The organism is Sphingobacterium sp. SGL-16 (assembly GCF_011043515.1).
GTDB lineage: Bacteria > Bacteroidota > Bacteroidia > Sphingobacteriales > Sphingobacteriaceae > Sphingobacterium > Sphingobacterium litopenaei.
On the sequence record NZ_JAAKGQ010000024.1, the window covers coordinates 1 to 54429 of the forward strand.

Annotated in this window: 51 protein-coding genes; 13 read left to right on the forward strand and 38 right to left on the reverse strand. The window is 34.8% G+C overall.

The window, feature by feature from the left end:
* A partial coding sequence (locus G5B32_RS17555) for a transposase (RefSeq protein WP_317166103.1) occupies positions 1 to 215 on the reverse strand: 215 nt, incomplete at its 3' end.
* Positions 216 to 336: 121 nt separating this feature from the next.
* On the opposite strand from G5B32_RS17555, the gene G5B32_RS09475 reads away from it, so the two are divergent.
* Together G5B32_RS09475 and G5B32_RS09480 are read left to right on the forward strand one after the other, a co-directional pair.
* Positions 337 to 597, forward strand: a complete 261-nt coding sequence (locus tag G5B32_RS09475; RefSeq protein ID WP_165291306.1) for a response regulator — start codon at positions 337 to 339, stop codon at positions 595 to 597.
* A 129-nt stretch (positions 598 to 726) separates the two neighbouring features.
* Positions 727 to 1095 (forward strand): response regulator, encoded by a 369-nt coding sequence (locus tag G5B32_RS09480; RefSeq protein ID WP_165291307.1) that lies wholly within the window; start codon positions 727 to 729, stop codon positions 1093 to 1095.
* A gap of 146 nt (positions 1096 to 1241) precedes the next feature.
* Here G5B32_RS09480 and G5B32_RS17480 read toward each other — a convergent pair whose 3' ends face one another.
* From G5B32_RS17480 to G5B32_RS09495, 3 genes are all read right to left on the reverse strand, one after another.
* The gene (locus G5B32_RS17480) at positions 1242 to 1841 is read right to left on the reverse strand and encodes a LuxR C-terminal-related transcriptional regulator (protein ID WP_165291308.1); all 600 of its coding nucleotides are present in this window, start codon (positions 1839 to 1841) and stop codon (positions 1242 to 1244) included.
* An 11-nt stretch (positions 1842 to 1852) separates the two neighbouring features.
* A complete protein-coding gene (locus G5B32_RS09490) occupies positions 1853 to 2020 on the reverse strand; it encodes a hypothetical protein (protein WP_165291309.1) in 168 nt (55 codons plus the stop codon).
* Positions 2021 to 2651: 631 nt separating this feature from the next.
* Entirely contained in the window at positions 2652 to 6611 is a 3960-nt protein-coding gene (locus G5B32_RS09495; protein WP_165291310.1) for a response regulator, read from the reverse strand.
* Between the two features lie 540 nt (positions 6612 to 7151).
* Here G5B32_RS09495 and G5B32_RS09500 point away from each other — a divergent pair.
* From G5B32_RS09500 to arsB, 7 genes are all read left to right on the forward strand, one after another.
* The gene (locus G5B32_RS09500; protein ID WP_165291311.1) at positions 7152 to 7763 is read left to right on the forward strand and encodes an outer membrane beta-barrel protein; all 612 of its coding nucleotides are present in this window, start codon (positions 7152 to 7154) and stop codon (positions 7761 to 7763) included.
* A gap of 134 nt (positions 7764 to 7897) precedes the next feature.
* The gene (locus G5B32_RS09505; RefSeq protein ID WP_149914300.1) at positions 7898 to 8227 is read left to right on the forward strand and encodes an ArsR/SmtB family transcription factor; all 330 of its coding nucleotides are present in this window, start codon (positions 7898 to 7900) and stop codon (positions 8225 to 8227) included.
* Between the two features lie 66 nt (positions 8228 to 8293).
* Positions 8294 to 8767, forward strand: a complete 474-nt coding sequence (locus tag G5B32_RS09510) for a DUF6428 family protein (RefSeq protein ID WP_165291312.1) — start codon at positions 8294 to 8296, stop codon at positions 8765 to 8767.
* Between the two features lie 17 nt (positions 8768 to 8784).
* On the forward strand, positions 8785 to 9558 hold the full coding sequence (locus G5B32_RS09515; RefSeq protein WP_165291313.1) for a metallophosphoesterase family protein: 774 nt from the start codon (positions 8785 to 8787) through the stop codon (positions 9556 to 9558).
* A gap of 17 nt (positions 9559 to 9575) precedes the next feature.
* Positions 9576 to 9755, forward strand: a complete 180-nt coding sequence (locus G5B32_RS17485; RefSeq protein WP_262886432.1) for a hypothetical protein — start codon at positions 9576 to 9578, stop codon at positions 9753 to 9755.
* On the forward strand, positions 9739 to 9951 hold the full coding sequence (locus G5B32_RS17490; protein ID WP_262886433.1) for a hypothetical protein: 213 nt from the start codon (positions 9739 to 9741) through the stop codon (positions 9949 to 9951). The genes G5B32_RS17485 and G5B32_RS17490 overlap by 17 nt, the downstream gene beginning before the upstream one ends.
* Before the next feature lie 3 nt (positions 9952 to 9954).
* Complete coding sequence (arsB, locus tag G5B32_RS09525) at positions 9955 to 10986, forward strand: ACR3 family arsenite efflux transporter (protein WP_165291314.1); 1032 nt, start codon at positions 9955 to 9957, stop codon at positions 10984 to 10986.
* A gap of 658 nt (positions 10987 to 11644) precedes the next feature.
* Here the strand turns inward: arsB and G5B32_RS09535 are convergent.
* The 5 genes from G5B32_RS09535 to tnpA form a co-directional block, all read right to left on the reverse strand.
* Complete coding sequence (locus G5B32_RS09535; protein ID WP_206366862.1) at positions 11645 to 13324, reverse strand: DUF4998 domain-containing protein; 1680 nt, start codon at positions 13322 to 13324, stop codon at positions 11645 to 11647.
* Positions 13325 to 13333: 9 nt separating this feature from the next.
* Entirely contained in the window at positions 13334 to 14608 is a 1275-nt protein-coding gene (locus tag G5B32_RS09540; RefSeq protein WP_165291315.1) for a DUF4959 domain-containing protein, read from the reverse strand.
* A gap of 29 nt (positions 14609 to 14637) precedes the next feature.
* Complete coding sequence (locus G5B32_RS09545; protein WP_165291316.1) at positions 14638 to 16593, reverse strand: RagB/SusD family nutrient uptake outer membrane protein; 1956 nt, start codon at positions 16591 to 16593, stop codon at positions 14638 to 14640.
* 17 nt (positions 16594 to 16610) lie between these two features.
* Positions 16611 to 19733 carry a SusC/RagA family TonB-linked outer membrane protein gene (locus tag G5B32_RS09550; protein ID WP_165291317.1) on the reverse strand — a complete coding sequence of 1041 codons (3123 nt, stop codon included), beginning with the start codon at positions 19731 to 19733 and terminating at the stop codon, positions 16611 to 16613.
* A 155-nt stretch (positions 19734 to 19888) separates the two neighbouring features.
* Positions 19889 to 20275 carry an IS200/IS605 family transposase gene (gene tnpA / locus G5B32_RS09555; RefSeq protein WP_165291349.1) on the reverse strand — a complete coding sequence of 129 codons (387 nt, stop codon included), beginning with the start codon at positions 20273 to 20275 and terminating at the stop codon, positions 19889 to 19891.
* Positions 20276 to 20804: 529 nt separating this feature from the next.
* Here tnpA and G5B32_RS09560 point away from each other — a divergent pair.
* A complete protein-coding gene (locus G5B32_RS09560; protein WP_165291318.1) occupies positions 20805 to 22403 on the forward strand; it encodes a M20/M25/M40 family metallo-hydrolase in 1599 nt (532 codons plus the stop codon).
* A gap of 79 nt (positions 22404 to 22482) precedes the next feature.
* Here the strand turns inward: G5B32_RS09560 and G5B32_RS09565 are convergent, their stop codons facing one another.
* The 23 genes from G5B32_RS09565 to G5B32_RS09675 all read right to left on the reverse strand — a co-directional run bounded on the left by G5B32_RS09565 (position 22483) and on the right by G5B32_RS09675 (position 41360).
* Positions 22483 to 23292, reverse strand: coding sequence for a DUF4099 domain-containing protein (locus G5B32_RS09565; protein WP_165291319.1), 810 nt, complete (start codon positions 23290 to 23292; stop codon positions 22483 to 22485).
* A gap of 21 nt (positions 23293 to 23313) precedes the next feature.
* Positions 23314 to 24534, reverse strand: a complete 1221-nt coding sequence (locus G5B32_RS09570) for an ArdC family protein (protein WP_165291320.1) — start codon at positions 24532 to 24534, stop codon at positions 23314 to 23316.
* A complete protein-coding gene (locus G5B32_RS09575; RefSeq protein ID WP_165291321.1) occupies positions 24524 to 24682 on the reverse strand; it encodes a hypothetical protein in 159 nt (52 codons plus the stop codon). The genes G5B32_RS09570 and G5B32_RS09575 overlap by 11 nt, the downstream gene beginning before the upstream one ends.
* 23 nt (positions 24683 to 24705) lie before the next feature.
* The gene (locus G5B32_RS09580; RefSeq protein ID WP_165291322.1) at positions 24706 to 25215 is read right to left on the reverse strand and encodes a M23 family metallopeptidase; all 510 of its coding nucleotides are present in this window, start codon (positions 25213 to 25215) and stop codon (positions 24706 to 24708) included.
* 36 nt (positions 25216 to 25251) lie between these two features.
* The gene (locus G5B32_RS09585) at positions 25252 to 27222 is read right to left on the reverse strand and encodes a type IV secretion system DNA-binding domain-containing protein (protein ID WP_165291323.1); all 1971 of its coding nucleotides are present in this window, start codon (positions 27220 to 27222) and stop codon (positions 25252 to 25254) included.
* Between the two features lie 46 nt (positions 27223 to 27268).
* Positions 27269 to 28120 (reverse strand): conjugative transposon protein TraN, encoded by an 852-nt coding sequence (traN, locus tag G5B32_RS09590; protein ID WP_165291324.1) that lies wholly within the window; start codon positions 28118 to 28120, stop codon positions 27269 to 27271.
* Positions 28121 to 28218: 98 nt separating this feature from the next.
* Positions 28219 to 29382 carry a conjugative transposon protein TraM gene (locus tag G5B32_RS09595; RefSeq protein ID WP_165291325.1) on the reverse strand — a complete coding sequence of 388 codons (1164 nt, stop codon included), beginning with the start codon at positions 29380 to 29382 and terminating at the stop codon, positions 28219 to 28221.
* A gap of 6 nt (positions 29383 to 29388) precedes the next feature.
* Positions 29389 to 29838 (reverse strand): hypothetical protein, encoded by a 450-nt coding sequence (locus tag G5B32_RS09600; protein ID WP_165291326.1) that lies wholly within the window; start codon positions 29836 to 29838, stop codon positions 29389 to 29391.
* Complete coding sequence (traK, locus tag G5B32_RS09605) at positions 29816 to 30436, reverse strand: conjugative transposon protein TraK (protein ID WP_206366863.1); 621 nt, start codon at positions 30434 to 30436, stop codon at positions 29816 to 29818. The genes G5B32_RS09600 and traK overlap by 23 nt, the downstream gene beginning before the upstream one ends.
* A gap of 19 nt (positions 30437 to 30455) precedes the next feature.
* On the reverse strand, positions 30456 to 31595 hold the full coding sequence (locus G5B32_RS09610; RefSeq protein WP_240899041.1) for a plasmid transfer protein: 1140 nt from the start codon (positions 31593 to 31595) through the stop codon (positions 30456 to 30458).
* A gap of 12 nt (positions 31596 to 31607) precedes the next feature.
* Positions 31608 to 32351, reverse strand: coding sequence for a hypothetical protein (locus tag G5B32_RS09615; RefSeq protein WP_165291327.1), 744 nt, complete (start codon positions 32349 to 32351; stop codon positions 31608 to 31610).
* 98 nt (positions 32352 to 32449) lie between these two features.
* Positions 32450 to 33121 (reverse strand): hypothetical protein, encoded by a 672-nt coding sequence (locus G5B32_RS09620; protein WP_165291328.1) that lies wholly within the window; start codon positions 33119 to 33121, stop codon positions 32450 to 32452.
* A complete protein-coding gene (locus G5B32_RS09625) occupies positions 33118 to 33777 on the reverse strand; it encodes a hypothetical protein (protein ID WP_165291329.1) in 660 nt (219 codons plus the stop codon). Before G5B32_RS09625 ends, G5B32_RS09620 begins: the two co-directional genes overlap by 4 nt.
* Positions 33774 to 34433: a hypothetical protein gene (locus tag G5B32_RS09630; protein ID WP_165291330.1), complete on the reverse strand. Its 660-nt coding sequence runs from the start codon at positions 34431 to 34433 to the stop codon at positions 33774 to 33776. The genes G5B32_RS09625 and G5B32_RS09630 overlap by 4 nt, the downstream gene beginning before the upstream one ends.
* A gap of 17 nt (positions 34434 to 34450) precedes the next feature.
* Complete coding sequence (locus G5B32_RS09635) at positions 34451 to 36916, reverse strand: TraG family conjugative transposon ATPase (RefSeq protein WP_165291331.1); 2466 nt, start codon at positions 36914 to 36916, stop codon at positions 34451 to 34453.
* Positions 36888 to 37199: a DUF4133 domain-containing protein gene (locus G5B32_RS09640; RefSeq protein ID WP_165291332.1), complete on the reverse strand. Its 312-nt coding sequence runs from the start codon at positions 37197 to 37199 to the stop codon at positions 36888 to 36890. Before G5B32_RS09640 ends, G5B32_RS09635 begins: the two co-directional genes overlap by 29 nt.
* Positions 37196 to 37507, reverse strand: a complete 312-nt coding sequence (locus G5B32_RS09645) for a DUF4134 domain-containing protein (RefSeq protein ID WP_165291333.1) — start codon at positions 37505 to 37507, stop codon at positions 37196 to 37198. Before G5B32_RS09645 ends, G5B32_RS09640 begins: the two co-directional genes overlap by 4 nt.
* 32 nt (positions 37508 to 37539) lie before the next feature.
* Positions 37540 to 37842, reverse strand: a complete 303-nt coding sequence (locus tag G5B32_RS09650; RefSeq protein WP_165291334.1) for a DUF4134 domain-containing protein — start codon at positions 37840 to 37842, stop codon at positions 37540 to 37542.
* A gap of 11 nt (positions 37843 to 37853) precedes the next feature.
* Entirely contained in the window at positions 37854 to 38195 is a 342-nt protein-coding gene (locus tag G5B32_RS09655) for a hypothetical protein (protein ID WP_165291335.1), read from the reverse strand.
* A 32-nt stretch (positions 38196 to 38227) separates the two neighbouring features.
* Complete coding sequence (locus tag G5B32_RS09660; protein WP_165291336.1) at positions 38228 to 38851, reverse strand: ParA family protein; 624 nt, start codon at positions 38849 to 38851, stop codon at positions 38228 to 38230.
* 14 nt (positions 38852 to 38865) lie between these two features.
* Positions 38866 to 39984 carry a relaxase/mobilization nuclease domain-containing protein gene (locus G5B32_RS09665; protein ID WP_206366864.1) on the reverse strand — a complete coding sequence of 373 codons (1119 nt, stop codon included), beginning with the start codon at positions 39982 to 39984 and terminating at the stop codon, positions 38866 to 38868.
* Positions 39981 to 40391, reverse strand: coding sequence for a hypothetical protein (locus G5B32_RS09670; protein WP_165291338.1), 411 nt, complete (start codon positions 40389 to 40391; stop codon positions 39981 to 39983). The genes G5B32_RS09665 and G5B32_RS09670 overlap by 4 nt, the downstream gene beginning before the upstream one ends.
* Positions 40392 to 40403: 12 nt before the next feature.
* Positions 40404 to 41360, reverse strand: coding sequence for a toprim domain-containing protein (locus tag G5B32_RS09675; RefSeq protein ID WP_165291339.1), 957 nt, complete (start codon positions 41358 to 41360; stop codon positions 40404 to 40406).
* A gap of 1055 nt (positions 41361 to 42415) precedes the next feature.
* On the opposite strand from G5B32_RS09675, the gene G5B32_RS09680 reads away from it, so the two are divergent.
* Positions 42416 to 43873 carry a glyceraldehyde-3-phosphate dehydrogenase gene (locus tag G5B32_RS09680; protein ID WP_206366865.1) on the forward strand — a complete coding sequence of 486 codons (1458 nt, stop codon included), beginning with the start codon at positions 42416 to 42418 and terminating at the stop codon, positions 43871 to 43873.
* A gap of 3 nt (positions 43874 to 43876) precedes the next feature.
* Entirely contained in the window at positions 43877 to 44890 is a 1014-nt protein-coding gene (locus G5B32_RS09685) for a class 1 fructose-1,6-bisphosphatase (protein WP_165291341.1), read from the forward strand.
* A gap of 849 nt (positions 44891 to 45739) precedes the next feature.
* Here G5B32_RS09685 and G5B32_RS09690 read toward each other — a convergent pair.
* Positions 45740 to 45931 carry a hypothetical protein gene (locus G5B32_RS09690; RefSeq protein ID WP_165291342.1) on the reverse strand — a complete coding sequence of 64 codons (192 nt, stop codon included), beginning with the start codon at positions 45929 to 45931 and terminating at the stop codon, positions 45740 to 45742.
* A gap of 301 nt (positions 45932 to 46232) precedes the next feature.
* Between G5B32_RS09690 and G5B32_RS09695 the strand changes: the two genes are divergently transcribed.
* Positions 46233 to 46514, forward strand: coding sequence for a helix-turn-helix domain-containing protein (locus tag G5B32_RS09695; RefSeq protein WP_165291343.1), 282 nt, complete (start codon positions 46233 to 46235; stop codon positions 46512 to 46514).
* A gap of 275 nt (positions 46515 to 46789) precedes the next feature.
* Here the strand turns inward: G5B32_RS09695 and G5B32_RS09700 are convergent, their stop codons facing one another.
* The 5 genes from G5B32_RS09700 to G5B32_RS09720 form a co-directional block, all read right to left on the reverse strand.
* Complete coding sequence (locus tag G5B32_RS09700; RefSeq protein WP_165291344.1) at positions 46790 to 49879, reverse strand: efflux RND transporter permease subunit; 3090 nt, start codon at positions 49877 to 49879, stop codon at positions 46790 to 46792.
* 4 nt (positions 49880 to 49883) lie between these two features.
* The gene (locus tag G5B32_RS09705; RefSeq protein ID WP_149913430.1) at positions 49884 to 50981 is read right to left on the reverse strand and encodes an efflux RND transporter periplasmic adaptor subunit; all 1098 of its coding nucleotides are present in this window, start codon (positions 50979 to 50981) and stop codon (positions 49884 to 49886) included.
* Between the two features lie 4 nt (positions 50982 to 50985).
* Positions 50986 to 52239, reverse strand: a complete 1254-nt coding sequence (locus tag G5B32_RS09710) for a TolC family protein (RefSeq protein ID WP_165291345.1) — start codon at positions 52237 to 52239, stop codon at positions 50986 to 50988.
* 81 nt (positions 52240 to 52320) lie between these two features.
* Positions 52321 to 53559 (reverse strand): sensor histidine kinase, encoded by a 1239-nt coding sequence (locus tag G5B32_RS09715; protein WP_206366866.1) that lies wholly within the window; start codon positions 53557 to 53559, stop codon positions 52321 to 52323.
* Between the two features lie 102 nt (positions 53560 to 53661).
* Positions 53662 to 54339: a response regulator transcription factor gene (locus G5B32_RS09720; RefSeq protein ID WP_165291347.1), complete on the reverse strand. Its 678-nt coding sequence runs from the start codon at positions 54337 to 54339 to the stop codon at positions 53662 to 53664.
* Between the last annotated feature and the right edge of the window lie 90 nt (positions 54340 to 54429).

Sequence of the window (54429 nt, forward strand, 5' to 3'; positions counted from 1 at the left end):
CCCCATTCTATGGACACTAAATCTTTACCGCGGAGCATAAAGCGGCGGAAATTATGATTTTGTTTTATGTTTCCGAAGACCGGTTCCACATCATAACATCGTTTTTTTCGTTTGAGAATTCCTTCTTCGCTATTAAGAAGTTCATAGGCTAATAATCTATTAAAATATATGGGTAGTAATCTAAAGCTTGAGAGTGAATTAGATAAAGGGTCTATTTTTTATTTTGATATTGAAGTACGATATGAGCAAAATTTGGTACAAGTAGAAGAAGAACTGAATGTTGGTCGGGTTTTAATTGTTGATGACAACCAGAACAATAGGACCATTCTTTAACATATGTTAGAATATAAAAATATCACTTGTGTTACGGCAGCTAATGGTATAGAAGCTATTCAGCTTTTAATTAATGGAGAGTTTTTCGATACTATCTTAATGGATTACCATATGCCAATACTTTCAGGGCTTGAAACTATAGATAAGATGAAAGAGATTTTTAAACAGAATAATAGAACTGTGCCTCTTGTGGTATTACATACTTCCTCGGAAGAACATGATGTTATATCAGCATTCAGAAAGAATGAAAATTCGCATTGTTAACTCAAGCCAATTAAATCTGATGAATTATATAGAATACTTGCTAAAACCTCTCAGAGCGTTAAAACTAAAAGAGAAGAAGATTTCTCGAACAGGGATCTGTCAATTTTTGAACAACCTATAAATGTCTTATTGGCTGATGATAATCCGGTTAATAGGGCTTTGAATCACAAGATGCTAGAGATGTTAGTTCCTGGTGCGAGATTTCTGCAAGTGAGTGATGGAAAACAAGCTGTTGAAGCATGTGAAAAGGAGATATTCCAACTCATTTTAATGGACGTACAAATGCCTATTATGGATGGCTATGATGCTACGAGACATATCCGTTTATTGCCAGGATATCAATATATACCAATTATAGCGGTAAGTGCAGGAAATGTCTCTGGCGAAATGGAACGATGCGTTAGGGCGGGAATGAACGATTTTTTGTCCAAACCATTTACATCAAAGGATATGTTAAAGGTTCTTCAGGCTAATATTGGCCTTGGCGGGGATGAATGATTGATTTAATCAAGATCGGTAGAAATATTACAGCGGAAGTTGTCAACTAAGTCAATTTCTCTCTTAGACTAAATGCGCTTTAAATTTAAGTTGATTTTTCTATGATGTATGTAATTTAATGATTTTCCAATTTTGTGGTAGAGGCATTATATCCATCCTTCGCGTAAGGCTTTCGAGCCTAATTCGACAAAGGATTTACAGTTTGATTTTCGGAGGATATTTTTACGATGAACACTCACTGTATATGGGGATATGTATAGTGCTGAAGCGATTTCGAGTGTGGTACTGCCTAACAGAACCAATTGGATTATTTCTTTTTCTCTTCTGGTAAATAAAGAAGCTTCAGGTGTTTTTTGTTGGCCATAAGGAGTTAATACATTATAGTATGAAGGTTCACCATCTAATCCTAAGAAAGAAAGGTTGATTGCCTTTTCTTCTGTTTTAAGTTGAGTTATATCGGTGTGAACCCCTAGTACTCTTACCACAGCTCCATCCTCATTGGTTTGAATGGTGCTTACTTGTTGCAATATCCATTTGTATGAGCCATCTGCACAGCGTAAGCGATAATCGTAATTTACCTTGTATTTCAATACCTTATCAGGCTTGAGTTTCGAAAAAAAATTTGTTACTTCTTGCTCATACATTACAAAACGGGATTTATCATCGGGATGTATGTTATTCATAATGTTTTCAGGATTAAAGTTGCTTAAAGACCATCCTAATACATTCTTTAAGCTCTCACTCACAAATTCTATTTCTATATTGCCAACATTAAAGATATAATAATAATATGCCTCGGGTGAAGTCTATCTAAAAGCTTCTCATAAATTTCGAGCTGAAATGTATAAGGTAAATTAGCTTCGGGCGCATATTTTGCAATTTCTTGCCAAGTTTGTTTTGCTTGATTGTATTTCAATAAATCCATAGGTAATTACTTAAATCAAATATCATAAAAATTTTCAATTATCACCTAAAGGGTATGCTTTCGATTAAGAAAAATTTTTCTATGGATCTTCTGGTCAGTAAATATACTTAAGGTTCTTTCGGTTGCTGTGGGGTTAAGAAATTATCTTCTTTCGCGCGATTGCGAGTCTGCAACACCTATGGTAGATCTTTCAATCTCTAACTTACCATCGAGCTTGCTTGTCGCCAAAATGCTTTACAGGGTGATTAAACTTTTCAATAATCTTTTATTAGTCAAAAGTCGCTGTCAGTCCATATGCTTATAGTTTTGCGAAATAATAATATAAGGGAAACTTGCTAATTCCATTTAATATTAATTGTGTTTCGAAAACGTCTTAATTATGAATTTAGTCGCTTATAATAAATCACACTTTAAAATAAGGTTCTTATATAACATAGTATTTTATTCTTTAGGGCTCTCGTTGAATAGTTTCTCTAAAATTTGGAAGCGAAAGTCGAAGATTTCAATTAGTTTGTTTTTGACAAAAAGTCTCCTTGAGAAATTTAATTACGATTTGTTCGACCTCTTCCTTTAAGCTTAACCAATTTCGGGCTGATTTGTAGAAAGATTTCCGGCTATGCTTGAGTTTATGTTAATTATTTGCTGTGCTCTGTGTGTCATCATCTTTCAACTCTTTTATATACATAAGACCGTTCTCTATATCTTTTACAATGTTTAATATTTCATTCCAACGAAAAGGCTCGTGATTTATAACTTTATCTTCTAAATCTTTCGTAACTTGATTTAATTTGATTAATCCTACGTGAGACGCTGTGCCTTTTAGTTTATGAAGAATCGATTTAAGCGAAGATATATCTTTGTATTCTATAGCTTGCTTTAATATTATTATTGTGTTGTTTAATTCTTGAATTACAAGGTCAAGAAAATATCTTTTAAACTCGTCATCGTCACTATAATTACTTTCTAAAATTGATCTATCAAAATCAAAGTCTAAAGTAGCATGCTTTGCAGTCGTATCACCAGGAATGTTAGCAAGAACTTCCATAATTACACTTTTTAAATCAGCAATACGAATTGGTTTAGCAAGAAACTGTGTCATGCCGGCTTGAATGCAGTTTTGTTTTTCGCTCAAAGTATTTCCTGCAGTAATGGCAATGATGGGTGTGTTTTTGTAATTATCCAATTGTCTTATTTTTTTGGTTGCTTCTGTACCATCCATAACTGGCATTTGAACGTCCATTAAAATAATATCGAATTGTTTTTCTGTACACGCCTGATATGCTTTTTCTCCATCATTAACAGAAATTATTTCGGATTTCGGTAATAAACCAGCTAGCATGCGGAGATTTAGTTGCATGTTTACTGCATTGTCATCGGCTACTAATATAGCAGCTATAGATTCGTTTTTGTCTAGCAAATTTTCTGTCGCAATACTATTTTTAATTAGATCTTTATCTTCTTTATCTTGTTGGTGTTTGTGTATTGATTGGTTAATTGCCAAGTATAATTTATCTGTTTTGATAGGCTTCATTAAACTAACAATTTCATTATCGTCACTTAAATGTGATAACAATTCTTGTTTCTCGTAGGAAGTATGCAAAATTATTAACGGTATTTCCATATTTTTACTAGCCATTATTTCTTTCATCTTGGCAATAGTTTCTACACCAGAGAGAACTGGCATATGATAGTCCACAAGAATAAGGTTAAATTCTTCTCCTTGGGCTAATAACTGCAAAGCTTCTACTCCATTTTTTGCTAAGGTTGTATCAATATTCTTATACTTAAGCATATGATCCATTATAATTCGATTGTTAGTATTATCATCTACAATCAAAGCACGCTTAATAGGTATTTCTATTTTATTATTAGGGTTAGTAATTGTTTTTTCATACTCAACTTCCAAATCGAAAAAGAAAGTAGTTCCATTTTCTGGCTCACTTAAAAGCTGCAAATTACTGTGCATATATTTTAGTAAGTTGTTGGAAATAGTAAGACCTAATCCTGTCCCTCCATACCTTTTGCTAATTGAACTGTCTTCTTGGGTAAATGCTTGAAATATTTTATCCTGCTTCTCTTTTGCAATTCCGATACCAGTATCTCTTACAGAAAAACGAAGTTTTGTTGTTGAACCCATTTGGCTTATTTGTTGGACTTTAAGTTCAACCTCGCCTTCTTCAGTGAACTTTACGGCATTCCCCATTAAGTTTATTAAAACTTGCTTTAGTCGCGAATCATCGACCCAAATATTTAAATCTAACTCTTCAGGCACATTAAGTAACAATTCTAAACCTTTACTTTGCGCCTGAAACAATATCACATCTACAACTTGACTACATAAATCATATAGATTGTATTTGCCTATATATAATTCAAGTTTACCGGATTCTATTTTTGAAAAATCTAATATATCGTTAATAATACTAAGCAGACTATTTCCTGATTCATTAATATATTTAAGGTACTGCTGTTGAAGTTCATTAAGTGGTGTTTGAAGAAGTAGGTCGGAGAAGCCGATTACACCATTTAGAGGGGTACGTATCTCGTGACTCATATTTGCCAAGAATTCAGATTTTGCTTTATTTGCTGCCTCAGCAGATTTTTGAGCTATTAATAATTCTTCGTTTTTCTTTACTTCTTCTGAAATATTTTGTACAAAAATAATTATACCTCCTATTTTCTGTGCGGAAATATACCACGGTCTAACCTCCCAGTTAAAATGTTTTTCTTCTTTATCCTTACCAATATACATTACCTCATGAGTGTTTTTATAAGAAATACCTTTTAAAGCATTTTTATATATTTCTATTCGGTAATCGGGTATATCGGTAGAAAGGTCACTAATATTCCTGTGTTCAACATGTTCCTTTACAAAATTAAATTCATCTAACCACTGATTACTTACATAGAGGTAGTTTAGATTCTGGTCAAACATAGCTACTGCTGCTGGCACGTATTCGATAAAAGTGCGCAACATAGATTCTTTTCGTTCAACCTCCAAATGCATGGTCTTGCTACTATGTATATTCTGTATAATTCCAAATATCCGTTTGCACACCCCCTCGGAGAATTCTGGTATACCCTTTACACGCACCCATTGTCTGTTTTGACTGATAGGTTGCATTTCTATCTCTAAATCATATGGTATTCCTTGGTTAACTGCAGTGTAAAAAGCTTCTTGAAGTAGTATTGATGAACTCGTATGAAAATTTCCAAAAGCTGTCTCGAGATCTAGATTTTCAACTTCTTGCATTTCCATTATTTGTTTCGCTTGTGGAGATAAGTATACTCTACCATCATTCATGCTAACCTCCCAGCCACCAACTTGAGCTACTGCATTTGTTTGTTCAAGAATTTGCTGCGTATGTAAAAGATTTAGTTCAAGCTTTCTTCTATCGCTAATATCAAGTGCGATGCTGCTGACATAAGGATTTCCATCCAAATCCTTCTCTAATACATTATGGTATAAGAAAAATACTTTTTCTCCAGACTTCTTCAACAGGGTCATCATCCCTCGCATTTGCCCATGCTCAATCAGTTCTGTCATGTACTGATCATAGAGTCGTTTGTTTTCCAGCGGTATTAAATCAATTAATTTAAGACCTTCTACCTCGCTTTCTTTGTACCCCAAAAGCTCTCTTCCTTTTTCGTTAACACGTAAGATATTTCCATCTAAATCATGCATACTCATAAGCCCCAAGGAGTTTTCGAAATAATTTCTAAATCTTCGCTCAGAGTTTAATAATTTTAAACGCTCTTGGTTTTCATGGCTTATATCACGTCCAATAGCGAAAAATTCGTTGTACTTCTCCTCGTACTTAATGTGCCATTGGATGGTTATAAGACGATTGCTATTAGAAAGTGTGTAGGTTGTAAGTGAAACTTCTTTACCAGCTAAGGTATCCTTAAATGCTGCTTTTAATTCATCATTTGTATCTGCAGTAAATAAGTCTAAAAAAGGTTTACTTATTATTTCTTTATTATCTTGATTTAAGATCTGTTTGAATGATGGATTAACTTCTTTTATGTTTAAATCACTATCTATTACTCCAATTAAATTTTGGGTTACCTTTATTATATCTGTATAATATCCCGACTCAACTTTTAATTTTTTATAGGTATAAAGCTGGCTCACATTTTTGGCAAGCGCATAGAGGAAATCAATTTGACTTTGATCTATTTTTTTAGGAACAAAATCAATTACACAAAGCGTGCCCAGAGCAAATCCATCTTCATCAATAATGGGAACACCTGCATAAAATCTTATTTTGGCCTGATTAACGATTGGATTGTCGGCGGTTCTCTCATCTAGGAGTGTATCTTCAATTACAAGAGCATCCGTGCTCATTAACGTATATTGACAAATTGTTTGTTTTCGATCTACAGAGTCAACCTCCATTCCGATGCAGCTTTGTATGCGTTGAACATCTCTTTCCATTATGCTAACTAAAGCGATAGGGCAATGGGTAAAATTAGCCGCGCTTTTAGAAATAACATCAAAATCAGAATCCTTACTAAGGTTTAGTAAGTTGAATCTTTTTAGATGCGTTAATCGATCATCTTCGTTTAAAGGTATAGGATAGGTATTCATTTGTTGTCTTTTTGGCCATTTACAATTTAACTATAAAATAGTAAATCTCTTCAAAATTTTAAATATTTAACTTATTTAAGTCATTCGATTTAGCTCCCTGCTTATGATATTTTGTCTCTATAATTGTTATAAAATACTGAGTAATGATGCATAGAATCAATGCTAGCCATACCTTATTGGGTAGATAATGACTCCGATAATTTCAGGACTAATTCCCAGAGCAAAAGGTTCTTATAAATACTTAGTGCCACAAAACACCACAAGAAAGTTATAAGTTGTTACAGTGTATTGAGGAACGCTTATGAGCATATGGTTTACGATTGGGCCAAAGGAAAACCAAGATTACGTATTGTCAAGATTATCGTAAGAGGAAAGAAAATGCTTATTATGTAATAGAGTATAGCATGAAAAATTGAATTATCCTTAATATTATATATAAATTGTTACAAATAACTGTTTCAATTATTTAACTATATTTACATAATTTTCATATTAGCCTTGGGTTAAGGTCTAAATATGAGATTTTATAAACAAACCAATATGAAAAAAAACTACCTATTAGCGTTCTTATTGATCGGTACCGTAACAGGATTATCAGCACAGAATAGATTTGGATTCAAAGCAGGATTGAATCTTGCAAGTGAGTACTTGCGCATGGATAATCAGTCCTCAACAACCAAAATAGCTCCCCTTTACCATCTTTCTGCATACTATGATATTGCTGTGTCTCCGCGTTTTTCTATTCAGCCAGGACTTTCCCTAGAAGGCAAAGGTGGTAAGTCTGAAATAGATGGTGAATCACTTACAGATAAGTTAATGTATTTAGAGGTTCCTATAAATTTTATTTCATGGACACCAACGAAATCTGGAGAGTTCTTTTTTGGAGGAGGTCCATATTTTGCATATGGGGTTGATGCAAGAGTGACATCAGGTAGAAATGCACTACATTTAGAGTGGGGAAATGAAATCAATCAGCTTAGACCATTCGATGCAGGGATAGGTCTAATTTTTGGATATAGATTTAATGGAGGGTTCACAACAAGACTTTCTAGCTCGGCCGGGTTGGTTAATATTTCAAACCAGAGTGGAATGAAATATTTAAATAGAGTTACTTCTATTGGGATAGGATACGAATTCGGTAGCAAACGATAAAAGCATATCTTTTAGCTGATTTCTCTGGCTAGATACGATTGACAACTATTCTTCGAACTTAACAATAATTTTTTTATAAAATTATTGTTGTTTTCAATGTATTATCGTAATATTGCAATATTAATAAAAAATACATGGGTGTTACCAAAAGTGAAATATTTACGGAAGAACAGAATCATTTAGCCATTAATTTGAAAGCTCTGGCACATCCTGCGCGAATAGCCATTTTACAGTATATCATCAAACAGAATGCCTGTATTTGTAATGATTTGGTAGAAGAATTGGGATTGGCGCAAGCTACCATTTCCCAACATTTAAAAGAATTAAAGAACATTGGCATCATTAAAGGAAATATAGAGGGAACAAGTGTATGTTACTGTATCAATGAGACAGTTTGGCAACAAATTAAAAAAGAACTCGATACTTTCTTTGTAGCTGATATAGCTATTGAAAAATGCTGCTAATGCATTTTTTTACTTTACTATATCGCTACATTGCAATATACCATTAATCATAATAATAGAAAAAATATGAAACTATCAGAAATTAAAGAAATTCTTAAGACTTTGGATAATGTTGAATTTCAATTGGAAAATGGAACTTTTGTACCCGAACATTTTCACGTTACGGAAGTGGGGCAAATAACTAAACATTTTATTGACTGCGGTGGTATAATTCGGAGCGAAAAAGTTGTCAATTTTCAATTATGGAATGCTAATGATTTTGAACATCGCTTAAAACCCACTAAACTTTTAAACATCATTAATCTCTCGGAAGAAAAGTTAGGTATTGAAGATGTGGAAATTGAAGTGGAATATCAAAGTGACACCATTGGAAAATATGATTTAGAATTTAATGGAAAAACTTTTGTCTTGAAAAACAAAACCACAGCTTGTTTGGCAGAAGATGCTTGTGGTATTCCATCAGAAAAACAAAAGAAAAATTTAATAGGATTGCAGGTAAATCAAACCAATACTTGCACGCCAGGTGGAGGTTGTTGCTAATTTTAAAATTTATCAAAATGAAAATTGTATTATTCAGCGACATTCATGCTAATTTACCTGCATTAGAAGCTTTTTTTGCAGATGTTGAAAAAAGAAATCCTGACAGTATCTATTGTTTGGGTGATTTGGTGGGCTATAATATTTGGCCAAACGAAGTGGTTAACGAAATCCGTAAAAGAAAAATCCCAACAATTGCAGGAAATTACGATTTTGGAATTGGAAGAATGAGCAGCGAATGCGGTTGTGCATACAAAACGGACAGCGAAAAAGACAACGGAAACATTTCTATTTCATTCACAAATTCTTTAATGAACGATGAAGAAAGAGCGTATTTGCGAACACTACCAGCACATATAAAAGTAGAGTTTCAACTAAATAAAGATAAATTGAATTTGCTACTGGTTCACGGAAGTCCGAGAAAAATAAACGAATATTTATTTGAAGACCGAGAGGAGAAAAGTATGCTTCGTATTATGGAACAAGCAGATGCAGACATTCTGTGTTTTGGACATACACACAAACCATATCACAGAGTATTGAATTCGGGAATTGATGGACAAAATCATTTCAGACACGCCATCAATATTGGTTCGGTAGGCAAACCAAAAGACAGTGATGTAAGAGGTTGTTATGTAGTGCTTACCATTAATGAGAACAGCTCTGTGTTGGATAGAGACAGTGTAAAAGTTGAATTTATTCGATTTGAATACGATATTGAAAAAGCTGCAAGAGCAGTTGAAGATAGTCCGCTACCCAACGAATTTGCAGAAAATTTAAGACGTGGTTACTAATCAATTAAAAAAAGGAAATGAAAATTCCAAAGGATTTATACTTTTCCGAAGAGCATACTTGGCTGCCTATAGAAAATAACATTGGAACGATTGATATTACAGAGTTTGCCCAAAGTAATATAGGTGAAATCGTGTATGCGGATGTGTCGAATATTGGCTATTATTTTAAGCAGGACGAAAATGTTTGGTTCCATTGAAGCTGTTAAAACCGTTAGTGATTTATTTCTACCTATGTCGGGTAAAGTGATAGAAACCAATAGACTAATTTTAAAAGATCCAACATGGGTAAACAGAAAACCATTTGAAAATGGTCGGTTGGTAAAAATAGAAAACAAACTAGAAATTGTGAGCTTACTAAAAGCAGAAGAAAACGCTAACACTATAAACAATTAGAAGATGCAAGTAAAATTAAAATTCCTTGACCGTTACCTCACCTTATGGATATTCCTTGCCATGGCTTTAGGGGTGGGGTTGGGTTTTTTCTTTCCCAATATCTCTACTTTAACTAGTAGCTTATCCGTAGGCACAACCAATATTCCAATAGCAATTGGTTTAATACTGATGATGTATCCTCCATTAGCAAAAGTGGACTATTCACTTCTGCCCAAAGCGTTTAAGGATAAAAAAGTAATCGGCATATCGTTAATGCTGAATTGGATTATCGGTACAGTATTGATGTTCGGATTAGCTGTTCTGTTTTTACGGAACGAACCTGATTATATGACAGGATTGATATTGATAGCCCTGGCCAGGTGTATAGCAATGGTCATCGTTTGGAGTGACCTAGCCAAAGCCAACCGGGAATATACCGCTATGTTAGTGGCATTGAATAGCATCTTTCAGATAATTTCTTACAGCTTTTTAGTCTGGTTATTCATCAACATACTACCTGCAAAATTTGGCTTAGCCAATTTCAATGTAAGCGTGTCGATGAGTGCGGTAACAGAAAGCGTATTGATATACTTGGGTATTCCTTTTCTGGCAGGCTTTTTAAGTCGTTATATATTGGTAAAATCTAAAGGTATAGAATGGTATAACAGAATATTTGTGCCAAAAATATCACCCATTACATTGTATGCTTTACTGTTTACCATCGTATTAATGTTCAGTTTGAAGGGCGACAAAATAGTAGAACTACCAATGGATGCAGTGAAAGTGGCCATACCATTAATCATATATTTCGTGCTAATGTTTTTTGTAAGCTTCTTTATCAATAAATCTTTGAAAGTACCTTACGATAAAAACGCTTCTATCGCATTTACTGCTACAGGAAACAATTTTGAATTGGCAATCGCTGTTGCAATATCAGTTTTCGGTATTCATTCGCCGCAGGCATTTGTAGGTGTGATTGGACCATTGGTAGAAGTGCCGGTATTAATATTGCTGGTAAAGGCAAGTTTATGGTTAAAGAAAAAGTATTATAGCTAATTTTATAGGGATAAACTGCATATGTTAGATAAATTGAAAAACTCTATCTCCATAAAAAACAAAATTGAAGCGTCAACATTACTAAAAGTTGCCCCATTCCGTAAAGAAATTCGCAAGACCGAGCCTCACAAACATAACAGCTATTTAGAAATAATTTATTTAAGGGAAGGAAGCGGCAATATAAGGAAAGTTATAAAGAAATTTATAAACAGAAATTAGAACAAATAGGTTTGTAATGATAATTATCCTTCCCAGATGCTTTTTGTCTAACATGAATGATGTCATCATTTGATTTTTCTTTTCTATTTCGTTGCTTCAAATAACTACTATTATGTTTGTTAGCTTCTTCAGCATTTTTTTATCTTGAGATGGATTATATTCTAACTGACTCAGCCGCCTCAAATCTTCTAGCAAAAGCTTCGAGTTTTGTACCAGTAATTTCTAGTAGTTGAAGAACAGCGTTTGATTACCCCTAACTGAGAAAATAGGGCTGAATCTAGATTTTACGTTATATAAACTAGGCAGTCAGCCTTATTTTTTAGTATATAATCAACTTTATTATTTTACACCCGAAAGCTAATAAACACTTATTTCATAGGACGGATATATACAAGCAGGTTGGAATTAGCTCAAACCTGCTTGTACTATTATTTATCTTTTATTTTGAAAATCTGAAATTAGCAAAATAATATACCATATCTACAGTAGGAGCAAATGTCAGACTTGGTTCGCCACCAATATTTATAGCAATAACTCTATTGTGAGTATTCACTCTAGACTGCAAATCAACAGTTACATCTGTCCATTGCTGTAATTGATTATCTGGTATTCTATAATCATTTGCATTAAATGAAGAACCCTCCTGGCCAAATGTACTTTCTGATGAAAATGCCCAAAGGTAATTCATTATCCTTGGCCAAAGTCTTTGATAGGGCTCATAGGTGCCGCTAATAACAGATTTAGCCGGCATGTAAACTTTGAATTTAAGGTATCTGTACTCTGGAATATTAAATCTGTATTCCTTTGGGATTACAAATACAAATGTTCCATTTTTACCTCTCATAGTTGCTTTAAAAACATTTTGTAAGGTGATTCCAGCAGGAGCTGCAGGTGGAGATGTAGCAGGGATTTGTAGATCCAATGCCCAGGCTGTCGCATCTTGTATTTTTCCGTCTAAGAAGAAATCCATAGGAATTAAGGACTCATTTGGGGTGGTCACATATTCAATGACACCTGAGTTTTCAAAGGGCTTCAATAGATGATCAATACCTAATGAATTCGGTATATATTTTATCTTTTTAATGATACCTAATCTCAGCAGGTCTACCATAGTTTGTGCATTGGCATCTGTAATAGGAGATACCTTACGAATGAATGGTAAATAGCTTCCCCCACCTATGGTTTTGACTACACCATTTCTATTGTAATCTAATGTTTTGAGTTGGAATAAATTGCCCCCAGTTAAATCCAATTCTTCAACATTCGCAAAGTAAAATAAATCTTGTAATGTATTGGTATGTACTGGATAGGTTAGCTTTTCGTAACTAGCCACAGCATCTGCTGTGAATGTAGTAATACCATTTGCTTCAAGTATTTCTCGCTCAGCAGGATTAAATGTACTAGATCCCGTTGGCATATTTATAGCTAATGGTGTATTTAACTCTACAGAATCCAATATTGGTACGCCATTGACCTTTGGTACAACATTGTATTTAAGAAGGAGGTTGAATGGCTGTCCAGCATTTAAGTTCGCTGCAAATATTCGAGGATTATTCGTTTGTTTTCCTGTTATCTTCGTACCATTCTTGTCTGTGTATTGGTATTCTAAGCTTTTATAGTTTAGCAGAATATTGGTTAGTGAAGTAGGCCAATCTAATACAGCTGCACTAGGAGAGGTTAATACACGAGGAGAAGAGACTACCAGATTATCCACATCGGCTTGTGTATATGGTATTACAGCAATCACTTGTGGTACTGATTTGTTATCAAACTCATCAATTGTATATACTCGAATTCTGTAAAGTTTAGATTGTTTAAGATTTGTGACATTGACCCATGAGACTAAGGAGTCTATCACAATCTTTTCACTATCGTATTCAATAATAGTTTTTTTTGATTTACCCATTGATATTTGACTCGAAGGAATGCGACCTACTTTCATCAAATCTATTTCTACACGCTCAAATCCTACTTTACTTACAATAGTGTCGTATTTTGCAGGGTATACCACTTCGTTAGAATAGGGTTGTACATTGTCATACATTCCCTTACAAGAATATATCATTGCTAATACCCATATTAAAAATAGGTATTTGCTGTTTCTTTTAATAACTTTCATATTTCAAGATTAGTTACTTTTTCTACCATAAAGAGTAATCTCCGAAAGACAATTGGCATCTTCCAGGGTATAGTTTCCATTAAAACTTTTGACAGCTTCATATCTAAACCAGCGTGTTTTCTTTGTGTAGGCCGGTTCATCAGGATACATATATGCCATATCACCCGCTTCACCTTTTTTCACAAACTCTAATTCACTCAATCCTAAAGGAACTTCTATTTTGCTTTGAGAAACAAATTCCCAAGAATTAGTGGCATCATCCCAGATGTACATATTATACACACCAACATTTTCATCTCTATAGTATTGGCCTCGTGATATATTAGCTAAGCCACCGGAGTGACGCTGTACAGTGACTATGCGGCTAAGTTCGTAATATCCACCTAAGTCGATTATAAAATTCCAAGGCATATTCCCATCAGCTGAACGCCCCGTCTTTCCACGTCCACTGGTATGCATAAAATTCAAATTATCACCTCTATCAATGATATCATCAATTACGTATCTATTTCTACCCTCTAGACCATTACCGAATACCATAGGAACTCCGCCAACTGAATCGTTTGGGTTGGGTAAAATCCATGATTGTTTTGGGATTTTAATATCTTCATACAGTGATATTTGTCCTTTGGATATAGGTTCTGTGATATTACCATATATGTCTTCTACTCTGATTTTTACGTCCACTTTTTCCGAGGGAGAAAGTACAAGGTCATTGATAAAGCGTCTATCCTTTTCAAGATTTGACGAAAAAACAGAAGTTATAGATCTAGTTTCCCCATTTTGATTGAAGGAGAAATCAACATATACATTGATGTTTTGCTTTAATTCATTTGACCAATCTATAAAGAAAGAGCTAAATCCTGGTTTTACCACCATCGAGTTTGCTACTCTACTAAATGCAGGTTCTAAAGGTCTAACTTTTACATTTAATGGTTCTGATTTATTACCTGCTCTATCTACAGCATACAATTGAATAGTATATTCTTCGGTGTCTGGTAAACCGTATACGTCCAAAGAGTCCACAAAGTAAGAAGCTGCGAAAGTGAATTTTTTACCATTTTTATTCGTGTAAATAGCCTCCACACTCATCAAATCCTCATCGTCTGGAAATGAATAGAAAAATCTAGCCCCACCGTATAATGCCTCATAGCTTTTTAAAGTGATTTTTCCTGGAGCTTGGGTGTCATCACTATTGGGTTTGAATCTATCTTTCTCTTTACAAGCGGATATAATGCATAAACTTACCAGACAGTAAATGAATCCTAAATATATTGTTTTCATAATAATTGCAATTTAAAATCTTCAAATAATTACCATCCTGGGTTCTGAATCAATTGTCCATTGGTATTCATCTCATTAAGACTAATAGGCCATAAACAGTCTGTGATAGTAAATCTTCGCTGTTGTTTTACCTCTAATACAAAGAAAGTGTTACCTGTTGTCCCTGTGTGGGTCCATCCCCATACCGGTGATGAGAAGGCAGAAGTCGCTCTTTTGTGACGCCACATATCCCAAAAATGAATACCTTCAAACGCAAATTCAATCGCGCGTTCTTGAAGTATTATATCCCTTAGCCCTTCTTTGGTTTTGTGTTTATTTACTGTTTTTGCTAGTGTAGGATCAGCCCAAACAACTTCTATTTTAGGTACACCAGCACGTTCTCTTACTTTGTTGATTTCATCGTAAACAGATTGTGAAGGTCCAAGATGTTCGTTCATCGCTTCTGCTTTCATCAAATATAAATCTGCCATACGTACTATTGGGTATGGAAATTTTATAGTACGTTGCCAAGCGTTGGATTGCGATTCAGGATGTATCATTTTTTGAGTACCAATACCTGTTGCTAAAAAGTCGGTAGTATGTTGAGAGGAATTATACCCTCCATGTGAGTTACCGTACATCATGGTGTTAATGCGTACGGCATGTGCTCTCCAATAGCCGGCGGTAATACCCAAATTTGCATAGAATCTAGGTTCTCTATTCATGTAAAGCTTAATGGTCTCCGCTCCTGGTTGCATATAGCCATTCCAATGCGTGTATGCTGGATCTGCAGCGCCAGGGGTTCTGATGATCTCATGTCTATTATTATAATCATAAGTAAGATCCTCTTCAATTGGTAAACCATTTTCAGTATAATAGCGTTCGGCCATTGCATAGGTAGCTGCCATCCATTGCCAAGAGTAGGCCGCTGTATTTACTACCCCGTCGCCATAGCCTTCTGGTAATCTGATGTTTGTCGAGTGTGCTAGCTCACCTTGGTTATAGTAGTCAAGATTAGAATTTCCCCATACTAATTCTTTGTTCCAAGGATCTACAATTAGCATACGCAAATCATACAACTTTTTCATTCTTTCTGTGTTCTCTTGAAAGGCTGGTCTATCGTATATGAAAGGCTCTTTTTCGAATTTATATAATCCTAATCCATTTGCTTCCGCTGTAGCAATTGCATCATTTATTGCTACTAATGCTTCTTGCCATTTTTCGTTATTCGCTTGCATTGGGAAAAATGGTTGACCATCTCTATCCATAAAGTCACCGAAATACTCTTGGTTCCCGTTGAAAAATGGACTTGCTCTAAAAAATAGGACCCGCGCTTTAATTGCTTTTGCTGCTACCTGATCAATTTGACCCAGGTTGTTCGAAGTCGCTCTCTCATTCAATTTTGGAATCGCTTGATTCATTAAATCCAAGATATAAGTAAAGCATTCTTCAACTTTTTTTCTAGGTAAGAATAACTCTTCTTTGGTAGATTCAGGCGAGGCTGTAGTTTCGGGAATAACAATGGGGCCATATTGCTGCACAAGTAAAAATGCGAAATATGCTTTTAAGAACATCACTTGTGCTTTCCAATCGGCAATCTCCATTTCCGACATGTCTTTTACTTTGTCAATGTTTGCTAAAAATACATCCGCTTGGCGAATAGCTATATATAATGGTTTTCCACCTTCAGATCCAGACCAGAAGCCCAATTGCGGGTTTGTCTGAGACTGTAAACCACGCATAATACGTATAGCTCTAAGATTGCTGGTTGTATTGTTCAAATCCAATCTACCTACGTATTCATCGCCTAATGTCCATGTGGTTACGTGGGTTCTCTCGTCGTTAGGCAAATAACTGTATACTTTAGCTAGTGCGTTGTATGCGTCTTCTTTAAGTGTGAATATATCTTCTAACTTTAAGGTGTTATCCGGAACTACATCTAGATACTTCGTACAAGAACCCAGACTTATGGCAGTTGCTACTACTAAATATTTTAATGATTTCATTTTCTTAGTTCTTTAAATTAATACACTAACTGAATCCCAATGTTAAATCTCTTGTTTGGAGGATATCCCAATCCATTTCTTCCCATCTCTGGGTCCCAAAGTTTGAATGGACTAGTCACAAATAAATTTTCACCACTGAAATAGATTCGGCTGCCTTTATTAATTCCAAAACGCTTTAAACTTTTAGGGCTGTATCCAATCTCTACAGATTTTAAGCGCAAGAAAGATCCATCACGCATCCACCATGATGATTGTTGTAGATTATTGTTGACAGGTTCGGTAGATAACCTAGGCCAAAAGGCATGAATATTTGGATTTGTTTCACTCCAATAATCTTCCGCAATGATGGCCAAGGCATTTCTTCTGTTAGCAAATGGAGCAATACCATAAGCTCCTGAGGAAAGGTTAGATTCTGCCGAGGAATTGATAAAGAAAGATACATTGGCATTACCCTGTAAGAAAAAGGATAAGTCCACGGACTTGTATCCCATCGACATACCAAAACCATATTGTATTTCTGGTACTGTAGGGAAGCCCATAGCGATGCGGTCATTACTGTTGATGATTCCATCTCCGTTTATGTCTTTGTATTTGATATCTCCAGCCATATATTCGCCGAAATCTTGTTTTGGAGAGTTTTGTATTTCTTCCTCATCTACAAACAAGCGCTCAGCGAGTAAGCCCCATTGTTGGTTGATGTTTTGTCCTCTTCTTTTTAAATATGAATCGGGGTAATCTCTTTCATCCAATTCGTCTAATTTGTTAACAGCATATGTAAAATTTGCGCGTCCTGATAACCAAAAGTCTTGATTTATGTTTTTCATATAGTCCAATGAACCATCGAAACCTTGCGAGCTTACCTGTCCAACATTTCCACTTACACTAGCTTCAAGACCTGCTGAGGCTGGGAAGTTTTCACGATTCATGTATATCTTGCTACGCACATCTCTGAAGAAATCAGCTGTAAATTTTAGGGATTCATTCATGAAATTAATTTCTGCTCCTAGATTCCATTTTTCGGATTGCTCCCAAGTAATGTCAGGGTTAGCATATCTGTTTACAGAATACCCATCATAAGCGTTCATGAATGAGGTTCCCCAGCGATATGCCCCACCACCCATAGCGATATCAGAAAGGTAAAAGAAACGACCGGATCTACTGGATATAGCATCGTTACCTACTAAACCCCAAGTACCACGCAGTTTCAAGGAGCTAACGATAGGTTTTAATGGTTCAAAAAAACTTTCGTTGGACATCAACCAACTTACCCCAAATGAAGGAAAAAATCCATAACGCTTTTCGCCAGTAAATTTCTCTGATCCATTGTAGCCATAACTCGCCTCAGCGAAATATTTATTATCATAATCGTAGGTTAGACGACCTGAATTACCCATGTTTTTTTCGGGTAATGTTTCGTAAATCGAAGTACTATTGCCCGCGGTCAATAGTTTTTCTTCCATCATACCAACAGTCATAGCACCAATATTGTGCAAACCAAATGAGCGATTCCAATTTAATCTGGCTTCGAAATAATAATGTCCATTGGCATCACGTCCTGGAATTACGTTTCCAAGGTATGATTGCCCCGAAGTAGGGTTGAGTGGGTACAGTTTGAACTCACCGGTGATTTGATTGTAGCTTTCTAAATCATAATAGAAAGGATTGTATGTTCGGCGACTAGAGTATTTTCCCCAAGTACTTACCGAGGCTTTTCCCTGAATCTTTAGCCCTTCTGTAAGGAAACCTAAGTCTTGGGATAATGTTGCTTGTGCGATGATGCTACTTTCATTGCGGTCTTCAAATCCCCTTACCATCTCCGCATATGGATTTGATTTTAGTGAACCGGTAACAAATGAATTTCCGAATAGAACATGCTCTGTAAATTCATTCGCAGCATCAGGCTTGTATACAGCAGGAAAATCTACTGGGTTACTATTCATTGTCATACGGAAAATATTGGAGGCAGATTCATATGGACCAGTATAACGCTCAAATCTACCTTGAATACGGGTGTCTAAGGTGGTTGTTTTCGTTAATTTAAAAATAACATTAGACCGTATAAATAATCGATTGATATCAATATTGTTATTGAAGTTGTTTCGATTATCAACTTTCAAAAGCCCTGTTTCTTTATCAAATCCTGTTGATACATAATATGTTGCAACTTGGCCGCCTCCGGACAAATTCACATTTGCCTTAGTATTGGTAGTAGACTTATTGAATAATGTATTGTACCAATTAATATTTGGGTAGATCATAGCATCTTCCCCATTTTGGGTAGATTGGATTTTTTGTTCGGAATAGTATGATCCTAAAATAGGTTGGCGGGTCAATTGTGCTTGATTGTACAATCGCATATAGGTAACCCCGTCTATCATATCAATCATTTTGGTCGGCATGGCAGTATTTACATCCACACGCGCGTTCATGGATACGGGGCCTTCTCGTCCAGATTTCGTAGTCACCATGATAATACCGTTCGCACCGCGAGCACCATACAATACAGTTGCTGAAGCATCTTTTAATATCGAGAAGCTTTCTATATCATCTGGTTGCAATCTGGCGAGGTTGTCTGTGGTAGCTTCGAATCCATCAATTAAGATTAATGGAGAGGTTTGATAACCAAATGTTGTCACACCACGAATAAAAAACTGCGCATTGTCCGCTCCGGGTTCCCCAGATGTTTGGTAGGAAATGACACCAGGAATTCTACCTGCAAATGATCCCGTTAAGTTGGATGCTGGGATTTTTAAATCTGAAGCTTTGACCGTCGTAATAGCGCCCACTACACTAGATTTTTTTTGTGTACCGAATGCGACCACTGTTACCTCATCAATGGTACTGCCGTCCTCGTACAGCAAAATTTCAAGAATGTTTTTTTGATCGACGGCAATACTCAGTGTTTTCATTCCCACATACGTAAAGGTAAGGCTATCACCCACGTTAGCAGTTAATTGAAATTCACCATTTGCATTGGTCTGAGTTGAAGTTATTTTATTCTTCAGAACACTAACACCTCCGATTGCATCCCCATTTGAGCCGTTTTTAACAACACCTGTAATTTGCTTTTGGGAAAATGCGAAAATAGGAATAGCTAGTAAGAATAAAAGACTCAACAGTTTTTGTTGAACTTTTTTCATAAAATAGAATTTAATTGGCTAAATCGATTAATTTTATAATAAATCTACAGATAGAATTTAAAAAAAACAAGAATTAAAACGTGAAACTATCGAATCAAAATTTTATAAAACGGAGCGTAAAACCCACAGGTGTTTAGCCTGTGGGATGTATGCGACTAACCCTGATTGAGAATATACTCACGAATAGTATCAGGAGATGCTTCACCTATTGAACAAACAAAATAACTATCAGAGCAGAAAGTATGTTCTTTCCAAAAATGTTTAAATAAGATTGACCTGTGTGGTGAACGCCAAATGTAATAAGTAGATTCTTGTTTTAACTTGCGAACAATAGAAGTAATTGAAACACGAGGGATATAACGAATAAGAAAATGGATGTGTTCTAAATCAGATTCAAACACTTCAATTTCAAAATCTGAATTAGAAGTAATGTTTAAGAGAAAAGAACGCATATCATCTTTTAACTGACCGACAAGTAACTTTTTACGATACTTGCAAACGAAGATTAAATGACACTTTAAGTAGTGTTTTAAAATAACTATTAAAGTCTAAAAAATTTGCCACTGTAGGAGTTATAGTGATATGGCACCGAATTTTGTAAAACTTAGGGATCCTATACTGATGAAATTAAAAAGGAGGGGGTATAATGTTTTACGCTCTACCAGTCCTCTTAGCAGTGAGAACCCAACTTGGTTCCGGATAAAATTGATTTACAAAAGTTTTTGGATTTGGATAGTTCAGCTTTAGCTGAATTATCAGTTCCTCTATATGAAATTCATTTTTTAGTAATAGATGATGCTTTAAATAATATTCGCAATGAAGATCTTTTTGTAGATGTTCTTTTAGAATAGTAAGAGCCTATTTAGTTAATAAGAGTTGCATTGTCAATATCAATTTAGACCTTTTACGCATTTAGCTCTTAATTTTTGTTTGTTTTTGAATTATAATCGAAATTGTAATAATAGATGATATTCAAAAAAAATGAGTATCTAGGTTTTTACGTGGGTTATTGATATAAATCCCTAAATTCGAGGTAAACAAAGTTGAACTAACTACAATCTAACAAAAACTATGAAACAAAGAACCATACGCAGGGGTAAAGCTTGGGTTTACTCAGGGGCATTAATTTTGGGTATTTTCTCATTTGAAAATGCTTTAGCACAAAGAGGTCAAAGACCTGCTCAAACATTAGATCCAATTGTTACAAAAATTGTGGAAGAAGTAAATAAAAATTCCCAATTGGAAGGATTAGCATTTGAGCTGCTTGATGTTGTTGGCCCTCGTTTAGTAGGTACTGCGGGTATGACTAATGCAAATAACTGGGCAGTAAAAAAGTTTGAAAGTTGGGGAATTCCAGCCAAGAATCAACAGTTTGGAGAATGGGAAGGTTGGGAGCGTGGGGTTTCACATATTGACATGGTGTATCCACGAATTAAAACTTTAGCCGGAACGCAGCTAGCATGGAGTCCAAGTACAAAAGGGAAGACTATCGAAGGGGAGGTTATTGCTCTACCGGAGATAAAGGACTCTTTAGATTTCCAGCGCTGGTTACCCAGTGTAAAAGGTAAATATGTAATGATTTCTATGCCTCAACCAACGGGTCGACCTGATCATGATTGGGAGAAATATGGTACTAAAGAATCAATTGCAAAGATGAATAAAGAGCGAGATTCTCTTTCTATAGTTTGGGCCAATAAGATTAGAGCAACAGGTTATAATGTAAATTCTATTCCTGGGATATTAGAAAATGCTGGAGCCGTAGGAATACTTACTAGTAATTGGTCAAAAGAATTCGGAGCAAATAAGATCTTTGGGGCACGTTCAAAAAAAGTTCCGACTTTAGATATTTCCCTTGAAGATTATGGGATATTATATCGTCTTGCTCAAGGAGGCATCAAACCTAAAATTGCAGTAAATACATCTTCTAAATCATTAGGACCTGTACCTTCGTTCAATACCATAGCTGAAATTAAGGGAACAGAAAAACCCGATGAATATGTTATTCTTTCTGCGCATTTGGATTCTTGGGAGGGAGGATCTGGCGCTACCGATAATGGTACAGGCACGCTGGCAATGATGGAAGCAGCACGCGTATTAAAGCAGATTCTACCAAATCCCAAACGTACAATTTTAATAGGGCTCTGGGGAAGTGAGGAGCAAGGTTTAAATGGTTCTCGATCATTTGTTCTAGATAATCCTGAAATTGTAGAAAAAACGCAAGCCGTATTTAACTTAGATAATGGAACAGGCCGTGTGGAGACAATCAATGGATCTGGATTTGTGCACGCATATGATTATGTAGGTAGATGGTTAAGTGCGGTTCCTCAGCAAATTACCAAAGACATAAAAACAGAATTCCCTGGTTCTCCAGGCGGCGGAGGCTCCGATCATGCTTCTTTTGTCGCTGCTGGCGTCCCAGCATTTATGCTCAGCTCACTATCCTGGGGATATTTCACCAGCACATGGCACACTAATTTAGATACTTACGACAAGTTAGTATTTGATGATTTGAAATGGAATGTGATCATTGCTGCAACTATGGCTTATAAAGCATCAGAGGAACCTGAGCTTGTAAATAGAGAAAGACGAGTGATGCCGGCGGGTCCTAATGGCACCCCTCAGCCTTGGCCAGCTATTAGACAGCCTCGCAGAACAGGTGTAGGATATTAATAGATTTTTGAATGATAAAAAAGTGGAGTAAATATATATTGTACTCCACTTTTTTTTGCCCAACTATCTTAAGAGTATTTCATCTAGATGGATATCTGTAAGAATCACTTGGTGTGCTATTATTCATTTGCGCGTGATAATCCTTAACAGTGGTTTGCTTATCTACATTTTCTTTGTTTTCCAAAATTAGTTTAGCAAGCGTTTCATTGTAGTTTTTTGTTAATCCCTCAGACTGATCATGCCGGTTATCCCTTAAGTTTTTTAGCTCTCTGAAAATAAGATAGGACAGTCCTCCATCTATTAATACTGAAAGAATTAATCTTTTTCGATCTGAGAGGATTCCCTGACTATCGGTAGCTGAATGTTGGAGCCTTGTGCCATCTTGTAATTCAATAAGCTTTCCTTTTCTAAAATCTTCTTGTTGTTGAGAGGACAAGGGTATGCCGTTTACTTCAATAATTTGGGGTAGCCGGCTTGGGTCATAGGAAACAAAATCTTTGGTCTGTTTGTCGTATTCGATGTTTATTGGAATGATTTGATCATCTCTGGTTTTATGTATTTTACTCATTACGTTCACTTCTCCAGAGATAAGGGCCTCGGTTTCCTCGTTGGTTAGTAAAGGGTGCTTTTGAGGCTTATTATAAATAGGGTGTATCTGGAGAGTAATGTTGTCTTTTTCATCGCGATATAAAGAAAGTTTTGCATCAAGTTTATCTATTTCAATGCCCTCGATCTGAATTTCTTTTAGACTGACCATATCAGTTCTTCGACCTGAGAGTAGTGACTCAATATCCTGAGGTCTTAATTTTAAGTCACCATCTTTATAAAGACCTAATTTTTCTAATTCCTGTAGAGGAAGGATTTCCATTTTACTTTTTGAGTTTTCCATGATTTTAAGGTTTGAGCGATGTTATCGTTTAATTGATATAATGTTAGTGTGTTCTTCTTTTGGCGATATGTGTTCTGAGTTTTGGTTAATATTAATGGGTATTACCTTGGTAGGTGATTTAGCAGAGATTAATGAATTATACAATACATCGGATTTAGAAAGAATGAAGTTATTTCCCGTTGAGAGATCCTCTACTTTAAAGCGACCTCTTTTAAGCAAACTATGGATTTTATAAGAAGAATTATTGTATTGAATTACATCTCCCATATTTAAGGTTGAATCCAATTTTCTATCCATAGCTTTAGCATTCTCATTTGCATGTCTTGATGAATTGATTTCTCTTTTAATGTCGAATGCCATTATATAGTTTAATATCTTTTCAGCATCAGCTGCTGCAGCGTGTATTTCATAAGGCTTATCTTTTAGGAGTTGAATCCAGCTCTCCACATAGGCTACATGTTGGGAAGGATCATGTCCTATTTTTAGTTCATGCCCTATTAACATCGAAGCTATTTCCGACCTTAATTCTTCGCGGGCATATGCACTTGTTCCATACTTGTTTATTATATCTCTATTAAGACGGTCCTTGTGTGATGTCCAGTGACTCATTTCATGTAGGATGGTGGCGTAATATTTATCCGCCGAATCAAACTGATTACGTTTAGGCATTATAATCTTATCGGTTGCTGAATTATAATAGGCTCTGTTTTCATTCGTATGAGATATATCAGCTTTGGACTCCTTTATAAGATTTTCAACCCTTTGCAAGCCTTCCCAGTTTGAACTTTTTATTTCTCTAATTTTCAATGGCTCGATACCATTTACTTGCTCAGCATTAAAAACCCATGCAGTGGTAATAATGGGTGTTTTAAGTTTTTGAAGCTCTTTGGAAGGTTTTCCATCTTGGGGGTTAATAATTCTGCCCTGCTCATCTCGGGGAGTTAAATAATCATGAGTTTTTACATATTGGATAAGCGTAGCTTTTTCTCCCTTTTTTATACTGTATCCTTTTGATTCTGCCTGTTTGAATGTTAACCATCGGGGATCATTTCTTTCGGCACTTAATAGGGATAATATGTTTATTCCTTTATAACGATTACCGGTGATAGCATTATAGGGGAGAATAAAAGATGCCCCATTACTATTCCAGGGCAGTTGCCAAGGTGCAGTTCCTTCTTCCAGCTTTTTAATGATCGTATTTGCTACTATTTCGTGTAGTGCTTTTGAATTTTTATTGCTCATCTTCGCCTCCTTCCATTAATTCAAATTCATTGAAATTATCGCAATATTCAACTCCATAGAGTAAAGCTTCTTCAGGGGTGAGTTCAACACTCTTGAGCGAGGCTAGTAAGGTTAGTTTTTCCAGTAGGCTTTTATAATGTTTATCCATGTTATTGGGTTTTTAAACGTGTTTTAATTGTGATTTTGTAGGGCTTTTAGAAATTTAAGGGGGTTGATAAAATAACCATTGATTTTTATAGCTAGGTGCAAATGTTCACCTGTTGCCAGGCCCGTATTTCCTGTAATACCTATATTCTCCCCAGCAGATACCATATCCTCAGCCATGACGTAGATGCGGCTTAGATGGGCATACCAAATTTCCAGAGCACCATGTTTGATGGCTATAAAATTGCCCAATTGTCTATTATAGCCAGCCTGCAATACCTGTCCATCTAGTATACTTTTTATAGTATCAGATTTAGATTTAAGATCTATACCACTATGGAATTTCTGTACACCAAGAATAGGATGAATACGTTTACCATAGGGGGAGGTTACGATGAGCTTAGGCAAAGGACTGCTGATTTTGAGCTGCTGTGCAAAATGAATTTTAGGTAGAAGTACAACAGATAGCCAAAAAGCGAGCAGTAAGGATTTAATACCTCTGCCGCAAAGGCAGAAATTTAATAATAAGTATATCATATTCTTTGAGTTTTTGTTTAAAGAGAATTCAAGAGATTAATTTGGGATAATCTGATCTACCATTTGGTTAACCTGCTGAATAATTTGGGAATAGTTCTCTAGCAGTATTTCTTCTTGCTTACCTCCAAAGTCATAGTAGGAAGGCATCTCTTTATAATTTGATTCCTCCACTTGCAGTTCAGTCATGTTTAGGTTTATTCTACAATTGATTGCTGTGGTTTGAAATGCCCCTGTAAATTTCTCTATTTTATCACGAGCAAGTATTCCTACCACTTCGCCCGCCGAGAGGGAAGCGATTTTTCCAGCTGGTATGAGCGAATCAAGTTTTTCATTTACCGAAATAGAAGTTTTGGATCTATCAATGCTTAAACTTTCACCTTGTTGCTTTACTTTTCCAAAAAGTTTCTCTAACCATTCCAATGTGTCTTTGCTACGCACCGCCCCGGATATAATATTCCCCATTATAGACATTATGGTGTCTGCAGCCTCTTTTCCATATTGCTGGCGAAGCATTGGGAGCTCTTGAATACCAAGCACTACGGCCGATAGATTGGACCTGGCTTGAGCGAGTAATACATCAATTTTATGGATGTATACACTTGGGGCTTCATCCACCACAAGGCCAACAGGAAGATTGCCCTTGGTATTGATAAGTTTGGTAACTCTGTTAAGGACAATGGATAGACAAGTTGAGTTTATACTCTGCGTGCTGGGGTCATTGGCCAGTACTAAAATGGAGGGACATTTTGGTGAAGAGATGTGAAGATCAAAATCATCCCCAGAAAAAACCCAAAATGTTTCCTTTGTAGCCATTCTGGAAATAAAAATCTTTAATGTTCCTACTTGTCCTTCTAATTGGTCGAAGGCTTTAGCTTTATATGCAGACATAAAGGGTGAAAGTAGTGAGGCAAGCTCACTATTACTGAACAGTACGGTGAAAATCTGATCATATGATAAATTTAAGAAAGCAAGTACATGCGGTAGGGAGGAGTATTTTCCTGCCTTATGCTTACTGAAAAAATATATACACGCCGCTAGAAAATTTATGGCAGACTGGGTAAAAAACTGATCGCTCCCAGCTGATTTATCGCCCTTCTTTAAGGCTTCCACTAGCGCTTCGGCAGTTTCTGAAGCATCAGCCAAGGTTTTTATATATTCACTTTTGAATGGGTTTACTCTACGGCTTTTATGAGGCTGATTAAGATTGATAACATGAAAATTATGATCATAACCCGCCCCAAGCATTTTAGAGTAATGATAATACGCTATTTTACCCAGATCTGGATATTTCAGATCATATAGGCACATGGTAAATGACTTATTTATCATCTGACGTATGATTGGCATTATCACACCAAAACTTTTTCCGCTACCTGGTACCCCGCAAACCAAAAGACCTCTAAATAAATTCTCCAGAGTGATATATCCTTGATTTACTTTTCTTTTATAATAAAAAAGCATAGGTATGTTGACCGAGTATGGGGAGATCGAAGCTTTTGTCTGCTGAGCAAAAGATTCCTGCTCGATATTCCAGCGGTCTTTTCCCAGGTTAGAATGGATAATTTTGGAGATGTTACTTAAAGCGACATGAAGAAGTAAGGTGCCGACTATACTGCATATAGCATAGATTATATCTATTGTTGGAAATCCAAAAAGGGAGCCTGTGCTATGAATTTTATAATATACCCAAATGGAAATGCTTAAGAGTAAGGTCCCGAAAATCAAAGGGTAAAGTATGTGTTTTTGAAGATTAAGGTCGACTTTCTTTTTTGATAAAGTTCCTATTGCAACTAAGGCTACAAGGCTAAGAGTAAATAATTTACTTGTAATTGGACTGGAATAAATGGGTAAGCTTAGAATTTTGTATGTAAGATTTATAACCAGTACATACTGGGGGGCAAGAAATTCTTTAGCAAATATAAACAAGTATATTTCCAGCAAAACAGAAAGATAAATTGCAAATTGAAGTAACCTATATAGACTTTTTTGTTCTTTAGTTTCTTCCATAATTTCTTTTATCTAGGATTGTAATATTATAAGAGCTGGATATACTTTATATGGTTTGGGCATTTAATATGTCTTTAAAATCGACCTTTACATCAATCATACGCCCGGAAATCTGCTTTTCGCTGAGGCTGATTTTAAGCACCTTGTTATTTGGAAAAATAACTTTTTTAATGACATAGATATTTCTTTGTTTGGATTTTATACTGCTGATTTCCTTGAATTTCCATATGGGTGTAATTTCGAGACTTTGAAAGTTGCTGGTTTTAAGTATTTTTTTATCCTCAATAAAAATTCTAAATTCATCTATGTCATAACTTAGTTTGGTGGCATTGGAGAAGCTGATATCCAAAAACATATAATCGCCTACTGAATAAATCTGATTTACAGAAACACTTATTCCAAAATCCTTCTTTTGTACTATGGGTTTGTAATTTCTTTTAGATAAGATATTTATTGAGATCTCTTTTTTATTCATCTCGGATAAAATATCACCAGAAGTATTTAAAGGCTGGCATAGCAAGGGATCGATTTCTATTAGTGATGGCAAATTTTCTTGAAATAAATCAAGATAACATAACCTGTACTGTGCAATAAAATCTTCTGCTACAATCGTTAGAGTACCTAATTCATTATCAGCAGGTTTTGTTCCTGTTGAATCATTTTGAAATTTTATTCGAAGCATATTTTCTAGCGGCAAATCTCCATGGACCTGATGAGTAGATATATCTACATATTTAATCGGTTGGGGCGAAAGAAAATGTACGGAGTTGTCCGAGTGGAGATATATTACAGGTAACTGCTGCATTAGTGTAAGTCCACTTGATGGTTTTTGACCGTATAGCTCAGTTAGAGATAGAAGGGATACTATTAGATAAAATATATATTTTATGTTTTTCATAGTGTTATAATTATGAGGGTGATAAATTTTATATAATGATTCGCGGTTAATAAATTTGGTTTGTGCTGGATAGAATTAAGGTGAGAACGAAATGGATTTTACCTTCCTGTATTCTTGGTGCTAGAGTCTATTAAATAGACATGTGTATTGTATTTTATTTTTGCTTTATTCTTTCTTATATGTTTATTGATGGCTGTGGTTGTCGATTGAAACATACGCTGAAGCGTGCTCATTAATAATTGCGCATTATTTTCTGCTTGTTGGTTGATATTAATTCCTTGCGCTGAGTTACTGCTAATCTCTCTGCCAAATTCTCTAAACTGAGATTCCGGGACATATAATCCAGCCTGTCCATCTTGGTCATATATTTCCAATTTTACAGGCAATATTTGGTCCTTATGCATTATTGAATATATTGTTAACTGGACTCTCTGAGCAGAAAACCCAGATACATTTGCATATAGAAAAGTACCTTTGTCAATTTTGTGTTCTGCTACTTTAAGATCTTCCACAAGACGTAGCCGGAGTCGCGAATCAGCATATGATGTTCTGTTTTCATCGATAATTGCCTTAATTAAGCTTATTTGCTCTCCGCTTTTTATGGTATTAAACACTTTTTCGTTGGTAATGAACTTTTGAACCTTTAGGCTGGCAGATTGTGCCTGCCCTGCTGGATTGGGTTGCTCTACAACTGCTTTATTTTCTTGCTCCATATATTGTGGATCATTGGCTTTAGCAAAACTATCGGCAAGGGCCATCTGCCTTCTAAAAAGATCTAAAGGATCTGTTTGTTTTATCTGATTATTTTCTATGGTAGCAGTACTGTTGTTATAAGTTAAATTATTAAGGATGTTCTGCAGCTCCATATCCTCTTTTTTTGTAGCGGATGTATTGCTTGGGTTGTAAGATAAATGTAGTGATGATAATGATTTTTCAATTGAATCTAATTTTTGCTTTTCCTTTTCATTATATAAATCATCAAACTTAAAATCCGCCTGCTGATCCTGCTGTATTTCACTTATTGCTGTATATCCATCTGCAGATTTGTATTGGTTTTTATAGGCCGCGAGCTTATCGGCAAGTTCACGTTTTTTTATTTCATCAGATACATCGGCAATACTTTCCTGCAAAGAGCCTGAATGCTCACCTTCAGTATTCTGCTTGAGCTGAAAGAAGTCGTTAAATACATAATAAAATATACATAAAAACGGAAGTGCAATTAAAGGGATAATATACCGTGGTTTTTTGAAATTAACTTTCATAATAATCTATTTGTGGGTTAGAGAATCGGGTATTTTAGGTTTGATGATGCTATTTTCAATTTGCTGCATTCTTTCAAAAACATATAATACCATCATACTATCTTGTTGAGTTAATGAATCTTTATTAACTATATTTTCTAGTATACTCTGCAGTTCCAGTATTTCTTTAGCTGCCCCTGCGGTGGAGGCTATGCTGCCAATTGAGGAGCTTACGCTGTTGATCATACTTGCTGAAGTTAGTGGAGTGTTCTGTTGTGGTATCTTAGGTAAATAAAAAAAGCATACTAAAGAGATTAGAATGCTTGTTATCATGAAAGAGTATATAGCTCTGGGGTAGTTAATGAGAATAGCTGATATTTTAATGCTTAAAATATTAATTTGATCGTCCCAGCGGTTATAGATCTCCTGCCAGAGCGTTGGTTTATCTACCTGGTTAGATGTTGTTTTTCTGAACATTGCTTATATCTTTATTTTCTATTGTTTTCCATTTCGTAATTAGCACGCCATGGCCATTGTTCTCGGTTCGTAGCTTCAAATCATGCAAGTAGCCCTCTGTGATAATTGTTCTAATCACTGTGGAGCTTCTTCTATCAATAGTTTGCTTACCGTAGTAACGGAAGTATTTTTTTTCTGGGTCTACATGTATAGAATCTGTTTGTATAGTTAGCACAGCGCTAGAGGATAATATAGAATTAAAGAATCCTTTTTCCCGTAAGTTGTTGTATTGTAATGCACCTGTTTCATCAATTAGATACATTGCTTTTTTCATTTGGTACTCTATGAATTTTTCATCGGGAGCAAGTGTGAAAAATAGCATGTGAAATAAATTCACATGGGTGCGGTATTCAAGAGGCCTATTAACGCTTAGATCAAGCTGATTTGCTTGGTAAGGCGTAGAATTCTGATCTAATATATATACTGATTTTCGTGCTTGGAGTATCTGCTTATAAGCCAGAATACTTACACCTAAAGAAATAATTATACAGACTATCATGCTGGAGATTGCAACCCAAGATGCTAATCTTATTTTGCTCTCAATATTTTTAATTATCATGCTCAAAGGATTTTGGAAGTTAAATTTTGGTTACTATTTTACTAGCAGCGCGTAATGCGGTAGAAGAATTTCTTGCCACTGTACTTACTGCTGAGGTAATACCACTTGTAGATACAATCCACGTACTGATGCTAGGCACTGTTAACATGGTTAGGCCCCCTATTAAAAACGAGATGATAACAATCCCGAAACTTAATATACCATTGGAGGCAAACCAGCCCATTTTCTCTAAGGTATTCTCTGCGTTGGACAGAAGCTGTTCATAGCGGGTAATTTCAGCTTCTAGGGCATATTGTTGAAATAAACCTGATATATGCATTACTAGGTAAGCAATCCCGGAGTAAAGGTTTACACTAACAAAGCGGGCTATCCAACTGGCAAAAGAATCTCTAAAAGCCGGCAATATACTTGTGGAAACTGAAAACGGTCCTAGTATGATTAGAATTGTAGAATAAATAATTTGAATCATAAAAATTATATAAACACAAATTCTTAAAACCCACAGAGCGAGCGTTTCTAGAGTATAGGTTAGTAGTAACTGTAAGTTCACCTGCATTCTGTTTTTAAGCTGCGTTACAGTATTCCAGACATTAGTAAATCCTTCTTTTACAGTGGAGGTGACAGACTCCCAAGCTTTAGCATACCATGAGTCGGCCTCTTTTTGAGCCACTTCGGTTTCTGCCTGAATAGTTGTTAGCTGGTCGGCAATTTTAATCATTAAATCTGCTCGCTTTATTCGTAATGCATTAATCTGCATTTGACCATTATCAAATAAGGACTCGGTTTTAGCAGCCACAATATCAGTAGGGTATGATATAACTTTGGTAAAGGCGCTCCACCAAATGATGACCATTACTAAAGCGAAAGGGCGCAAGAGAGGCATTATTTCTAGCTTCTTATCTCCAGCCATCATTTCATAGGATCGCATACCGAAGGATATTAGCATAAATATAGCTGCTAATGCTTGGGCATCAGCAATAAACACGTCAAAATGCGTCCACATGGTGTTTTTCATGCCTTGCAAGAAGTGCATCACACCTTGTTCGTAAAGGCCATCTCCCTGCAAAAAATTAAAAGTATCTTTAAAGGATTCTGGAACGTTTGAGCTTAATAAAATGAGGTTATTATCAAAATGACCTAGTAAATCAAAAGTATTCATAGCAGTAAGAGATTATTTGGCGTACGCGCGCGTTAAAATTTTGTTGGCTATTTCTATATCGGTCTGAGATTTGGGAATTTCTGGAAGTTTGAAACTTATGGAAGTATCACTCACCTGTATCTTTTTCTTGAGCATTAGGTATTTTGCCTGATACTGAACTTTTGCTTTCCAGTTATTCTCCAGCAAGCGGAATTCTTCTAGGATGCGGTGATAGCCTAGAATTCTGCTTCCTCTATCAAGATATGTTTCTCTTGTTGCCGAAAGTCTTTGCTGCAGACTTTTATACTCTTGTAAATACCAGTTAACAACCCCTTTGTCTAGTAAACTGTTTTTTAAGTCCGCAGGAAGATCTTTTAGTGGATCAGTTTGCTGCTGCAAAAGTGGAGCCAGCTCATTTTTATAATATATGTTCCAAAGTGGATCTATAGAAGTCGCTTGAGGGGCGTAGTTATATATTTGAGTAAGCGCTGTAGATGACAGTGTATCAGTATGAAGTTTATAATTATCTGTAGATTCCTTCATTGCCAATAGCATACCCATACGTAAAGTCTGTGGGCCACCAGCAGCTAGTGGACGTCTATCGGTTTTGGGATAATTGGGATGTAGACCCCATGTTATCCAGTATTGAGGATTTAAACTTAAAAAGCCTTTTTTCGGGGTAAATTTATTTTTATCCCATTGTTTAAATACCATTCTTTCTTGTTGATAAACAATATTCTTATCATTTATTTTTAATACACCCTGCCCTTTGAGCATTTGAGAGTATAATAATATGGGGAATAGTATTAGATATAATACTTTGGATTTTAGCATAATTTTAGATTTTGGGGTGATTTAATAGGGAGATAATAGGATTACTTTAGCAGGTAATAGTATCTGAGTATTTCATCTGCTTTTTGCTTATCCATATTTATGAAGCTCGCATAAGGATTTACGGATTTGATAATACCGTTTATTTTAGCCCAGTAGATAGCTCTGTGCATAGAAAACACTAATGCTCTTATTACTTTAAGCTCTAGCGTTATCTTATTAAGTAAATAATCTCGTTTTTGGTAATCCATAAGAATGTTTGCTCCTTCCTTTAATACGAACTCCGAGACCTCTAGAGCCAGTTTAACACTTCTGTCCTTAAAATTCTTGGAAGCTTGTTCGGCAAAAAGCAGGAGATAGGGCTCTTTTGATGCTTGCTGTAACAGCTCAGCGCTTTCTTTATAGATCTCTTCTACTAATCTAGCTATACCTATTACTTGAATAGAGGATTTCAAACTCTCATCAATATGGGTTAAAGACTGGTGAATTATATTTTTCACCAATACAACCGCGCTTAAATTTGTATTGATATTCTCTACCTGAGTATTTATTTGGCTTAATAGGGATTTATGATAACTTTCTGCTGATAAGCGTACGGCGGCATTTTCATTAATAACACGCAAGTGATTAGCATCATGAATTACCGTAACTCCACTTTGAGCCTCAAGTTTTTTTACGGCGGTGAGCAATAAAATAATCAAAATTGGTATTTTCATGGTGCGAGGATTTTTATTTTAGATAGGATACTTTCTACTATACGTTTATCTTGATTTACGAAATCAGAAAATGCCCCTTGCTCTTTAACCTTGTTAATCACACTGGAGTAATACATGGAATTGGCTAGCGTTCTGGATATGGTTAATATAATTCTCAGCTCAGTAATTACATGGGCATATAATATTCTCCGATCACTTTGCTTCATCTGATTTATTTCGCCCAGGCTAAGCATTAGTCCCAGAATATATTTTGCTAACTGTTGAGCTCTTGTAATTAGTTCGCTCTGAGCATTTAAAGCGAGTAGTATCTTGCTTGGGTCATCTTGCACATGCTGCAGTATTCTAGTCTGTTCCTGTATAATTTGGTCTACAAGCTCAGAGGATTCTAAAGAAGTGCTTAGGGTAAGTAGCACAGTTCCTAAAACCCCAAACCGCTGAGTAATCTCTCTATAGCGGCTTTTTAAAGAAGACGTTTGCTGACTGTTTACTTGCTGGTTTGTTGTGGTTATAGCCTGTGAGTTGCGAAGAGTTTGCTGTTTATCATACTCTTGTTTACTATGTTCTACCAGTTGATGTAGAAGTTCAACATTCAGTTGTGCTTTTAATGGATTTTTCAGACAAAGGCTAAAGGTGAAAATAAGCACAATAGTTTTCATTTCTTAACAAGTCTAGAGTTCCTAATTATATCATCGGCTATACTTTTGTCTATATTAATAAAAGTGCTATAAGGGTTTAAAGATTGTAGTATGCCACGTTGCTGTGCCCAAAACATGCTTCTTTGCATTCCGAATGCTATACCTCGAAGAATATTTAATTCTATACGTATAAAGTTTAACAGTTTGGCACGTTCTCCGGCATCTAGCAGATTATCTTTACCCCCTTTAAGAACAAAGGTTCCTACTTCTAAAGATAAATTAGTAGCCCTAGTTTTAAATTCCCGGGCTCCCTGTTCGGCAAAAAGAAGTAATATGGGGTTTGTTTTTGCAATTAGTAATGCCTTGTTTACATTTTCAACAATGTCTATAGATACTTCACTGATATCTTTTACCGCCAGTAGCGATCGCATCACGGCTGACACTTCTGTAAGTCCTCTATAAATTTGATTTTGCAATTCATTTGCAATGGTGAGCTGGCCGGTTATAGCAAGCTGCCCTCGTTGAATCAATGTAAGATTATTGTTTACATCACTTAATTGATTGTTTATTACACCTGCATGTGTGGCTGTTGCGGCGGCAACAGTAGGATCAATATAAATTTGGGCATTGGCAAATGTAATACTCAGAGTCATTATTAAAATGGTTAGTGTTTTCATAATGAATGTTCTAGGGTTTATGTTTGTGAGATTAGTAATGGTTCACCACGTAAGTTTACCTCACTTACAAAATCATTAAGACTCATCTTCGAGCTATTGAAGTCTTCTACCAGGCGACTTAGAGCTAATGGATATGTATTATAATGGCAAACGTATATTTCAACAGCATTTTTCTCAGGTTTTTCTGTTGTAAAGGCCATATGGTGAAATAGGCTTACCTCTACTCCATAAACTTCTCCCGAGTTTCCTCTTCTGATATAGAATTCATTGAATCGTGATCGATTTTGCTTGTTGTCAAGTTTATTTATTGTGCTAATTTTTAGCTGTTCAATAGGACTTATATTTAGAAGCTCTGCGACTTTTTTTAAATCGGCCTCTTTTTGCTGCAAAAGTATTACTGTATCCGAGTTATTGATGATACTATCTTTAATAATAGGGTTTCCGATAATATCATTTATTTCTTGAGTCACCTCGATTATTTCTCCATAAAACTTGCGCACTGTTTTATTTAAATACAAAAGGAAATTAGCCATAATAGGTGAGGAGATTGCTCTCCAAGCTTCCTCTAGGATTAACGTCTTTCTTCTGTTTTTTCTGTGTCTCATCTTTTGGATAAACATATCCATGATAATAAGGGTGACTATAGGCAGAAGGATTTTGTTGGATTGAATATTGTCGATTTCATATACTACAAACTGCTCATCGAAAAGTGATTTGTCAGCAGGTTCGTTTAATATCTGCTCATATTCACCTCTCTTATAAAACTTCTTTAATACAAAACAGAATTCATCCACATCAAAGGGTATGTTTTCCTCTTTCATAACCTGAGGTATGTGGTTCTTAGCAAAAGTATAAAAGCTGTTAAAATTAAGTTCTGAAACTTCCTTTGCTTGGTTATTAGAGAAATAGATTATATAGTAGTCTGAAATTGTTTTTGCAATTACATCACGCTCTAAGGTAGTTGTTTCACCCTCAGATCCTTTCCATAGAAGACATATTAGGGTTATTAAAAAATCCTTTTTCTCAATATTATATTCTTCTTTTGTGATAGCAAAGGGATTCATAGTTATGGGTTTGTGATCACTATATGTTATGTATTTACCATTGTATGTGCTGCACAACCCCGAGTAGGAATGCCCAACATCAACAATTACAACATCCATATTATATTGTAAATATTGCTGCACAATAGCATTGATAGCATAACTTTTCCCTGTACCAGAGGAGCCTAATACAAAACGGTTGCGATTTTTTATCCTTCCACTTTGCATGGGTAAGTCCGATGGATCAATCGCTACGGGTATACCCTGCCTATCGGTAAAATAAAGTAAAAAGTCAGATGGTTCATCTGTAAGTAAGCGCTCTTTGAAAAATAAGCATAGAGCAGCTTCGCAGGTTGTAAGAAACCAATCGAATTTTTTAAGCTCTATTGCATTTGCCGGAAGAGCAGCACGAAAGAGTTCTAGTTGATTAAAAGCATTGCGTGAGGCTATGATGCCTTGTTGAAACAGCGCAGATTCTATATAATTGGTTGCCTTATCAATATTTCTGGAATCCGTAGCTATCAAAATGCAGCAATGGGTATGGACCAAAAGTTGGTTTTCACGTGCAACATCTACTAGAAGACGGTCTATATCTTCCACACATAAAGTGTTTGCAGGATCTGGAATTCCGGCGTGCCTATTTCTTTTCACTTCCAATTTGCTTACAAGCTGCCTTTGAGCGGGTATTTCGATTAATTGATTGTAAACAATGAGCTGGTAGTCGGGCACATTATATAGAAAGAAGAAATTATCAATAGGGAAATTCTGAACTCCAGCATCATTTCGTATGCTATAGGGGCTAACCATTTCTGGAAGATCTATACTTTCCGTGTTTATTAACGTGATGGCCCTTACTGCTTTACTCCCCATTATTAATTCAGAGTTTTGAGGTCGAATGTTATCTAAAGAAATATGTTCATCTTTAAAATTCATCGACATAATCTTTTTAACATAACCATCTATTTCGGCTTTTTTCAGTATTCTTGGCTTAAGACCTGCCTGAAGAAATAAGTCATAGATTTTCTGAATGTTAATAACAAAAGCTGAAAGCTGTGTGGAATCATAGGAGTAGAAGGCCCCTTTTTTAACCTGTCTTGAGATAGTTAAATAGGTTTGTATTTCAGTATACTGTCTGCCTGAGAAATGCTCTTGATATTTCTGCTCTAGAAATTCTTGTTTTTGTGTGGATTTATACTCTTTGCGAATAAAGATATCTTGCTTTTGCAGGATATGACCCTCGCCCAGTATCTTAACAACATTTAATAAAACCTGATGATACTGTACATAAAGTTCCCTATCTGCAGAGTATTGCATTACTGGATTACTAATATTCAATATTGCCGAATAATCACCATGAACGTTGTAAAGAATATCCATGCCCTGGTAATGGTCTATTCCAACATAGGGTATGTCAAATAGGTTCTTGTTTTCTTTTCTCATAGTATATTGATAATTTAGTTTGATGGACAAATATGCCGGAATAGATATTCCTTTTGTAAAGCCCTTTATTTTGTTTATAAAGAATAAAAGCAATACAGCTACCCATAGAGGCAAGCGCGCTAAGTCCCGCAGTAATCATGTTTGTTAATGCGGCCGCTACTGCCCCCACTAATAATCCTAAGATTAAAGAACCTAAAGCCCAATAAATGTATTTACCTTTAAAACCTTTATAAGTAAGGGGCTTTTGGAGCCCCTTGTATATAGGATAACTTTTAGGTGTCATACGCCAAAAAAAGCTTTTATTACCACACTCACTAGTACAAGAAATAAGCAGGAACCTCCCCAGCTCATTAACTCTTTGTTTATATCCTGATCCCCGCTATTCCATTTGATATATACGCGAATTCCCCCAATAAGTCCTACAACAGCACCTATGGCTAAAATTAAAGTAGAGATGGGGTCTACATACCCTTTTAGTGAGGATGTTGCAGCATTAATTCCCACAGTTCCGCCTTGGCCATATAAAAGGTTTACCGAAAAAATGGCTATTAGGGATGCTGAAAATAGTTTTTTAAAATGTTGTTGTTTCATGATGTTGTTTAGTTAGTTGTTGTGTTAGTTAATTAATGAAATAGCCCTTTGAGTACAGAGCTAAGTATGGTTAGAAATAGACAGGACATAAACCATCCTGAGATCTGCGTATCTATGCGATCTTTGCCCAGCTGCCAATTGTTGTAAATGCGTAATCCTCCAATTAGTCCACAAATGGCTCCGATAGCTAGCGCGAGATCCGAAAAGTTGAAATAATAGCGGTTCACCTCATTTGTAAGGCTATAAAATTCATTTATTCCAGGTTGTGCGTTAAGCGTTTTTACGTTAAGGGAAATAATGAGGTAGAATAAAATAAAACAAGTTGATTTTTGCATAACAGCTGAGGTTAATAGGGGATAGCCTTGGTGTACTCTATAACTTGGCTCTGCATAAGTGAGAAAAGTTCATTTATACTTACTCCCCCTGTTGATTCAAGTTGAGCAGACTTAAGAACCGTGGATGATTGATCTGCCGGATACTGCTCGCTAGGAATCATAGAGGATACTTTAATTTCGCTACTAGCTAAGGAGACTTTTACTGGAGCGGCAGGTCTAGGGATTATTATCTCATGCGAGTCGCTTTGGCTAGTTGGTTTGGGGGAACTTAAGTATAAGTCGTAGAGAATGTTTAGAACATAATAAATGGCGTAGCCTATTGCAAGGCTTAATAAAAAGTTAAACCAGTTCATAGTTAAGAATTAATAATAAATGTTAGAAATAATTATTTGTATAGATACTGATGATACAGACTATCGAACACGGGCATTATCAGGCTTAAAAGGGTCGTGGGGGTGTGTATATTTGTTAGCTTTTGAAAATCTATTCTATCATTAATAATAGAAGTAATGGTGCCAAAGTTTGCTAAAGCCTTTTCTATTTCAGCTTTTGCATCTATAATAGGACCAGATTTAATTCTATTAGGAATATAACATATAGGTACTCTAGGATTAATTTTGGATATAACTAAACTAAATAGCAATGTAGCATGGGTAGTATATTGATCATAGCAAAAAGGACATATAATAAGATCGGCTAATGAAAAATAGTTTTTAAGAGTACTTTCCTGAATATTGCTAGGTGTATCAACAAGCACAATTTTATTTGGGTGCTCTTTAATTTGCGAAAGTAGATTCATGCTTTCGGCTTGCTCGCAAGAGTAAATACTGTATAAAGCCGGGGTCTGAAGTATTTGCGTATTCTTCTGCATGTTTACTAAAGACTGCTTGAAATCTAAATCTACTATACTAACCCATCTTCTATGTTCTTGCGATAGATAATTTGCCAAGGCAAGTGTTAAGGTGCTTTTTCCAACTCCTCCTTTAATATTTGCAAATAGAATAATCATAATCAGGGTTTAATTTACTGCGAGGTAGTTTTATATTTCCTTCTTTTATTTAATCTCCCTGGATCATATTCTTCAAGGATTTCAATATTAAAATCTCCAATTGATATTCCTGTAGATTCTTTAAATTCATTATCTATATCAGCCTTTAGAATGTTTATGGAAGCTGAGTGTGTTAGATTTTCAGCAAAATTATTGTTCTTAACAGGCCTAATAAACTCCTCAATGGAACATATATCGCTACCTTCAAAAATAGATTTACTATGATGATCAATTATACAATAATGAGTAGGTAACTGCCGGCTTCTGCCATGAAAGATCAGATCAATATTATAGTCTTTTTTAAGCTGTAAAATAAATTCTGAAGTGCAACAAATGGGGTAAGAAGAAAATTTTTGATAACTTAAATAGTGTTTTGTTAGTATTGCTGTATCATACTTTTTTAGACCCTGTAAAAAAATCTCTTTAAGTTGCTGTACTCGTTTTGAAGATTGATCATTGGGAGTTATTTTAGCATAAATTTTACTAAGGGAAATTTCGGACTGTACTCTCCCGTGACGTATAAGCTTTAAATATCCATCTTTTATATCACAGACATATCCAATTGAATAGAGCATCATAATAAATTCCATGCGGGAAGAGAATTTATAACTCAAGGCCTTAATTATATCTTGTTCAGCTTGCTTTGGAGTATCTATGCCTAAAATTTGATTCAAGACTGAATAGCTGCGTATACCTTCAAAACTGTTATCAATGGCCTTACCTTCACGTGCTACACGAGAAGAGACTATGTGGACATGATTAACTTTGGTATCGTAGTGAAAAAAAATAAGGTAGGGCTGCTTACCGTAGCCCATTCTATCTAGCCACTTTTTTGCAATATCAGTAAGCTCCCATTTATTTTTTATTTCCTCCTTACACGAAATTGCAGTATGTAATTGTGGCTTTTTCATATAACTAGATATTGATATACTCATTAAATAATCCATATAATCTTCTGGCTTTATAATTCTAAGAATACCAAGAGCATGAAAATTTTCTGCGCACATTAATTCAGCTCTGTCGCTACTAACTTTAGATATGTTATATAAAACACCCTTAAATGATTGCTGACTATCAAATATTTTCACTCTCATTTCATCTTCTTGGTTAATTTTAATAGTCCACGAAAGCTTTCTTCAATACGGCTTAGTGTCTTTAAATATTCCTCAATACTTGCTATGGGAACTGAGCTACTTATATTATTTGTATTGTCATCTTGTCCTTGATGGGTAAAATATTTGTGTATCACAGGTTCTAGTGCACTTCTAATTTGGGCAATTTGACAACCAAGAAAATCCAAAGTTTTTATAAGCTCTACCGTATTATAAAGCATAATATCAGAGTTTTCAATCAGCATTAATCTAACAATCTTAGATTTACTCATTCCTAAGCTCTTAGATAGCGTTACAAACTTAGAGAACTCAGATTGCGTTAGGGAAAGATAATAACGCCGTTTTTGCTCAGTTTTATTTTTAGTATTTAAAGGCTTTTTATAATTCATGGTAAAAGGGTTTTATCGCTTTAAATAATTATTAAAGGAATGATATTTACATCCAAGCTTGTCCACTAGCATTTCATTATAGTCTTTGTAACCTTTGTATTCTCGGGAGTGGTCCCTAGCCTGAGCAAGTGCATTTAATATATGTGTTGTGGCCTGTCTTCCTGCCTTATCATTGTCCAGAAAAAGATCTATTCGTTTAAAGCATTTAAATCTGTCTATAGTTTTATTTAACTGCGCTATAGAATTAAGTACATAAATTGTAGGAGAGATAGTGTTATGGTTTGTGTGTTTTAGCCAGCTTAAATAATCCATGTAGCCTTCAAAAACTGCAGCATGGTCTTTATCTGATCCAGGAACAATGGATATTCCTTTTGCTCCTATACTACTTTTAAAACCTTTAATAGTACTAAACTCATAATTCTTATGTTCATTTTGCCAACCTACTGCATAATAACTGGTTTGTGAATCTTTATTTAAATGGTTCTTGTAATACACTTCCAGGAGATGTCCTTGGGCAACATCAAAGATTCCTCTTGATTCTAAGTATTTGGTAAGCAAAAAGTTTGTGCCTAGCGGTTTTGTTTTAACTAGTTCAAAGGCATACTCTGTTGACTTTGAGGGAATTGAATGTAAATTTTGAGCACTCTTGTATGAATCGGTGGATTGCATATTTAGTGTTTTTCGCATTTCAAGCAAAACTTCTTTAAATGAAAGTTCAGGCCAGTAGGCAAGTGCTAGTTGAATTATTCCCCCTCCATATATGCCCGAGTGGTTGGCCCCGCCTCTATCTATCCATTTGCCTCCTTCATCCCATACACTGAAAGATGGAGTAGAGCGAGTGGTCTGACGAAGCATGCTGTGATAAAACAGTTCTTTACCGGATTTCTTTACAGGATAATGTCCTAAGGCGGCAAGGAAATCTGAAATCCGAATATTTTGGAATTCATCAATATTAACATAAGTTGACATTTTATAATTGTTTGTAAGTAAAACATATTTGTTTATCAATGGGGAAGCTCCTGATCTTGAGATTTGTTTAATACATCTCCCGCAGTAGATTACTCGTTAAAGCTCTATTGAGTAATGCTTTAAATGAGCTTTTGTTGATTGAATATCAGTTAGATTCCTTTGTAATAGGACTTAACTCTATTTATAATATAAGTGTCGGAACTACTCACGTCAGTCCCTACGGACCGGGTATTTACCTGCCAATGTGCTTTCAGTATATTGAATAGAAATCCTATTCTCACTTTCACAAAATTTCCTTTTTATTTAAGGATAATGCTTCGTTCCTGTCTGTCAAAGAACTTATTCAAATCATTCTCGCAATGATTTTCTGTATTGTAAAGCTTGAGCTGTAATGCTGATAGCTTAAATGTTGTTTTATTATACATTATGAAATAGGCCTCTGGAATTAATTAATTAGAGCTAAAGCTGATTAAATGGAAAAACTGATTATTTTCTTTATATATTTCATAAGTCGATTTATAAATGAATCTCTAAAAGCATATTTTTTAATTTTTATCAAATCAATAAATTATAACCTTTTATTAACAGTGTGTATGGGTGAATAATTATATTTCACTTTAAGTTTCGTCTTGTGTTAAAAACCTGTCATTCAGAGTGTTGTGATTTTTTTTTTGTATGCGAAATAAAATATGATTTAATATAGAGGGTTGATTAAAAATCAGTGCTGCTGGGGAGCAGGAGGTGAAAAATAAACTTATAGAAGAATTATTCAATAGGATTTTCGGTGAAATTCTTTTAGTTAAGTATGGTGCTTAAATATTGAGTATAATAATTAGATAGCCCATCTAATTAATAGATAAATAATTGTAGATTATAAAACTGTTAAATTATCAAAATCATAATAAAACATTATTATGTATTCAAATAATTATAATATTCAAAAATATGACTGTTAAAAATTATTAAATCATTAAATATTTGTTTTGTAATTAAGACTATTGAGATAGCTTTGCATCATTAACTCAATTATAATGACTAGCAATTTATCTACTAGTATGATTCAGTATAAGAATCAACAGCAAGAATGTTTAACAGTAAATCTTTTAGCCAATATGTTATGGAAAGACCGTAATGTACTTTGTCTATATCATGGTTATAGTCTCGTGAATGAAAAGATCGATTTTCTTCTAAATTTTCATAGAGATCCAATTTATCCTGCAAAGAGTTATAACTTAAATGCTATACTAGATATACTGAAGGATTTGATTCAACTGCCTGAACTACCTGGGGTAATTGATATCGGTGAACTTAAAGAAAGTTTCCCTAAAGAGCAGGCTATTACAAAAGAATCTCTTATTTCAAAATTATGGTACTTGCATCTAAATAATAATATAGAGGCTAAAGATGTTATTTTATATGGCTTTGGACGTATAGGTAGATTACTTGCTCGAGAGTTATGTACAGATCCCGCCCTTAAAATTAAACTTAATTTACGTGCCGTGGTAACCCGAGATCCTATAGATATAAAGTATCTCAAGAAGCGTGCTTCATTATTGCAAAAGGATTCTATTCATGGATCATTCCGAGGGGTTATAGATATTGATGAGCAATCCCATAGTATAATAGTGAATGGTAAACCAATCCGTTTTATTAATGCTAATGATCCACAGGAGATTGATTATAGCATGCTTGATATTAAAGATGCCATTTTGATTGATAATACCGGTCAGTTCAGAGATCTTAAATCACTTTCGATGCATTTGAGATTAGGGATTGAAAGTGTAATTCTTACTGCGCCGGGCAAGGATATTCCTAATATTGTGTTTGGCATTAACCATAATATAGCCACTGATACTCTATCTCCTATATATTCTACGGCTTCATGTACAACCAATGCAATAAGCCCTGTACTTAATCTAATTCAACAAGAATTTGGCATTATAAAGGGGCATATAGAAACCATACATGCTTATACTAATGATCAAAATTTAGTGGATAATATGCATGCAAAAAATAGAAGGGGGCGTGCTGCTGCACTAAATATGGTCATCACTGAAACGGGGGCAGGTGCTGCAGTTTCGAAAATAATTCCTGTACTAAAAGATAAATTAACGTCAAATGCAATTCGGGTACCGGTATCCAATGGGTCGCTAGCAATTTTGATACTTGAATTAAATAAAAAGACTACTGTGTCTGAGGTGCACAGCTTAATAATGCGTTCAGCCGCCACTCCCTCCAAACATAAACAAATAGATTTATCTTTTGATGAGGATCTTGTATCCTCGGATATCGTAGGTCTTTCTCCTTCAGGTATTGTGGATGGTTGTGCAACGCATATTTCTCATGATGGTCACACACTTACCCTATATGTATGGTACGATAATGAATATGGCTATTCAATGCAGGTACTCGGATTTGCATGTTGGTTAAGCACTAGCTCTATCCAAAGACCGCTTTTAGGAGATAATGAAGTAATAAAACAAGGCGTATCACAAGAAACGGTTACTTTCTAAAGTATGAAATTTAAAAATTTACATCAATTTCTAAGACAAGAGGTTAACCGTGGTGAGCTGTGTACTGAATTAGCGAAATTAATTGTTGATATTTCTATATCTGGTAAGTTATTAGACGCTCAAATTAAGAAGTACGCTTTTAGTAAATCTATTATTAATTCAAGTACAAATGTCCACGGCGAAAAGCAACATCAGCTTGACATTATGGCGCATGATATTTTTTTAAATACTCTTAAAGATGGGAGGGTATGCTCTTACCTGATATCTGAAGAGCATAAAGAGATTTTAGAGCTAGATCCAATTCCAAACCAATCTATTTTTACTGTGTGTATTGACCCACTTGACGGATCATCCAACATTGATGTGAATGTATCCGTTGGGTCAATATTTTCAATTTATGTTCAAGATAAACCAGCGTCAAAGAACAGCTTGTCATTAAAATCGGGACGTAATCAATGCTGCGGTGGCTATTTAATATATGGACCAGTGACAATGTTTATTTTTACCTATGGAAAACAGGTTTTTGGTTTTACTTTAAATTCTGAATTAGGAGAGTTTGTCTTAACTCATGATAATATAAAATTATCCAAGGAGGGTTATACATATTCAGTAAATGAAGGAAATTTAAATGAGTTTCCTGGACAGGTAAAAGAGTATCTGAAATTTTGTAAACATCATGACCAAGAAAATATGCTCCCCTATAAGTCTAGGTATATTGGATCTATGGTAGCCGATATTCATAGAACATTGTTTCATGGTGGTATTTTTCTTTATCCATCTACGGCACTTTTTCCAAATGGAAAGTTGCGATTAATATATGAATGTAACCCAATAGCTTTTATTATTGAAAGGGCTGGAGGATTAGCTATAGACGGAATGAGACCTGTTCTAGATATCCCTATTATGAGTAGTCATCAAAAAGTACCCTTTATTGCAGGTAGTTATAATATGGTTAAAAAGGTTTTACACCTTTATAAAAATGCAAGTATTGACAATCATTTGTTTTATAGTTGTTAGATTAGTGTTGTGTGCAAAGGCCCATTTATGGGCCTTTTTCTATTTTATGAAATTTAATTAATTACCTGTCCATTCTTTTTGTTGAGTAATTTTTATCTATATAATATTAAATTTTTGCACGAATATATTACTGCAGAAGAAAATATTGTTGGGGTCAATTCAGTCCTAAATGTTCTGAAATTTTGCGTATCGAATTACCTTCTCGATACATTTTGTGAACCTCCTGATAGGTCATAAGTTTATTTAAATAATAGTTCATAATTACTTTGTCTTATTGCTATGACAAAGCTTGTTTTTTCTTTTGGAACTCTATGTTCCAAAAGATGAACTATGTATTTATTATTGCCAATTATGCTGCATTCTTTATTGCCAAAAACGCTGCACCATTCTTGCCATTTCTGCTGCACTCATAATTACCAAAAATTGTGTATTCTGAATTACCGATTACAATTGTTCATAATAAATGAAAATGAATACATGATTTGAAATAATTATTCGCTAAATTCGATCTCAATCGTGTAATTGCTAGAGGTGTCCTGCTATGCTGTGATCATATGGTTATACAACAGCAACTTAAGCAGTTTAATTGAAAGTGTCCCAACGTCCTCCGATATAATTGGCAAATTAAACCTAATCAACTGGCCCATTGACCTCCGTTATAGACAATATAAAAGGGATAATTTCATTAAAGAGAAAGTATGTTTTTCTTAAATATAGCTTTAAGGTTATAAGTGCAAGGGTGTAGGAAGTATACTACTCATATTAAAAATAAATTGCGATTTGGCTACTGCAAGAGATTTTTATTTCTGAAGAACAGAATGTTTCTTTTATAAAAAACGTTTTTATTATTTATTTGAGAATGAGAATTTCTAGTTCTTTTCTGCTTAGTTTAAGTAAATCAGCTATTTTATATACTGATGGATCTTTAACGTCTTGACTTTTTATAAAATCCTGAATACTACCTTCAATTTTCAAAGGTTCACGGTTTAATAACACATTATAACCCTCATCAAATAACTCTTGTGATAAAGATTTAATCATAATTTAAAATTACAAATTTGAGCTAATAAGAGTTCTGAATCACTCTAAGAAAGTATGGTTATATAGAATTTTAGCTTCATATGACTTTTGAATATTCCATACCATACTTTTTATTTAATACCTTCCTATGTAACTATTTTTTTGACGTCTTAAACCATGAAAATATCTTGCAACTTTATAAAGTTTGTAGATAAGGTGTAGGTAAATAGTTTGCTCTTATTTTATTTTGTCATTCAGTATCATTTTTATGTATGTTATTTCATCCATAGTTTGTGTTTTTGTTTGAAATAACAATCACATTATGCGAAAACAGGTTGTTCTTCCCAAGTTTCAGATACTTTTAGAACAAATAGGGGAAAATATAAAACTTGCTCGAAAACGTCGAAAGCTGACAGCGATACAAGTTGCAGAGCGTGCCGGCATTGCTCGTTCAACATTGTATCTTATAGAAAAGGGAGATTCGAGCGTTGCTATGGGAGCCTATTTTAATGTATTACGTGTCTTAGGTTTACAAGAAGATGTTTTAAAATTAGCATCAGATGATATTTTTGGTCGTAAGCTTCAAGATCTAGAATTATTATAATATGTCGGTTAATAAAACAGATATTTACGTTTATGCAGATTGGCAAGGACTAGTCCAGCCAACTTTAAGTATCGCCTGCTTGTCTTCCGCTAAGCTGTCTAAATTATTAAATAAATCAACAACAAGGTACTCTTGTGTAAGCTTTGTGGGAACAGTTAATTTTCAGCAATTCCTTTTGGACTGCTGAAAACACTGTACAGATTTTTATGGTACTTGACTTTTGTGGTGTTATGTTATACCAAAAAATAACTTAGTTAGGTAAAACCTATAAGTCACTATAACTTATTCTTGCGATACGCGTAATAAAAGACTGTAGGCAATACCGTAAAAGATAAAACCAAGCAAATCATTAATCCACCTACAATCATAATGGCTAACGGTTTTTGGATTTCAGAACCCATTCCAGTAGATAAGGCTGCTGGTAATAAACCCAATGAGCCCATTAGAGCAATCATTAAGATGGAACGGATACGGTCTTTCACGCCTAATTTAATAGCTTTTATCAATGGATATTCTTTTAGATTATCTTTCATTACAGCTATTAGGATAATCCCATTGATGGTATTAACTCCAAACAAAATGATTAATCCAATTCCTGCGGAAATTCCAAAGATAGTATTGGTGATCCATAAGGATAGAAATCCTCCAATAAAAGCAAATGGAATTGTGATTGCTGCCAATGCCGTATCTTTCATATTTCCGAAATTACTATACAATAACAACAGAATTAGGACTAAAGAAATTGGAATTACTGTCATTAATTGTTTTGAAGCACGTTCTTTACTTTCGAACTCACCTGCCCATTCCATATAGTTATCTTTTGGAAGTTCCACTTCTTTAGCTACCACTTCTTTTGCTTCCGAAATCGTTGAACCTAAATCACGCCCATCTATACTAAAACCAACACCAATGTAACGGCTGTTTCCTTCACGGTAAATAAAAGCAGGACCTGTTTTGTAGCCAATCGTTGCTATTTCTTGTAGCGGTACATTTTGTCCGTTACTTGTTGGAATTAGAATATTACCAATCTTTTCAGGAGAGTCACGGTATTCTTTCTCGAAACGTAGAATTACATCAAACTGTCGATCATTCTCATAGAATTTAGTAGCTGCTTGACCTCCAATTGTCATTTCAATTACGGCTTGAACATCGGCCGTACTGATACCATAACGTGCCATTTTGGTATCGTGTAATTGAATTTTCAATTCAGGTAAACCAATATTTTTGTATACATTAATGTCGGTAATACCTTTTACTTTTCCAATGGATGTAGATACTTTATTAGCATAATTTTCTAAATCGTATAAATCGTCACCAAAAATTTTAATTACCAAAGAACTTTTTACCCCCGCCACATATTCTTCGACATTATCCTGAATCGGTTGCGAGAATCCAAAGGTAATTCCTGGATAATTAGCCAATTTATTACGCATTTCTTGGATGATTTCATCTTTCGAAATAGAACGTGTCCAATCGGATTCGTCTTTTAGCTGGATATTAAATTCGATATTAAAAAACCCTGTTGGATCGGTACCATCGTTTGGCCTTCCTGTTTGCGTTAAGATAAAGTCTATTTCCTCAGTATCTTTCAATAGCAGTGTTTTCATATCTTTGGTTAATCGAGTTGATTCTTTCAGATTGATACTATTGGGTAAAGTGGCACGCACGTAAATTGATCCCTCATTCAATTGTGGTAAAAACTCCGAACCGTAATTCATAAATTTCACTGAACAAATCGCCAATACTCCAACAAATACAGCTGTTGTTAAAGTTTTGGCTTTGAATGAGATATTGAATAATTTGTAAATTGAATTGATACAAAATTTTGAAATGAAATTCTCTTTTTCTTCGATATTTTTAGTGAATAACAATTTACACATTGCTGGAACATATGTTAAACTCAAGATTAGCGAACCTAACAAAGCATAACCCAATGTAAAAGCTAATGGTGTAAACATTTTTCCTTCTACTTTTTGGAAAGAAAAAATGGGTAATAAGGCTACAATTAATATGATTAAAGCAAAGAAAATATAAGATGCTACACTTCCCGCACTTTTCTTAATCACGCCCATTTTACTCATTTTCGCAAAACGTTCCGCCCCAACTTTGTGCTGCATGGTGGCTAAAGCGACAAAAACCGTTTCTACAATCACGAGCGTCCCTTCGAGTAATAATCCAAAATCTAAAGCTCCCATTGAAATTAAATTCGCTGGTAAACCTTGAATTTTGAGCATAATAATGGCAAATAAAAAAGCCAATGGAATTACCGATGCAACGATGAAGGTTGACTTCCAATTGTACAAGAATATAAATACAATTAGCGAAACCAATAATATTCCTTCAACCATATTCTTCGCTACCGTTTTCACTGTATTATCGACCAATTTGGTGCGATCCACTACCGTTTCTATTTTGACATTATCTGGTAAAGTACGTTCGTTAAGCTCTTCGATTTTTTGTTTCAAGTTGCCAATAACTTCTGATGGATTTTGACCACGAAGCATAATCACAATACCTTGGACCAAATCATCATGTTCATTGTAGCCGACCTGTCCTAAACGTGGTTTACTTGAAACAATTACTTCAGCAACATTCTTAATTAAAATGGGGGTAGAACCATTCAGTTTTACCGTAATATTACCGATGTCTTCAATTTTATCCAGCAAACCCACGCCACGCACTACATACGCTTGATCTGCTTGTTGAATTACATCTCCACCTACATTTATATTGGATTTAGAAACGGCTTCGTATACATCCAATGGTGATAAATCGTAATTCTTTAGTTCGGTTGGATTGATTTTTATCTCATAGATTTTTTCTTCACCACCAAAACTCACCACATCGGCAACTCCTGGTACAGAAAGCAATTCACGTTCGATCACCCAATCTTGAATGGCGGTGACTTCTTTAATTGGCAAGTCACTTTTAATAACATAACGGAAAATTTCCCCAGTAGCCCCCGAGGGCGGTTCGATCGATGCGTCGGCTCCTTGTGGTAAATCGACACCGTTTAATTTGTTAGACACATATTGTTGCGCATAAAAATCATCAATTCCGTCTTCAAATTGTACTGTTACGACGGATAATCCAAATAAGGAAATCGAACGAATATTGGATTTATGCGGAATACTATTCATCACTTTAGAAACAGGTAAAGTCACTAACTTTTCCATTTCTTCTGCACTACGACCAGTCCATTGTGTAATAATACGTGCACGGGTATTGGTTACATCCGGAAATGCTTCAATAGGTGTCTTTTTTAAGGAGAAAATTCCACCAAAAAGCAATGCTAAAGTAGCGAAAATAACAAATGTGGTATTGCGCAACGAGAAGGTTACGACTGCTTGTACTAACTTCTGCATCGGATTATTTGTTTAATTCTTCCACTAAAAGCAAAGCATTCGAACTGATAACCTTCTCGTTCTTTGCAAATTTTTCTTCTACATACGTATATTCAGCATTGGATGCGATAGCCGTAATTTTTCGAACTTCCATTGAGCAATCGTCTTTATAAACGACAACATATTCTTTATTATTCTCAAATACTTTGGCTGAATTAGGTATTGCAAAAGCAGTCCCAATCACATTTTTTTTGTCGATGATGATATCCGCACTTAAACCAGGCATTAGGTTTAAATCTTGATTTTCTAATACTACTCGGGCTTTAATAACGTGTTCGTTATCATCGAATATGTTATATATTTTATCAATTTTACCCGCATACATTCTGTCAGGAAACGCTACCGTTTTTACTTTTACGTGATCGCCTTGTTTAATGTATTTTAAATTACTCGCGTAAATATTCACCATTACCCACACTTGTTTTAAGTTAGAAATTGAAAACAAAGCTTCGTCTGCATCATTAGATATAGATTGACCAGAACTGATATTTTTCTGAACAATGTATCCGTTTTTAGGCGCCAAAATTTGGAACTGCTCGTCACCTATTGCACGATACATTTTTAAAGTTGAATTGATTTTATCCCATTCAATTTGAGCTGCTTGTAGTTCATGCTCTAATGCTAAAACCTCAGGTTGTGAACTCATACCATCTTTTAATAATTCATTTTTTGATTGTATTTGTTTGCGTAATAAATCAATCTGATTTTGGTAATAACGACGTTCTTGTGTTATCCCCTGAACTTCGGCAGATTTTACAACGGCTAATACTTGCCCTTGACGGACATAATCGCCCAATTCGAAATTGACACTATTAACGACCCCTTGTAGTAAACTTTTATGAGCTACTAAATCATTCTCATTATATTCAACCTTACCTGTAAGCGTTAGCTGCTCGTGAATAGGTTGTTCAGAAATTGTAGAAATAGTTGTTGACTTTTTCAATTGATCATTTAAACAGAAGGTTTCATTTTTATTTACTTCAACTGTTTTTTTTTCTTCTTTGTTGGCACAACTGTTTAAAACAAACAATAATGCAGCTAAAATGTATATAGATTTGTTCATACGATTAAAAATCTTTTCCTACGATATATTGTAATTCTTCGAAAGTATTTTGATAAGTCTGTTGCAATTGGAAATACGCTTGATTGGCTTCACGATAAGCCTGAGTAAAATCAATAAATTCCAATAAAGTCACTTGATTATTTTGGAAGTGCTTTTTGTAATTATCGAGCATTTGTTTTTGATTTTTGAGGTGATCAACTGGCCAATTTTGAAGAGATTTTTCTATTCTAATCAATTGATTTCGTAATTGATGAATGGACTGAATAAGATTATTCTCCACGGTTAGTTGATTGGATTGCTCTTGTATAATACCAATTTCAGCTGCTTTGATATTGCCTTTATTTCTGTTAAAAACAGGTAAATCGAAACTAACCCCTAGACCAATAAAATCACTCATAATATTTCCACCACGATCATAATTCATTTGTACGGTAAGATCCGGCTTCTTTTCTGCCTTTTCTAAAACTAACAGTTGTTGCGCTTTTGCTTTTTCATTTAATTGACGTTTCAATCCAATGTTCTGTTCTTTGGCAATTTCAACAAGATTGATCGGTAATATTTGGGATTTGATGTTTGCGGATGTTTCAAATTTGATTTGTGAAACATCTAAACTGTGATTATGCGTCAAAATTTGAAGTTTGCTTAACGCTTCAAATTGTTCATTTTCTATTTCAATTTGCTGTTTTTGCAAACCAATTAATTCCGTTTGAATACGGTAAAAATCAGCCGTAGACACATTCTTCAGCTCAGATTGACGTTGATATTGAGCATACATTTGCGTGTACAATTCAACAATTACATTCAAGTGCTTAACTTCTTGCTGAATGCGTTGTAGATCATAAAAGGTTAATCTTAACTCTTTTCGCAATTCACGGAGCAATTCTTCATACTCAAAAGTTGCTGATTTTTGGTCTAATTGTTTTAACGCTACACGTTTTTTACGTTTGCCAGCAGTTTCAATCATCTGCTGCAAATCAACAGATATTTGTTGATTTTGCCCATACTTACCAAACAGATAAGGTTGCTTTTCAATATTGTACGTTTTCCAAAGGTTAACTTCAGAAATTGAAAGCGTAGGATTTGGCCATAATTTCTCCTGTATGATTTCGGCTTGCGCCTTATCAATGTTAAATTTTGAAGCAAGGAGCTGCGAATTGCTTTGTATAAACTGATTTTCGAGATCGGTTAATGTGGTGGTTTGTGCCTGTAAAGCAGGCGCAGCACAGATAAACGCGATAGGAAATAAAATATGTTTCATTTCTAGAAATTTGAAATCTCAAAACTAGGAATCAAACATTAAAGAGATTTTTGAGTTAGATTAGAATTTGATTAGAATTACTTAAAATGTTAATCGCATAATGGTTCCTTTGGGCTGATTGGATAATATCTCTAATTCAATACGATGAATTTTGAAAATAATATCCGCAATAGATAGTCCAATTCCTTTACCTTGATAAGAAGATGTGTTTTTTCCACGGTAGAAATTTTGGCGAATTTGAGGTAATTCGTCAATTTTGATTCCAATTCCGGTATCGATAATTTGAAGAATTAATCGTTCTTGAATGGTTAGAAATTGTATCTGTATTTGCTGATTATTAGAATATTTAATCGCATTAGAAATGAGGTTTCCTATGGCTAAATTAAGTAATTGATTATTCCCGTTGATCGTCAATAGTTGATCATTTTCCACATCCAAATCTACTTTAATATCTGCTTGATGATAGACAATTTGGTTTTCTACCAATTCCCAAATTACTTCATCTATGCGAATATGCGACAATTCAAAATTGGTTTTTGCCCCTGAAAGCAACATCATTTGATCGATTGCTTCTTGTAGATCTATCGTATATTGCTGTAATTGTTGCAACGCTTCTTGATATTCCTCAGTGGTTCTATCCTTTTGTTTTGTAACTTCCAAAGTGCCCATTAAAGCGGTAATCGGCGTACGTAATTCGTGAGAAACATAGTCTATGAAATTCTTTTGTACCGAAAATGTTTCTGAAATTTGATTAATGAAACGGTTATAAGTCGTCGATAATTCTTTAATTTCAGTATAGGAATGTTCTAGAACAATCGGCTCTTTAAAATTGATTCCGTTTCTGTTTTTTATCTGAGAAATAAAATGTGTGATGGGTTGATAAGCTATAAATCCTAAATATTGCGACAACAGGTAGATGATGGCTAAACCAACTATGGAAGCAATAAGTAAAATTTGGAGCAACGAATTCATTTGATCGTTAAAAACTACTTTAGATTCACGAACTACAACCACAAAATCACCTTGATTATCTGTATAAAAAATTCCTTTGTAAAAGTAGTCCTCCGTGTGAAAAATACCATTATTATGTTTTCTAACCTCTTGTAGAAAGTCTTCAGAAATATTCATATCATTTGTCATTTCACCATTCACCTTATCGCTGTTATTGTTGTAAACGGCAATATTTTTGCGAGAAATGGTTTTTAACAATTGGCTTTTAATATTCTCATACTCGGAAGAAGAAAGTTCATCTTCTTCTAGATAATAAATAGCCGCCAAGAGTGATTTACTTTCGAGTGCTTTTATTTCCTTTTTTTCCATAGTAGAGTAAAAGGAAAAATAAATTATGGACGAAACTGTCAAAATTATAACGCTGAATATTAAGACAGAATAAATGGATAAACGATCTCTTAACTTCATATTTTAATCCGCCTTTAGCATATATCCAATTCCTTTAATAGTGTAAATATATTTTTGATTTTTCTCAATCTTATTTCTCAAATAAGATATATAAACATCCACAACATTGGTGTGATTATCAAAAGTTATACCCCAAACAGCATTTAAAATTTGAATTCGAGAAACCGCCTTGTTATTATTTTCGATTAAATAATTTAAAAGCTTGAATTCACGCGGCGATAAAATAACTTCTTCTCCTGCAATTTTCACAGTATACTGATTCAAATCGACCAGCATATCTCCAATTGCAAACGTATTGGATCTTTCTTCTTTTTGTGTATACTGATGTCTACGAGTCAAAGCATTTATTCGCGATAGCAATTCATCAAAATGAAAGGGTTTCGTCATATAATCATCAGCTCCAAAATCTAAAGCAGAGACTTTATCTTGTACAGAATTTAAAGCCGTTAACATCAATACTGGAGTGTATATTTTTTTATAACGAATGGTTTGAACTAATTGCATACCATCCATACCAGGAAGCATAATGTCGCAAATAATTAAATCAAAAGATAATTGTAGGTAATGATTTAAGAAATCTTCTGCAGATTTATATAGGGTTACAAAATGTGTATTTTCTTCTAATCCTTTTAGAATAAAATCACTAATTCGTTTATCATCTTCAATAAGAATAATTTGCATAACATGTTTTTCACAAAAATAGAAAAACATAAACCTCTAAAAAAATAACCATTCCTTTCTAGTGAAATTTTAATATATAATATTACATAT

Excerpts from the sequence above, each read along its gene's own strand:
- traK (WP_206366863.1), bottom strand. The coding sequence starts at position 30,436 with ATGATAATTAAAAATATTGAGAGCAAAATAAGATTAGCATCTTGGGTT.
- G5B32_RS09680 (WP_206366865.1), top strand. The coding sequence starts at position 42,416 with ATGATTCAGTATAAGAATCAACAGCAAGAATGTTTAACAGTAAATCTT.
- G5B32_RS09720 (WP_165291347.1), bottom strand. The coding sequence starts at position 54,339 with ATGCAAATTATTCTTATTGAAGATGATAAACGAATTAGTGATTTTATT.
- G5B32_RS09705 (WP_149913430.1), bottom strand. The coding sequence starts at position 50,981 with ATGAACAAATCTATATACATTTTAGCTGCATTATTGTTTGTTTTAAAC.
- G5B32_RS09610 (WP_240899041.1), bottom strand. The coding sequence starts at position 31,595 with ATGAATACTTTTGATTTACTAGGTCATTTTGATAATAACCTCATTTTA.
- G5B32_RS09665 (WP_206366864.1), bottom strand. The coding sequence starts at position 39,984 with ATGAGAGTGAAAATATTTGATAGTCAGCAATCATTTAAGGGTGTTTTA.
- G5B32_RS09660 (WP_165291336.1), bottom strand. The coding sequence starts at position 38,851 with ATGATTATTCTATTTGCAAATATTAAAGGAGGAGTTGGAAAAAGCACC.
- G5B32_RS09565 (WP_165291319.1), bottom strand. The coding sequence starts at position 23,292 with ATGGAAAACTCAAAAAGTAAAATGGAAATCCTTCCTCTACAGGAATTA.
- G5B32_RS09640 (WP_165291332.1), bottom strand. The coding sequence starts at position 37,199 with ATGACACCTAAAAGTTATCCTATATACAAGGGGCTCCAAAAGCCCCTT.
- G5B32_RS09540 (WP_165291315.1), bottom strand. The coding sequence starts at position 14,608 with ATGAAAACAATATATTTAGGATTCATTTACTGTCTGGTAAGTTTATGC.
- G5B32_RS09560 (WP_165291318.1), top strand. The coding sequence starts at position 20,805 with ATGAAACAAAGAACCATACGCAGGGGTAAAGCTTGGGTTTACTCAGGG.
- G5B32_RS09595 (WP_165291325.1), bottom strand. The coding sequence starts at position 29,382 with ATGAAAGTTAATTTCAAAAAACCACGGTATATTATCCCTTTAATTGCA.
- arsB (WP_165291314.1), top strand. The coding sequence starts at position 9,955 with ATGCAAGTAAAATTAAAATTCCTTGACCGTTACCTCACCTTATGGATA.
- G5B32_RS09655 (WP_165291335.1), bottom strand. The coding sequence starts at position 38,195 with ATGAACTGGTTTAACTTTTTATTAAGCCTTGCAATAGGCTACGCCATT.
- G5B32_RS09645 (WP_165291333.1), bottom strand. The coding sequence starts at position 37,507 with ATGAAACAACAACATTTTAAAAAACTATTTTCAGCATCCCTAATAGCC.
- G5B32_RS09695 (WP_165291343.1), top strand. The coding sequence starts at position 46,233 with ATGCGAAAACAGGTTGTTCTTCCCAAGTTTCAGATACTTTTAGAACAA.
- G5B32_RS09495 (WP_165291310.1), bottom strand. The coding sequence starts at position 6,611 with ATGAATACCTATCCTATACCTTTAAACGAAGATGATCGATTAACGCAT.
- G5B32_RS09630 (WP_165291330.1), bottom strand. The coding sequence starts at position 34,433 with ATGAAAACACTAACCATTTTAATAATGACTCTGAGTATTACATTTGCC.
- G5B32_RS09670 (WP_165291338.1), bottom strand. The coding sequence starts at position 40,391 with ATGAATTATAAAAAGCCTTTAAATACTAAAAATAAAACTGAGCAAAAA.
- G5B32_RS09600 (WP_165291326.1), bottom strand. The coding sequence starts at position 29,838 with ATGTTCAGAAAAACAACATCTAACCAGGTAGATAAACCAACGCTCTGG.
- G5B32_RS09575 (WP_165291321.1), bottom strand. The coding sequence starts at position 24,682 with ATGGATAAACATTATAAAAGCCTACTGGAAAAACTAACCTTACTAGCC.
- G5B32_RS17490 (WP_262886433.1), top strand. The coding sequence starts at position 9,739 with ATGTTTGGTTCCATTGAAGCTGTTAAAACCGTTAGTGATTTATTTCTA.
- G5B32_RS09690 (WP_165291342.1), bottom strand. The coding sequence starts at position 45,931 with ATGATTAAATCTTTATCACAAGAGTTATTTGATGAGGGTTATAATGTG.
- G5B32_RS09500 (WP_165291311.1), top strand. The coding sequence starts at position 7,152 with ATGAAAAAAAACTACCTATTAGCGTTCTTATTGATCGGTACCGTAACA.
- G5B32_RS09505 (WP_149914300.1), top strand. The coding sequence starts at position 7,898 with ATGGGTGTTACCAAAAGTGAAATATTTACGGAAGAACAGAATCATTTA.
- G5B32_RS17485 (WP_262886432.1), top strand. The coding sequence starts at position 9,576 with ATGAAAATTCCAAAGGATTTATACTTTTCCGAAGAGCATACTTGGCTG.
- G5B32_RS09580 (WP_165291322.1), bottom strand. The coding sequence starts at position 25,215 with ATGATATACTTATTATTAAATTTCTGCCTTTGCGGCAGAGGTATTAAA.
- G5B32_RS09475 (WP_165291306.1), top strand. The coding sequence starts at position 337 with ATGTTAGAATATAAAAATATCACTTGTGTTACGGCAGCTAATGGTATA.
- G5B32_RS09675 (WP_165291339.1), bottom strand. The coding sequence starts at position 41,360 with ATGTCAACTTATGTTAATATTGATGAATTCCAAAATATTCGGATTTCA.
- G5B32_RS09685 (WP_165291341.1), top strand. The coding sequence starts at position 43,877 with ATGAAATTTAAAAATTTACATCAATTTCTAAGACAAGAGGTTAACCGT.
- G5B32_RS09535 (WP_206366862.1), bottom strand. The coding sequence starts at position 13,324 with ATGAAAGTTATTAAAAGAAACAGCAAATACCTATTTTTAATATGGGTA.
- G5B32_RS09490 (WP_165291309.1), bottom strand. The coding sequence starts at position 2,020 with ATGGATTTATTGAAATACAATCAAGCAAAACAAACTTGGCAAGAAATT.
- G5B32_RS09620 (WP_165291328.1), bottom strand. The coding sequence starts at position 33,121 with ATGAAAATACCAATTTTGATTATTTTATTGCTCACCGCCGTAAAAAAA.
- G5B32_RS09710 (WP_165291345.1), bottom strand. The coding sequence starts at position 52,239 with ATGAAACATATTTTATTTCCTATCGCGTTTATCTGTGCTGCGCCTGCT.
- G5B32_RS09585 (WP_165291323.1), bottom strand. The coding sequence starts at position 27,222 with ATGGAAGAAACTAAAGAACAAAAAAGTCTATATAGGTTACTTCAATTT.
- G5B32_RS09570 (WP_165291320.1), bottom strand. The coding sequence starts at position 24,534 with ATGAGCAATAAAAATTCAAAAGCACTACACGAAATAGTAGCAAATACG.
- G5B32_RS09650 (WP_165291334.1), bottom strand. The coding sequence starts at position 37,842 with ATGCAAAAATCAACTTGTTTTATTTTATTCTACCTCATTATTTCCCTT.
- G5B32_RS09700 (WP_165291344.1), bottom strand. The coding sequence starts at position 49,879 with ATGCAGAAGTTAGTACAAGCAGTCGTAACCTTCTCGTTGCGCAATACC.
- G5B32_RS09715 (WP_206366866.1), bottom strand. The coding sequence starts at position 53,559 with ATGGAAAAAAAGGAAATAAAAGCACTCGAAAGTAAATCACTCTTGGCG.
- G5B32_RS09545 (WP_165291316.1), bottom strand. The coding sequence starts at position 16,593 with ATGAAATCATTAAAATATTTAGTAGTAGCAACTGCCATAAGTCTGGGT.
- G5B32_RS09510 (WP_165291312.1), top strand. The coding sequence starts at position 8,294 with ATGAAACTATCAGAAATTAAAGAAATTCTTAAGACTTTGGATAATGTT.
- G5B32_RS09515 (WP_165291313.1), top strand. The coding sequence starts at position 8,785 with ATGAAAATTGTATTATTCAGCGACATTCATGCTAATTTACCTGCATTA.
- G5B32_RS09635 (WP_165291331.1), bottom strand. The coding sequence starts at position 36,916 with ATGAGAAAAGAAAACAAGAACCTATTTGACATACCCTATGTTGGAATA.
- G5B32_RS09550 (WP_165291317.1), bottom strand. The coding sequence starts at position 19,733 with ATGAAAAAAGTTCAACAAAAACTGTTGAGTCTTTTATTCTTACTAGCT.
- G5B32_RS09625 (WP_165291329.1), bottom strand. The coding sequence starts at position 33,777 with ATGAAAACTATTGTGCTTATTTTCACCTTTAGCCTTTGTCTGAAAAAT.
- G5B32_RS09615 (WP_165291327.1), bottom strand. The coding sequence starts at position 32,351 with ATGCTCAAAGGGCAGGGTGTATTAAAAATAAATGATAAGAATATTGTT.
- traN (WP_165291324.1), bottom strand. The coding sequence starts at position 28,120 with ATGAAAAACATAAAATATATATTTTATCTAATAGTATCCCTTCTATCT.